Source organism: Bacillus cereus group sp. MYBK15-3, from assembly GCF_051916765.1.
Classification (GTDB): Bacteria; Bacillota; Bacilli; order Bacillales; family Bacillaceae_G; genus Bacillus_A; species Bacillus_A cereus.
The window spans coordinates 1,557,132-1,598,874 of sequence record NZ_JBQAHG010000001.1 but is presented as its reverse complement, the minus strand read 5'-3'; the positions used below and the strand labels follow the sequence as shown (position 1 = coordinate 1,598,874).

Below are 41,743 nucleotides of genomic sequence, written 5' to 3'. Positions count from 1 at the left end.
GCGCCTCTACGTCAGGAGCTCCATCCCCCTCACATTCTAAACGAGCCGCTTCCGCTTTATATGAAATCCAGCTCCAGCGGCAAGAATGTTCGGTGGCTTCGCGCCTTCCTGCGAGGCAAAAAGCGCCTCTGCGTCAGGAGCTCCATCCCCCTCACATTCTGAACGAGCCGCTTCCACCTTATATGTTACCTACGTTTTCTGCTTAGTCCCATTGCGTTTTCTACTTTGCGTAGTTGTTTGAATGCAACGCGGTTTGCTTTTTCTGCACCTTTGTCTAGAATTTCGTCTAGTTCTGGTGAGTTGATTAGTTCGTTATATTTGTCTTGGATTGGACGAATTGCTTCTACGACTACTTGCGCTAGGTCGCCTTTGAAGTCGCCGTATCCTTTTCCCTCGTACATTGCTTCAATTTCTTCAACTGTTTTTCTAGAGAATGAAGAGTAGATTGTTAATAAGTTAGAGATACCAGGTTTATTTTCTTTATCAAATTTCACAATACCTTCAGAGTCAGTAACAGCACTCTTAATTTTCTTTTCAATTGTTTTTGGTTCATCAAGCATACTGATCATTGATTTTGGATTCGGATCAGATTTACTCATTTTCTTCGTAGGTTCTGTTAATGACATAACGCGAGCGCCTACTTTTGGAATACGAATTTCAGGAATTGTGAACACTTCACGGAAGCGTTTGTTGAAACGCTCTGCTAGGTCGCGTGTTAATTCCATATGTTGCTTTTGGTCATCACCAACTGGTACGATTTCAGTGTTGTAAAGTAAAATATCAGCAGCCATTAATGGTGGATACGTAAGTAATCCAGCTGGAACTGAATCTCTACCCGAAGCTTTATCTTTATATTGCGTCATACGTTCTAATTCTCCAACGTAAGCAACAGATTGCATGATCCATCCTAATTGAGCGTGTGCTGGTACTTCTGATTGTACAAATAAAGTAGCTTTTTCAGGATCGATGCCGCATGCTACATAAAGTGCAGCAAGACTGCGGATGTTTTTACGAAGTCCGACGGGATCTTGAGGTACTGTAATCGCATGTTGGTTTACAATACAGAAATAACAGTCGTGTTCATTTTGAAGCTCTGTAAACTGCTTCATGGCGCCTAAATAGTTTCCAAGTGTAATCGTTCCACTTGGCTGAATACCAGAAAAGATAACTGACATAAGTAATTCCTCCTAAAATTGAATGCGTGATGGGGGGAAGAGAAGGCAAACAAAAAAGCCCATTCATCCCAAAAACTATAGGGACGAATGGACCGCGGTACCACCCTAATTATTTCACTACTGTGAAATCTCTCTAATCCATAATAACGTTAGGATATAACGCCAAAGCCTACTACTTTCGGTTCGGTTTGGTGCTCCAAAGCCCATTCCATACTGTACAATTACTTGTTCACACCAACCACAAGCTCTCTGAAATTGCCTCAATATGTACTCTTCTTTATCATCGCATACATATAAATTTATTTATTGTTACTTGAGCTCTTTTAATATGAAAGAACTAAAGTTTTATAACAAAATGTTTTGCTGATTATTATATCATATGGGATAGTGTTTGCAAACTACATCAAAATAGTAAAGCTAATGAGGGTCGAGAACAACCCAAGGAAGATACCTGTAATACAAATTGGATATGTCCATTTGAATGAATATGTTTTATAAATACGTTCTTTCTTATCTGTAGGTTCCTCGACTTCTTCAATTAAAGAGTCAATCTTTTTGTTCGTACCAAATACTCTTTGGAATGCGTAAATGGTTACATTGAAAAAACCATTTTGAAATATGTATAAAAAACCGCCGATAAGAATAAAAAACAGTGCAATATAAAACAAAATGTTGACAAAGTTCAACAAAAATTGAGATGAAATGAGGAATGCACCAATACTAGAAGCAATCATCGCTATAAAAATTAGTATACAAGTATGAAAAAAAACTTTATTCAAAATATTCCCCTCCGTCAAAATATTACTAGAATTATTATACTATAAAAGCTATAATAAGTACTAGGATTAATTTTTTTGAAAATTATACGCAATTAAAGGTCTGATTTTAAGATGATGGTAGCAATGTTAATGTATCCCTTTACGAAAAATTAAAAATATAAATATTTTATTAAAAATTTTAACAAAAAAACAAAAAACTATATTCACAATTGTTATATTATATGTATAATGAAAATTGTAGAAACTTGGAGATTATTCTTTCAATTCTACTTTTTAACAAGTGAGGGTACAGGAAGTGCAATTAGGGGAGGCAACACAACATGAAGAAAAAGATACCGTTATTACTTGCATCAACTTTAACTGCAAGTATGTTGCTTAGCGCGTGTAGCTACCAAAAAGATGACGCAAAAGCAAAAGGGAAAGAGAACGCTACGAGTAGTAGTAACGGAAAACAGATTCTTAATTTAACAGAGTTATCTGAAATTCCGTCAATGGATGCATCATTAGCATCTGATTCTTCATCTTCTACAGCATTAAATAATACGATGGAAGGTTTATATCGTATTGGCAAAGATCAAAAGAGAATGCCTGGAGTTGCAGAAGATGTCGAAAAGCTAGATGATGGGAAGAAATACATATTTAAATTAAGAAGAGATGCGAAATGGTCGAATGGGGAACCTGTAACAGCTAAAGACTTTGTGTATTCATGGAAAAGAGCAGTAAATCCAGATACAAAAGCAACGTATTCATACATTATGTTCGATATTAAAAATGCAGAGAAAATTCATAAAAAAGAATTACCTGCTGACCAATTAGGTGTAAAAGCGATTGATGATTATACACTAGAAGTAGAATTAGACAATCCCGTTCCTTACTTTATCGATTTAACAGTTTATCCAGTATTTTACCCACTAAATGAAAACTTTGTAAAAGCACAAGGTGACAAATTTGGTTTAGAGGCAAATACAACATTATATAACGGTCCATTCGTTATGAGTGATTGGAAACATGAACAAAGTTTCGAATTCAAGAAGAATCCTTCATATTGGGATAATAAAACGGTTAAAATCGAAGAAATCAACTTTAATATTGTAAAAAATACAGCAACTGATGTAAATTTATATGAGACAAACGCGATTGATCGAGCGGCTTTAACGTCTGAATTTGTTGATAAGTTTAGAAAAAGCCCAGAGTTCCAAACAAGAAAAGAGGCAGGGGTTGCTTACTTAAGATTTAATCAAAGTAATCAGTACTTAAGTAATAAAAACTTAAGAAAAGCAATTTCAATGTCCTTTGACCGTGATAACATTGCAAAAGTTATTTTAAATAACGGCGCAATTGGAGCTTACGGATTTGTTGGAAAAGATTTCGCTGAAGGTCCAAATAAAAAAGATTTCCGAGCTGAAAATGGAAAGCTAGTTGAAACAAATCCAAAAGAAGCAAAAAAGCTTTGGGAAACAGCGAAGAAAGAGCTTGGAACTGATAAAATCGAACTAGAATTCTTAAACTTTGATAATGAAGATGCTAAAAAAGTTGGGGAATTCTTAAAAGGTGAGATGGAAAAGAACTTACCAGGTTTATCAATTAAAATTAAACAGCAACCATTCGCACAAAAAAATAAATTAGAAGATTCTCAGCAATATGATATTGCGTTTGGTATTTGGGGACCAGATTTCCCAGATCCAATCTCATATTTAGATATGTTTGTTACGAATGGTTCTCAAAATAAAACAGGGTATTCTAATCAGAAATATGATGAGTTAATCCTAAAAGCTAAAACAGATACAAAAGATTTACAAGCTCGCTGGGACAACCTTCTAGAAGTAGAGAAGATGTTAATTAAAGAGGATGCAGTTATCACTCCAATCTTCCAAAAAGGTTCAGCGTATGTAGTAAAAGGTGCCGTAAAAGATATTATCCCAATTAACTATGGTGGTAAATTAACTTACAAATGGGCATCTGTTGAACAAAAATAATCTTTTTTTTCCATCGTTTACAAGGGTATATGCCTATGATGGGCATATGCTCTTATTTTAAAAAAATAAAAGTAAGAATATTTTAAACTATCTTATTGCTTTTGAGAAAAACGGGGAGGTGCTTGACTATGGGACGTTATGTATTAAAACGTTTCGTGTACATGGCTTTGACATTATTTTTAATTACTACAATGACTTTCTTTTTGATGAAATTACTTCCGGGTTCTCCGCTTAAAAACCAGGAGAAGCTATCACCGGCACAAAAAGAAATCATTCTTGAAAAATACGGATTGAATGATCCGGTACCAGTTCAATATGCACGTTACTTAGGTAACTTAGCAAAAGGTGATTTAGGGGTATCATTCCAATATGATAACCGCCCAGTAACAGACATGATTGTGGATCGTATTGGACCATCAGCCCAATTAGGTTTACAAGCGATTATATTAGGAACATTTATCGGTTTAATTTTAGGTATTGTTGCCGCACTTCGTAATAATACGTGGGTAGATTATAGTGCAACAGTTATTTCGGTACTCGGAATGTCGGTACCATCATTCGTATTCGCCGCATTACTGCAATATTTCGTAGGGGTAAAACTAGGCTGGTTCCCAGTAGCATTCTGGAAAGGACCAGAGTTTACTGTAATGCCTACAATTGCATTATCGATGGGAGTTATCGCGACAATCGCACGTTTCTCTCGTGCAGAATTAATTGAAGTTATGCAAGCCGATTACATTTTAACAGCGAAAGCGAAAGGAATTAGCCAAGGCGTTATCATTGTCAAACATGCACTTCGTAACGCGTTAATTCCAGTTGTAACAATTTTAGGACCAATGGTTGCGGCATTAATTACAGGAACACTTGTTATCGAGCAAATTTATGCTGTACCAGGACTTGGGGAACAATTCGTTAAATCGATTACTTTAAATGACTATACAGTTATTATGGGAACTACGATTTTCTATAGTGCGATCTTCATTTTAGTTATTTTCATTGTCGATATTTTATACGGAATTATTGATCCTCGTATTCGTTTAGCGGGAGGGAAAAAATGATGAAAGATGTACAAAAATTATCTCCAGATTTATTTCAACAAGCCAATCAAAATAATGTTGATAATGAAGTCATTGCCCGTCCAAGCTTAACGTTTTGGCAAGATGTAAGAAGACGTTTATTCCAACATAAAGGTGCGATGCTTGGCCTTGTATTGTTAGTTATCATTGCGCTATTAGCGATTTTTGGACCGATGGTAAGTAAACACTCGTATAAAGAGCAAGATTTAGGTCGTGCGAAATTACCACCAAAAATTCCAGTTATTGAAAATGTTCATTGGTTACCATTTGACGGTACAGATCAATATGGTGTTGACCAATATGAAAAACGTGATATTAAAGAGTACTTCTGGTTTGGTACAGATGACCTTGGCCGTGACTTATGGACAAGAACATGGGAAGGTACACGCGTATCATTATATATCGCTCTTTTAGCGGCAGCAATTGACTTAGTAATTGGGGTTGCATACGGAGGTATTTCAGCATTCTACGGCGGTAGAGTAGATAACATTATGCAACGTATTATGGAGATTATTAACGGTATTCCATACTTAATCATCGTTATTTTAATGGTAATCATTATGGGATCTGGTATTTGGTCAATTACACTTGCGATGGCGATTACAGGTTGGATAGGGATGTCGCGTATTGTTCGTGGACAAATCTTAAAGTTAAAAAACCAAGAATATGTATTAGCATCTCGTACATTAGGTGCAACAAATACACAATTAATTGTGAAACATTTAATTCCAAACGTAATGGGACCTATTATCGTAATGACGATGTTTACAATTCCATCAGCGGTGTTTGGTGAAGCGTTCTTAAGTTTCATCGGTTTAGGAATTCAGCCACCATTTGCGTCACTAGGTTCTCTTGTAAATGATGGTTATAAATCTATTCAAACGTATCCGCATATGATGTTCATCCCTGCGGTTGTCATCAGTATATTAATTTTAGCGTTTAACTTAATGGCAGACGGATTACGCGACGCGTTAGATCCAAAAATGCGTAAGTAAAAGAGGGGAGAGGCAAAGATGAAAACATTGTTAGAGGTAAAAGATTTACAAGTCTCCTTTGATACACATGCAGGTGAAGTACAAGCTGTACGCGGCGTTACTTTTGATTTGAAAAAAGGAGAAACATTGGCGATTGTAGGAGAATCTGGTTCAGGGAAATCAGTTACTTCTAAAGCGTTAATGGGATTAATTCCGAATCCTCCTGGACGCATTAAAAATGGTGAAATCGTATTTGAAGGTCGTGACTTAACAAAATTAACAGAAAAAGAAATGCAGCAAGTACGCGGTAAAGATATTGCGATGATTTTCCAAGATCCAATGACATCATTAAACCCAACGATGACAATTGGAAATCAAATTATGGAAGGTCTAATTAAACACCAAGGGATGAGTAAAGCAGATGCACGTAAAGTTGCTTTAGAGTTAATTGACCTTGTAGGTATTCCAAATCCAGAAGCTCGTTTAAAACAATATCCTCACCAATTCTCAGGTGGTATGAGACAGCGTGTAGTTATTGCGATGGCGTTAGCTTGTAACCCGAAATTATTAATTGCCGATGAGCCGACAACAGCGCTAGACGTTACGATTCAGGCGCAAATTTTAGAACTTATGAAAGACATTCAGCAAAAAACAGAAGCAGCAATCATTTTCATTACGCATGACTTAGGTGTAGTAGCAAACGTTGCGGACCGAGTGGCAGTTATGTACGCTGGTAAAGTTGTTGAAATTGGAACTGTAGATGAAATTTTCTACAATCCGAAACATCCATATACTTGGGGTTTAATCGCATCTATGCCAAGTTTAGATGGTTCAGAAGAAGAGTTATATGCAATCCCTGGAACACCTCCAGATTTATTGAAGCCGCCAAAGGGAGATGCTTTTGCACCACGTAACCCACAGGCACTGAAAATTGATTTTGAAATGGACCCACCTTTATTTAAAGTAAGTGATACGCACTATGCGGCAACTTGGTTACTTCACGAGCAAGCTCCAGAAGTAAAACCGCCGGCAGTCGTTGAAAAACGCATTCTTCAAATGAAAGCAGGTGAACAACATGACTAAACAACGTGAGAAATTAATTGAAGTAAAAAATGTAAAGCAGCACTTCGACGTGAGTGGTGGTGTTGTCAAAGCGGTTAATGATATTTCATTTGATATTTACCGCGGAGAAACATTTGGTCTTGTAGGAGAATCAGGTTGTGGTAAATCGACAACTGGAAGAACGATTATTCGTTTATATGATGCAACTGCTGGTGAAGTGTTATTCGATGGTGAAAATGTACATGGTAAAAAATCACGCGCAGAGCTGAAGAAATTCAACCGTAAAATGCAAATGATTTTCCAAGATCCATATGCATCATTAAACCCTCGTATGACAGTAGGGGATATTATTGCAGAAGGTATCGATATTCACGGACTAGCGAAAAGTAAAAAAGAGCGCATGGACCGTGTTCATGAACTATTAAACACAGTTGGTTTAAATAAAGAGCACGCAAACCGTTTCCCACACGAATTCTCAGGTGGACAACGTCAGCGTATCGGTATCGCTCGAGCGCTTGCTGTAGACCCAGAATTTATCATTGCCGATGAGCCGATCTCAGCACTTGACGTATCGATTCAGGCGCAAGTTGTAAACTTACTGAAAAAGTTACAAAAAGAAAAAGGTTTAACATACTTATTCATCGCCCATGATTTATCAATGGTAAAATACATTAGTGACCGTATTGGTGTAATGTACCGTGGCCAAATCGTTGAGTTAACAACAAGTGATGAATTATATGCGAATCCAATTCATCCATATACGAAATCACTATTATCAGCGATTCCACTTCCAGATCCAGATTATGAGCGCAATCGTAAACGTATCGTATATGATCCATCACAGCATAATTATGGTAGTGAAGCACCAACAATGCGTGAAATTCGCCCAGGACATTTCGTACTATGTTCGGAAGCGGAGTACAAGAAATATAAAGAGATTTATCAATAAGAAAAAGAGCCATTCTTCTGTTATGGAAGGATGGCTCTTTTTCTACTATATAAAAGAATTGTATACATTTGTCGGTCAGTCGATATATTTAAAGAATCGCCGATATAAATCTCATGTATCATTAGTGATATCCATATGCAAAATTACTGAACTTGAACAGAAACATTCTCCTCTTGTTCTTCAGGTTTAACAAGCGCATAACGCTCCCATGCTCTACTTTTCCAGCGGAAGAACATAATAATGGCACGTGTCCATTCGTCGATGGCGATTGCTAGCCAAATACCAACGAGCCCCATATCTAAATGAAAGGCGAAAAAGTAACCTAGTGGTAAACTCATTAACACCATAGAGAATGCACCGATTAAAACAGGATATTTTGCATCACCAGCTGCACGAAGCGAATTAATGATGACGATGTTCATCGTACGTCCCGTTTCAAGTAGTACACTTAGTAAAAGAACACTTGCGCCTAACCCGATAATGTGCGGATTATCTGTAAACAGTCCCATTAATTGTGTACGGAATGTAATAACGAGAGCGACCATACATAAAGTTACACCAATTGCCCATTTTACACTTTTCCATAAGCGTTCGTATGCTTCATCTTTTTCGCCACCACCAACGAGGCGGCCAATAATAATGGCTGTTCCCATACCAATTGCAATTGCAAATAAATAAGTGAACATGGAAATGTTAGTAGCGTATTGTCTAGCAGCTAATGATTCCGTTCCTAAGTACGTTGCGTAATAAAGGAAGACGATTTGACAAGCTTGATACATCACTTGTTCAAATGCAGATGGAATGCCAATTTTTAAAATTTTCCCAATGTATTCTTTGGATAAAGTGAAGTAATATTGTAATTTCACACGATATTCCATAACGCGGTATAGTAACCAGAAGAAAACAATAAGTGCGATCAATCGACTGATAGCGGAAGAAATTGCAGCCCCTTGTACACCGAGCTCAGGGAAACCAAATTTCCCGAAAATGAGTACGTAGTTTCCAGCGATATGAATCATATTCATTCCGAGTGAAATAAACATCGCTTGCTTTGTAAAACCGTGTACACGGATAATTGCGGCTAATGAGTTAATAATAGCTTGTAGGAAGATGGCTCCTCCGACGATAGATAAGTAGTTTTGCGCATACGTTAGTACATCGCCTTGTAAGTTCATTGCGAGCATCATATGTTTCGAAAATAAAAGAAAACCAGCGCTTATAACGAGCCCAACTATTAAATTTAATGTGACGGCTAATGCTGATATTTTAGATGCTTCCATAAAGCGTTTGGAACCGAGGTATTGAGATACAACGATAGCAGCGCCGTTCCCGATGACTTCTAATACCAAAATCGCAATATGAAGATATTGATTCGCTGCACCAACCCCAGATACAGCATCGTCTGATAATGCACTTAACATGAAAGTATCAGCGATCCCCATTAACATAAAAAGAAAAACTTCTAGAAAAATAGGCCATGTTAATAAGAATAAACTTAATTTCTCAGTAGGCCCGTTTTTTGCCTGAATTGCTGCCATGTGCGTCCCCTCTTTACCGATATCTATTTTTAGCAAAATGTATCGTAACATACTTTCTTAACCTTTGCACTCATTTTAGCCTACATATTTTTATTATGAAGAGAGTGCTATTTTATGATAAAAACAAAAGGATAATTATACATAAAATATTATGAGATATAAAATTCGTTTTTCTCTGATAATTTAGAAAAGTATAAAAAATATTATTTTTAACACTTTAGTATGAATAATCAGCAATATGAAACGTTTACAAAGGTATATTTTTTAACGAAAAATTTTAATGAAATAGAAATATAAATATACAAAAAATATATTTGTGTGTATAATATGAATTATTAGAACATATATATATTTCTTTTTGTTTGAAAATGAAAGGGTTAACATTTTTTTGGAGGGTGGAAGTATGAAAAAAAAGATACCAGTTTTTGTAGCATCAACAGTAGCGATGAGCATGATGTTAGGGGCATGTAGCTATCAAAAAGATGAATCGCAAGCAAACGCTAAAGGGGATAGCGGAAAAAGCGGCGCGAAGCAAGTTATTAACTTAATTGAAACACAAGAAATTCCAACGATGGATCCAGCGTTATCAGCTGATGCAGTTTCTTCAAGAGTAATGACTAATACGATGGAAGGCTTATACAGTTTAGGAAAAGATGATAAGCTAGTTCCTGGTGTAGCGAAGGAATTCAAAAAATCAGAAGATGGTAAAAAATATACATTTAAATTACGTGAAGACGCAAAATGGTCAAATGGTGAGCCTGTGACGGCAAAAGATTTCGTATATGCATGGCAAAGAGCGATTAACCCAGATACAGCTGCGAAATCAGCGTACATTATGTATGATATAAAAAATGCAGAGAAAATTAATAAAAAAGAGATGAGTCCGGATCAATTAGGGGTAAAGGCGATTGATGATTATACATTAGAAGTGGAATTAGATAATTCAATTCCATACCTTGTAGATTTAATGGTATATCCAATCTTCTATCCTGTGAATGAAAAGTTTGTGAAAGAGCAAGGTACGAAGTTTGGTTTGGAAGCGAATACAACGCTTTATAACGGGCCATTTACATTAAGTGATTGGCAACATGAACGTAGCTTTAAAATGACAAAGAGCGCGTCATATTGGGACAATAAAGAAGTGAAGATTGAAGAAGTAAACTTTAATATTGTAAAAGATACATCTACGCCAATTAACTTATATGAAACAAATGCAATTGATCGAGCGTCGTTATTAGCGGAGTTTATTGATAAATATAAAGGAAAACCAGATTTCCAAACAGTAGAAGATACATCTGTATTCTTCCTTCGTTTAAATCAAAAAGATCCAGCTTTAGCAAATAAAAATATTCGTAAAGCAATTTCACTTGCTTTTGACCGTAAGCCATTCGTGGATACATTATTAAATAACGGTTCTAAGCCAGCGACAGGATTAATTCCTGATAACTTCATTAAAGGACCAGATAAAAAAGATTTCCGTGCTGTAAACGGGGATATTGTAAAACCAAACGTGAAAGAAGCGAAGAAATATTGGGAAGCTGGTAAAAAAGAACTTGGTAAAAATGAAATCGAATTAGAATTATTAAATGAAGATGTAGAGTTATCAAAGAAAACTGGTGAATATTTAAAAGGTGAATTAGAAAAGAATTTACCAGGTTTAACAGTAAAAATTAAACAACAACCATTCGCACAAAAACTAAAATTAGAAGATGCGGGCGATTATGTCATGTCATTCTCTGGATGGAGTGCGGACTTCCCAGATCCAATTACATATCTTGATATGTTTGTAACAGATGGGTCACAAAATAAGATGAAGTACTCTAATCCAAAATACGATGAAATCATTATGAAGGCGAAAAAAGATGGAAGCGATGTAAATGCTCGTTGGAAGAACTTATTAGAAGCAGAAAAAATGTTACTTGATGATGCTGCGATCGTTCCAGTATATCAACGTGGTAGAGCATATTTACAAAGAGATTCAATTAAAAATATGTATAACCATAAATATGGCGGCGATTTAAGCTTTAAATGGGCGTCAGTAGAGAAATAAGAAAAAAAGCAGGTGATCACCTGCTTTTTTTAATACGTTCGTTTCTTATAAATGCCTTTTCCGCCAACTTGGTTCCAGCCAGATTGTACATCCAAACTTTTGTTAACAAACTTCATTTTTTCTTTTCCACCAAAGAGCTTTTCGCCGATGCTATTTGTAATGACACCAATCAATGCTGTTATTCCGATGATGAGGGCAGCAACCGTAATAAAATCAATAAAAAAAGCAATCATTTGAAAACTCCCCCTTTGCCTGTCTGTATGTTTATTGTATGAGATAAAAAATGAAAAAGAAAGAAATGTCAGAAAAATATTTAATTTACTTTAGAAATCATGTAGACAGGAGGGAGGATATTTGTTAAAATAAGAACAAATGTTCCTTTTTATTCTCATTTGTATAGTCTTACATTTCTTAATTGATTTATCAAGAAAAAGTAAGAAAACGTTCTCTTTTTCATAGGGAAGATTATAGATAAATAACTATATATTATATGAAAAATCTATGGGAAGTGAGTAGTAAAAGGGTTGAAAGTTATTGTTAAAGTACAGCTGAAATGAGCGTAATCATGTTACATAGCAGTGAAATACACGGGAGAGTTTTCTCAACTAGCAGGAAATTTACTGTATATTTCTTGCAAAATCTATTGTATAATGATTATAGAAGTTACTTATTAAAAGTAATTGTTGTTTATTATAAGTTGTTGCTTACATGAAATGTGATTTTTGTACTTTTCAATAAGACAAGTTATCACGAAAAATTGCTGAAGTTAGAAATTAAAACTGTATTTAGTACAGAATTTGTACTCTTTAAGGAGAGTGAGCTTTGTATGGTAACATTATATAGTTCTCCAAGCTGTACGTCTTGTAGAAAGGCGAAATTATGGCTAGAGGAAAATCATATTCCCTATACAGAACGTAATATTTTCTCAGATCCATTAACGATTGAGGAAATTAAAGAGATTTTACGTATGACAGAAAGCGGAACGGATGAGATTATTTCTACTCGTTCGAAAGTTTTCCAAGAATTGAATGTAAACTTAGAGTCTTTACCACTTCAAGATTTATATAAGATGATTCGTGACTATCCAGGGATTTTACGTCGTCCAATTATGATTGACGAGAAACGCCTTCAAGTTGGTTACAACGAAGACGAAATTCGTCGTTTCTTACCACGTACAGTAAGAACGTTCCAATTACGTGAAGCACAACGTCTTGTAAATTAATTATAATAATATGAAAACCTTCTACCTATTATATAGTAGAAGGTTTTTTTTAATGTTTCACATTGCGTAATCGAACTTGTTGTACAATAAAGCCGATGCATAAAATAGTGAAAATGAACAAATAAGGAATGCTTGCAGTGAAACTTGGATTGTTATGAAAAAAGGTTGCAAGTCTGTCTTCATGTGTAACCATTTTTCCTGCAGTATAGGCAAGAATTGCTGCACCGCAATAAATGAGGAATGGAAATCGCTCCATAAGTATTAAAATAAGTTTGCTGCCCCAAATAATAATCGGGATAGAAATGAGTAAGCCGATTATGACGAGTAAAAATCTCCCGTGAGCTGCACCTGCAATGGCAATAACATTATCAAACCCCATAACGAGATCCGCGAAAACAATTGTCCGCACAGCTTGAAATAAAGTTGTTTTTCCTTGAATAGAAGAAAGATCGTTGCTATTATCGGTTAATAAATTGACTGCAATTAATGTAAGTAAAACCCCGCCAATCAATTGTAGAAATGGAATGTCGAGTAAATAGACAGCTAGTATAGTAAGGACAATTCTTAGTACAATCGCTAAAAGAGTACCGATCAAAATAGCCTTATTTCGTTTCGATTCAGGTAAATTTCGGCTAGCTAGTGCGATGACGATTGCATTGTCACCACCTAATACAACATCGATACCGACAATCATTAGTACGGATGTTAAAAACTCTAAGTCCATTCGTCTGCCTCCATTTATGATGTTTTAATAAGCGAACTATATGTATGTGATGAAGAAAGTTGTTGTTAAATAATCTCTTCTAATAGGAGTTTCACTTTATTACAGTGTACGGGGGAATGTGGAAATGTATGTCCAAATTTTTTGTAAGTAAGAAATCGCTATAATAATATATTTACGTAGTTGATCGAGTAAAGATAGGCATATAACTATTTTTGTAAAATAAATCGATTTTATTTCCATTCTGGAGAATCTTATCATAAAATGAGAGTACAAGAATCTATTGATTTGTCATATGAGTGGGGAATCCCTTCATAACAATTCTAAGCAGGAAGGGAGAGTTGTATTTTGGATATTGAAAGAATTAATGATCATACGATGAAATTTTTTATTACGTACATTGATATAGAGGATAGAGGATTTAATCGTGAAGAGATTTGGTATGATCGCGAACGAAGTGAAGAGCTCTTTTGGGAGATGATGGACGAAGCTCGTGATCATGACGATTTCTTTATTGATGGACCGTTATGGATTCAAGTGCAAGCAGTCGATAAAGGGATTGAAGTACTTGTCACGAAAGCAGAGCTTTCAAAAGACGGGCAAAAGCTGGAACTACCGATAGGGGTAGACAAAATTATAGATATTCCTCTAGATGAAGGCATCGAATCATTATTCCAGCAAGAATTAATCGAAGAGGTAGAAGAACAAACAGGAACAAACTTTAATGAAGATGGTACGTTTGGCTTTTTAATTAAGTTTAATGATTTTGAAGATGTCATTTCATTAAGTCATCGTCTTATCTTTGAAGATATAAAAGATGAGCTGTATTCATTTGAGAACCGCTATTATGTATATGTGGAATTCGATGAAGTGCTACATGATGAAGAAGAAATCGATCGTATTTTAAGTATTATTTTAGAATATGGGGAAGAATCAACTTTAACAATTCATCGTGTAAGTGAGTATGGAAAACAAATTGTGAAAGAGCATGCTCTTGAAACGATTCGCAATAATTTTCCTGCTAAAACGTAGGCCGATTTCTGTAGTATGAAATCGGCTTTTTATATGAAGAATAGGAAAGCTTTCTTAGTTAGGAGGTAAGAGATGAAAAATACGTTAAAGCTGATTTTCTTTATACTGCTATTGTTCGCATTATTTGTTTCGTTACGTATGTTTATTGATGTAGCATTTTATTCAGATGTGATTGGGATAAAAGATGTTTCGATTTTAGGTATTATCAGTATTTTATTTACAGTATCTGCGTTTTTAATTGGTTGCGTTATTTTCTTAGAAAATCGACATCCATCTAAAACACTTACATGGTTAATTGTTTTAGGAATTTTTCCGGTATTTGGATTCTTCGCTTATTTATTATTCGGACAAAATTTTCGGAGAAAAAGAATGTTCCAAAAGAAGGCGTTACTTGATGAACAAGCGTTTTTACAATATAAGGGGCATGAAGATTACGAAGAACGGATTTTACGCAATCATAAGCATCAAGAGCTGTTATTTCGTTTAGCGGATCGATTAGGTGCTTTAAATATTTCATTTCAAACTGAAACGAGGACATTAACAAATGGAGATGAAACGTTTCGGGCTATTTTAAATGGGTTAAAACGAGCGAAACATCACATTCATATGGAATATTACATTGTGCGTGATGATAAGTTAGGAACAGAAATTAAAGATATTTTAATACAAAAATCGAAAGAGGGCGTAGTCGTTCGTTTTTTGTATGATGCGGTTGGAAGTTTTAAATTATCAAAATCGTATATTGAAGAATTAAACGATGCAGGAGTCGAAATGATTCCGTTCTTCCCTGTACGCTTTCCGATTTTAAACGATAAAATTAATTATCGAAATCATCGAAAAATCGTTATTATTGATGGAAATGAAGGCTTTGTAGGTGGATTAAATATTGGTGATGAATATTTAGGGAAGGATAAGTACTTCGGCTTTTGGCGAGACACACATTTATATTTGCGTGGTGAAGCTGTACAAAGTTTGCAGCTTATTTTCCTTCAAGATTGGTTTTATATGACTGGTGAGGCTGTGCTAGCCCCTGAATATTTACAAGCAAAAGCAGTTGAGGGTGATCATTGGGGAGGAGTGCAGCTAGTTGCAGGTGGCCCCGATAATAAGTGGGAAACGATTAAGCATTTATATTTTGCAATGATCGCTTCTGCTCGAAAATCTATTTGGATTGCAACGCCGTATTTTATTCCGGATGATGATATTTTATCCGCATTAAAGGTTGCTGCACTTGCTGGTATTGATGTTCGTTTATTAATGCCGAGTAAACCGGATAAGCGGACTGTCTTTTACGCATCGAGATCGTACTTCCCAGAGCTTTTAGATGCAGGTGTAAAGATATATGAATATGAAAAAGGTTTTCTTCATAGTAAAGTTGTCATCGTCGATTCTGATTTAGCTTCAATTGGGACAGCTAATATGGATATGAGAAGTTTTCATTTGAATTTTGAAGTAAATGCCTTTTTATATGATACAGATAGCATTCGAAAACTTGTTCAAGACTTTAAAGATGATTTAGAAGAATCAAGTGAAATTCATGTTGATCATTTTCATAAAAGACGTCTTCATAGACGAATTGTTGAATCAACATACCGCTTATTATCACCTTTATTATAAAAAGAGATGTCCGAAATTGGGACATCTCTTTTTTAAAAGGAATTTGTAACAAATTGTAGAATATAAGGAGCTGAAAGGGTGTGATTACGATATTTATCGCTAAAAGAGAAAACGGAGAGAAAATTCATTTACTCTATAATTGTAATGAAAAGCTTTTGCGCCGTATGCGTCAACAAGAACGATTCTTTTGTGTAGCTTGTGGAAAGGAAGTGCAAATGAAATTAGGGAAACAAAAAAGTTGGCATTTTGCTCATAAAAAAGTGGATTCATGTCTTGCCTTTTATGAAGCGGAATCAACGTATCATATGCACGGTAAAGAATTGTTATATAGATGGTTCAAGCGTCAAAACTTTCAGGTGGATATAGAGTACTACCTTCCAGAAATTAAGCAACGACCAGATGTTTTTGTAGAGAGGGCGGGCAGAAAAATTGCAATTGAATACCAATGTGCAAACCTCGCTATAGAACAGCTGTACAAAAGAACATATTCGTATTGGCAAGCTGGTATACAGGTCATTTGGATCGTTGGTGGAAATCAATTGAAAAAGCAATCTGCATATTGGATGAAATTTTCCTCACTTATGGCTTTCTCCTTACAATCTTATCCTCAGCCACTTCTTATTTTCTTCTGTCCGAAACAAAAATCATTTATGAAATGTGCATTTGTCACTCCCTTTTCTACAAATGTTTTTTTCTCACATACTATATATTTACCAACTGATACGACTACTTTTGAAATGCTTTTTTCTCCCGTTCCTTTCGGGAAAGAAAGATTGGGTGAAGAGTGGGAGAAGAGAAAGAACTACTTCCGCAAAAATGCCCTGCCGATTTGGAATTATAATTATAAGTCATTATTACGCCTCTTATATCAATTTAAATGTACTCCAGCAAGCTTTCCTTCTGAAATTGGTGTTCCACTCCCTTCTGCATTTGCTTTACAAACAAACCCATTTATATGGCAAGCTTTCCTCTATATGAAGTGTATAGGGGAGCTTGCAGTGGGAGAGTGTATTTCTCTTCAATACGTGTGTAGTTATGCAAAAAGGTATACGAAAAGGCGGATACTTCCGTACTTTTCAAAGCACATATGGAAAGTGGCAGTTACTGAATATATGACATTTTTATGCTATATAGGTGTTTTGCGTAAAGCGGGAACTTATACGTACCGGAAAATAAGGGATGTCGTGGTGTTAAAAACAGAGGAGGAAATTATGAAACATGATGAGATTTGCTTAATACATGCGCTATCTTTATTTGAGGCAAATTTTAACATGAGAGCAGGAAAAGGGGATATAATAAAGAATGATTGTGAAGGAATTACATAAGAAAAAAACGAATTGTACTTAAGTAGAGATATTTAAAGGAGGGCTTAAAGAATGTCTGAACAAAACAAAGCGAAAGCATTACCAGATCGCAACGAGATTGAAGAAGCAAGTACGTGGCGCTTAGAAGATATCTTCCAAACGGACGCAGAATGGGAAAAAGAATTCCAAGCTATTAAAGAGCTATTGCCGAAGTTAACTGAATTTAAAGGGAAACTTGGTGACTCTGCGGACAATTTACTTGAGGCATTGCAATATGAAGATGAAATTTCAATGCGATTAGGTAAGTTATATACATATGCTCATATGCGTTACGATCAAGATACAACAAACTCTGTATATCAAGCATTAAATGATCGCGCAACAAATTTATATTCACAAGTATCTAGTAGCACAGCGTATATTGTGCCTGAAATTTTATCGATTTCAGAAGATACACTGCAAACATTCTTGAAGGAAAATAGAGATTTAAGTGTATATGAACATGCATTAGAAGAAATTACACGTCAACGCCCGCACGTCTTATCAGAAGCTGAGGAAGCTTTATTAGCGGAAGCATCTGAAGTAATGAGTTCATCAAGCAATACATTCGGTATGTTGAATAACGCGGATTTAAAATTCCCATCTATTAAAGGGGAAGACGGAGAAGAAATAGAAATTACACATGGCCGTTACATTCAGTTTTTAGAAAGTGATGATCCTCGTGTTCGCAAAGATGCATTTAAAGCTGTATATGAAACGTACGGAAAATTTAAAAACACATTCGCAAGTACGTTAAGCGGAGCAGTAAAACGTAATAATTTCAATGCGCGTGTTCGTAAATATGATTCTGCTCGCCAAGCTGCACTGAGCAATAATAATATTCCGGAAGCAGTATACGATCAACTCGTTGAAACAGTAAATGACAACTTACATTTATTACACCGTTACATCGATATTCGTAAGCGTGCACTAGGACTTGATGAGCTTCATATGTATGATTTATATACACCACTTGTACCAGAAGTGAAAATGAATGTGAAATACGAAGAAGCGCAAGACCTTTTATTAAAATCTTTAAACGTACTTGGTGATGAATATGTTGACATTTTGAAAGAGGCATATGAAAATCGCTGGGTAGATGTGTATGAGAATAAAGGAAAACGAAGCGGGGCATATTCATCTGGTGCATATGGAACAAATCCGTATATTTTAATGAACTGGCATGATAATGTAAATAATTTATTTACACTTGCTCATGAGTTTGGTCATTCGGTGCATAGTTACTATACAAGAAAAACACAACCGCACGTATATGGTGATTATTCCATCTTCGTAGCAGAAGTGGCATCTACTTGTAATGAAGCGCTTTTAAATGATTATTTATTAAAAACGACAGAAGATAAGAAAGAGCGTCTATATTTATTAAATCATTATTTAGAAGGGTTCCGTGGTACTGTATTCCGTCAAACGATGTTTGCAGAGTTTGAACATATTATTCATAAGAAAGTACAAGAAGGACATGCTGTCACGCCAGACATGCTAACGGAAATTTACTACGATTTAAATAAGAAATATTTCGGTGACGCTTTAGTAATCGACGAAGAGATTGGTTTAGAATGGTCTCGTATTCCACACTTCTACTACAACTATTACGTATATCAATACGCAACAGGATTTAGTGCAGCGACAGCTCTGTCTAAACAGATTTTAGAAGAAGGACAACCAGCAGTAGAACGTTATATTAACGAGTTCTTAAAAGCAGGAAGCTCTGATTATCCAATTGAAGTGCTGAAAAAAGCAGGAGTAGATATGGCATCTCCTGAACCAGTAAAAGAGGCGCTACAAGTATTTGAAGAGAAATTAAATGAATTAGAAGCATTATTATTTGAAGAAAAGTAATGAAAAAAGACGAGGGATTGTATCCTCGTCTTTTTTGTTGAATAGATTTAATGTCGATATTTGTTGAAGAGAAAGGTGGATTTTTTTGTTTTTTCTAACTGAAAGGATAGCTTTACGGCTGATTTTTGAAATTAAAACCCTTTGAATCGTTTTTTATAATTGAAATAAGAGAGTGTGATAACGATGATTCCGAATAAAAGAGGTAAGGCAATAATTTTAGGAAAAGCTTGTAGTAGAGAGAGGATGTATAAGAAAAAAGAAACGATGACAGCTAGAAAGAGAAGAGCAATATAAGATTTTTTCATAAATAAACCCCCTAAATGACCTTTTTTATAGCTTATTCAAAAATGAAAACGTTTAGAATGTGACAAAAGTGTGAAATTCGACAAAAGGGGTTGTCATCTGACGTCGAATCTTGTAATATAATAAGCGTGAACGAATTCACATACAAACATATACCCCTTTGTTTGAACGTGAAAATTTCTCCCATCCCCTTTAATATTTTTATAAGCCGTAAAGAAGAAGACCTGGTGTTTACACCAGGTCTTTTTCTTTTGCTATCCATTTCCAATAACGTTCGCATTTTACTTCTATCATTTGTACTTTTCGTTTCAGTTGTAATTTTTTTAGTTCGCGTTCAATTTCTTGTTGCGGACAGTCATAAATAAATGCTACTTCTTTTGAAGATATAAATTGTGTTGCTTCTAGTAGCACTTCTAAAGGTGGTAATGGTTCTGGCTCAATTTCACATTTTACAAGTTCTTTCAATAATTGTACGTATACATCGTAGGAATAATTTCCAGCGATTTTAATACCTTCTTCATCTGAGTTCGCATGAAAAAAGACGAGGGAAGGTATTTCTGTAATATGCATTTCATTCGTGAATTTCAAGTCACATTGGAAAGCTTTTTTTGCACTAGCAGAATGTAGATCTTTTTTAAATTCTTCTACATCAATATTGCTATCTCTCGCACATGCAAGTAATAGTTCGCAATCAGGGCTTGATACATTTTCAAGGAAAATGTATTCTTGGAGTTTTCGCAAAAACTTCGAACCTGCTTTTCGGCCTTGCAACTCCGCTGCCTTAATTGCCATCGAAACTAAATATGGTGTTGACGATGCTTCTTGCATATGTACCTTTCCATCACATGAAAAACCTTGTAAACTGGTTGTCTTTTCCCACACAAATCGAATATTAGCAGGTTTATTCCATTTGTGTGAGGAAGCGTTCGTTCCATCCACTTTCCCTGTTACGATATGACGAATAGAGAAGTATTTCCCGTATTCAAGCCATAGTTTAATAATAAAAGGCTCAATTTCCCAGCAATCTTTACAAAGTGGATCAATAAATAAATATGCTTCTACAGACTTATGCTCGCATGCGGAAGGAGATGGCATATTTATATGCTTTGCTTCCTGCTTATCCATTACACTTCACCTGTTTCGTTTGGAGTATTAACCATATGCTGAGCGGTTAATGCTAAACGTTCAAAAACAAACTCTCTTATATGACCATGCACTCCAGTATCATCCATTGCTTGCTCCATACATGATAGCCAAGCCTCTGCTCGTTTTGGGGTAATCTCAAACGGGAGATGGCGTGCTCTTAACATAGGATGACCATGTTCTTCAGTGTACAAATTAGGACCACCTAAATATTGGGTTAAAAATTGCTTCTGCTTCCTAGCGGTTTCTGTTAAATCTTCCGGGAAGATGGGAGATAAGTCAGGGTGTTTACTGACATAGGAATAAAATGTATCTACTAATATTGCAATGCATTGTTCACCGCCAATTGCTTCAAATGGTGTCATCGGTTGCTTGCTCATCCTTTATAAACTCCTTTTTCCATGAAATGTATATCTATTGTAGCAATGGAATGTTCGAGAGGGCAAATAAACAGCCTTCTCAAAGATTCTTTGCTTATTCTACGGGTGTAACCTTTTTTAGTGAGATGTATCCACTAGTGAAACATATTCACTAGTGGAATTTTCACTTTAGCGTGCTTTGTTTTGTTTGGCAAGGAAAAAGCGTTTTACTTTGTTATTTGTATGGCGAACAGGTATGTTATGTTGCGTTAATAAATCAATAAATGTAGCTTTTCCTGTTTCTTCATCTTGCACTTCAAATTCAATTTCATAATCATCGTGATTGTAATAGAAACTATGATCAAAGACAAGCGTTCCGCCTTTAAATAATGTTTCTGCTCTTTCTGTTGTTAAACTACCCATATATGTTAAAGCAGAAACAGGAATTTGTAATTTGTGTAATTGATCTACTACTGCTCCTTGAATGATTGTGTTTGTTTCCATCATCATTTTTGCTTCATCTTCTGTTACGACTTGATGCGTTTCTAATAAACCGATTTCTGCAGGTTGTTTCAACGTTAACGTATAAGTTTCTCCTTTATGACGAATACGAAGTGCAGAGCCAGCTTCTTTTAACGAGAAGTCAGGTGTTTCAAAGTAGTGATTCACTTGTTTTGTAAATGCTTCAATAGAAAACGATTTACATAATGTATCGAATTCTTCTTTTGTAACGATATTTTTGAATTCAATTTCAATTTCTTGTGTCATTGTATAATCTCCTTTTGAAAAATAATTCTTTACACATTATCGCTTTTTCATAAATTTGGTTCAATGTTTTATTTGTTTGCGTCCATGTTATGATACAATAATACTGTTAAGTAAGACAGGAAGTTGAGATGGAGGAGTTAGAGCATGCAAAATAAAATCCAAGTTAAGAGCGTAGAAAAGAGAGAGAATGCTCTTATTTTTTGTGCGGAAAATAGTGAAATAGAGGTAAAGGAGTTAAGTGCACGTAATCATGTACTTGTAGACTCAGACAATTTATCATTTTTATATATCTTAGAAAACGAATCATCTTTCATTTATGTAAGTATTCCGCACACATGCTGGGAAGCAATGCATGAAGCGATGAATAACGATGTGGTTATGTTCGTTCGTGTGAATGAAATTGAAATGGAATTAGAAGGATTAAAAGAAGAAGTAGAATATTTAGTTGAAAATATTGAAGGTAATGCAAATTACGGAGAAGAACTAGTAACTGCTGTAGAAAAAGTATTTCTATAAGCAAATGGATTGATTTTGGTGGTGGTTGAAATGAATCGAAATTGGGAAGAATTTTTAGCACCTTACTACCAAGCGGTGGCAGAGCTGAAAGTGAAACTAAAAGGAATGCGTACTCAATTTACAATGTTAACAGAGCATTCTCCAATTGAGTTTGTAACAGGAAGGGTAAAGTCGGTTCCAAGTATTATTGATAAAGCGGAGAAGAGAAATGTACCGCTGAACCGGCTGAGAGAAGATATGCAAGATATCGCGGGCCTTCGAATGATGTGTCAATTTGTTGATGAGATTAAGCCTGTTGTAGAATATCTTCGCAAACGAAATGACTTTGAAATCGTGGAAGAACGTGATTATGTCACGCAGAAGAAAGATAGCGGTTATCGTTCTTATCACGTTGTCATTAGTTACCCAGTCCAAACGATTCAGGGTGAACAAAAAGTATTGGTAGAAATCCAAATACGCACGCTAGCAATGAATTTTTGGGCAACAATTGAGCATTCTTTAAATTATAAATATAGTGGACGTTTTCCTGAAGATATTAAAATACGCTTGCAACGCGCAGCAGAAGCAGCATTTTTATTAGATGAAGAAATGTCTTCTATCCGTCTTGAAATTCAAGAAGCGCAGAAAGCTTTTTCAAGAAAGCAAGAAACGAAAGATTCCGAATCATAAACTAAAGGGTGTTGTGCGATGAAATTTACAATTATGTCAAAGGGAGATCAATCATCAGATGCACTGGCAAGCACGATGAAAGAATACTTGCTAGATTTCGGATTTATAATGGATGAAAAGGAACCCGATATTGTAATTTCTGTTGGGGGAGATGGAACGCTTTTATATGCATTTCATCGTTATTATGATCGATTGGCTGAAACGGCATTTGTTGGTGTACATACAGGACATCTAGGTTTCTATGCAGATTGGTTACCGACAGAAGTAGAGAAATTAGTAATTGCAATTGCGAAAACACCATTCCAAGTGGTGGAATATCCGCTTTTAGAAGTTATTATTCGCTATGTGAATGGAAGTAAAGAGTCACAGTATTTAGCGATGAATGAGGCGACTGTAAAAAGTGCAGAAGGTACATTAGTAACAGAAGTAGAAATACGCGGAGAATATTTTGAAACATTCCGCGGAGACGGCCTTTGTATCTCTACTCCTTCAGGAAGTACCGCGTATAATAAAGCGCTTGGCGGAGCGATTATTCACCCATCTATTGAAGCGATACAAATTGCAGAAATGGCGTCCATTAACAATCGTGTATTTCGTACTGTAGGATCGCCGCTCGTATTGCCGAAGCATCATACATGTGTGTTAAAGCCAGCTGCAGGAATGAACTTACAAATTACAGTGGATCATTTAACGATGGTTCATCAAGATGTGAAATCAATCCAGTATCGCGTCGCAAACGAGAAAGTACGATTTGTTCGTTTCCGTCCATTCCCGTTCTGGAAACGAGTTCGTGACTCGTTTGTTGCAGATAAATAGAAAGGGTTATATATTTGAACAGATTTACATTGAAATGGGATATAGGGCCGGCTGAAGAGGGAACTTTAGTTAGGGAATTTTTGAAAACGAAAGGCATTTCTAAAGCCGCTTTAACGGATATAAAGTTTCACGGCGGGGCAATTGAAGTAAATGGTCAACATGCGAGTGTTCGTCATCAGTTGCGTGCTGGTGAAGAATTACGTGTCTTTTTTCCAGTTGAGGAAAGAAGTGAAGGGATGATGGCAGAAGATATCCCTTTAAGCATTGTATATGAAGATGACGCGGTTCTTATCATTAATAAAGAGGCGAACATGTCAACGATTCCGTCTAGAGAACATCCGACAAGGAGTGTTGCCAATGCGCTTTTATCTCATTATGATAAGCAGCACCTTGCAAGTACAGTGCACATCGTAACACGTTTAGATCGTGATACTTCGGGGCTTATGCTTATTGCAAAAAATCGTTTCGTGCATCATCTTTTATCGAAGCAGCATCAACAAAAAGCTGTGAAACGAACGTATGAAGCAATTGTTCACGGAAAGATTGTAGAACGAGAAGGAATGATTGATGCACCAATTGGTCGAAAATCTGATAGCATTATTGAGCGAACGGTTTGTGAGGATGGACAAAGGGCAGTTACTCATTTTAAGGTAATTGATAGTACATATCATAAGACACATGTAGCGCTTGAGCTTGAGACAGGAAGAACGCATCAAATTCGTGTGCATATGGCTCATATAGGACATCCGTTACTTGGTGATAGCTTATATGGAGGGAGAAGGGATGAAATGAAACGGCAAGCACTTCATAGTAAATCTTTGACGTTTTATCATCCTATTTTAGAGAAAGAGATGTCTTTCACTATAAAGCTTCCAAGCGATATGCAAGAAGTGTTGCGGCATACTTAAAAAGGGGACAAAATTCTTATATTATAAAGAATTTTGTTCCCTTTTTTCTTAGCGGAATAATATTAAAATTTGGTTTTCACCCGTACGCTTTATAACGAAAAATCCACTTTCGGCTTTTGTAGCAATGCCATTGTCATTTGGACGACAATATCCATGTGCTTCGCAAGTGCCGTCATCACGTACTAACATTTGTCCAATTAATCCGACAGGAAGCCACTCGGCGCGATCTTTTCTTGCTACATATTTGCAAGTTGGATCCCATTCTGTATTTAAAAGAGGTTGTATTTCTTCGGTTTCCGTCCATACATATTGGCGTTTTCCAAAGTTATCTGTTTTATAACGTTTTTGCCAACTTAAAGCCCCGCTATTTCCTATAAGGGCAGGGGTTGCACTAGATATTCCTAAAATGAACGAATCGTGTGAAGTAGCTATCCGAATTTTTTCTTCGCTACTAAATGTAACGAAATAACCGACATCAATAGGTTTATGACCTTCGGTTTCAAACATTTGTGCAAAATCCGTTCCGCTTGCATTGTAAGACGCACCCTCAATGTACATTTCTCCATTATGGGCAAGCCATTTAGCCCCGATATTATGGTCGGTGTCGCTTACACCATTTGCAATAAACCAAGAATAAGCTTCTTCTGCAGTGCCGAAGCGCCCCATAATATGGCTACCTGCAAAATGAGCTGTTGATGTATGATGACCTTCCGCATGAGAAGAGGGTCCGTTAGCGATAGTTGCGGTTCCTTCTGCGTGTGCTGCTTCGCCTAAAGCAATCGTCTGTTTACCCTCCGCATGAGAATAAGCCCCGCCTGCTGTCGTTTCACTTCCCTCACTATGCGAACTATGTCCAGTTGCTTTTGAGTTTGATCCTTCTGCATGAGAGAAAGAACCTTTTGCGTGTGTTAATAAGCCTTCCGCATGTGCTGCCATACCCTCCGCATGAGAGTGAAGCCCCTCCGCATATGCATATCGGCCGCCCCTTTTAACTTTTGTATTTTCAGATGTAGGTGTCTCAATTATGAGGGGTTTTTCAGTTTGTATATCATTCGATGAAGCCAATGCCTCTTTTATTTTTTTTACTTTGTTTATAATAGCAGCTGGAATTTCTGGTTCCACTTTTTTATTTATTGCTACAGAAATATTTTCTTCCGTCTTTTCTTCTGCTTGATTAGAATGTATTACCTGTTCATCTTGATTTGAAAGCTGTTTATTTTTTTGTTGCATCTTTATTTTTCTGCGATCGATTATGCGGCTCATCACAGCATTTTCTAAAGAGACATATGTTGGTTTTACTTTGCTTTTTTTTGATGACTCTTGTTCTTCCAGTTCTTCTATCGCTGCAGCCCGAATACTACACCAGTTGTTAATTCCGTACATGGGCAGATATAAAGGGGGAAATTTTCTTTTTTGTTTAGAAGATTTTTTCTTCATTCTGTCACCTCCTGCGACATTATATGTAGTGTAATTAAAAAAAGATGCACTTTATTGCATCTTTTTTTAATTACTTTACCTAGTTTTATATGAGATCTGCCTAAATAATGCTAAGTAAGGTAGTTATGAAATTGGACGGAATTTCTCAGCGACAAAAGGTAAAGAAGAAGGGACAGAGATAGTCTCCATTTCAGGATAACGTAATCCGGTTAATTTGCCACCAAATACAGCACCAGTATCAATATTGACTGTCTGATTGACGAATCGAGGTTCTGCTACTGGTGTATGTCCATATACAATCCAAGCTTGCCCCTTGTATTCTTGCGCCCAATCGCGACGGACAGGTGAGCCATCGGCATGCTTTTCTCCTGTAATATCGCCATATAATACAAAGGTTTGTACTTTTTTATCTCGTCTTCCTATGTAATCTTGCCGAATCCCAGCGTGACATACGATTACTCTTTTTTCATCTAGTATGTGGTAGAGCGGTGATTGTTCATAAAGAGTGATAAACTTTTCTTTTATAATGTTTTGCTTATTAGGAGGAAGTGCCTCATATTCAGCAACAGTTGTTTCAAGTCCGTGAGCGACTGTTACATTACGCCCAAGGAAAAATCGATATAGTTTATTACAGTGATTTCCAGGAGCGTAATAAGCTTCTTTTTTATGTATGACAAGTTCCCATACAATTTCAATCATACGTAATGAATGAGGACCACGGTCTGTAATATCGCCAACGAATGCAAGTTTACGTTGGTCAGGGTGAACCGGTAGACCGCTACTCCAGTTATATCCTAGCTTCTCTGTTAAATTTTGAAACTCTTGGAAGCATCCATGAATATCTCCTATAATGTCATATTTCATATTTAAACCTCCATCGTATTTTTCATTAGTATATCTAAAAAAGGATAGAGATAAAAATATAGCGTTTTTGTGTTGTTCATTTAAACATAAAGATTTTCGTTCTTGAGCGAACATTTAAAATGAATCCAATCGCAATCATGTATGTAAGCAGTGAACTTCCTCCGTAGCTCATAAGAGGTAATGTTATCCCTGTAATGGGAAGTAATCCGATTGTCATCCCGATATTTTGGAATACTTGGAAAGTAAACATTCCGATTGTACCAGCGCAAATGTAACTACCGAAAGGGTCATTACTTTCTAAAGCAATATGAATCATTCGAAAAATGAGTAAGAAAAAAAGAGAAATAATGACACTTGCGCCTAGAAATCCAAATTGTTCAGCGACATTAGTGAAAATAAAATCTGTATGTGGTTCTGGAAAATATACTTGTCCATTTTCCCACCCTTTTCCTTGCATTTCTCCGGATCCAGTCGCTAAGAATGCTTGTCTTAATTGATAGCCTTGTGCATCATATTTGTAAGGTGCTAACCATCCGTAGAAGCGATTTAATTGATATTCTTTTAAAATGTGTGCTTTAAAGAAATCTGTGTGAGTAAAAAAAATATATATTAATGTAGTTCCAGCAACGAAAGTAGCTGAAACTAATCCGAAAATAAAACGCCATCGTATGCCAGAAACTAGTATCATTGCTGCAAGCATCGCTGAAATGACCATTGTATTTCCTAAATCTGGTTCCTTTGCGATGAGTAGTAGTGGTGGCAAACTTGTTGCAAATATTTTTCCAAGTAGTAGAAAATCGTCATGTATTGTTTGGGAAAAATATTTCTCATTATGGTTTGCTATAATTCGTCCAATGACGATAATTAAAAATAATTTCATAATTTCAGAAGGCTGAAAATTTCCGATGCCTGGGAGCCTGTACCAAGCGGTAGCGCCTTTAATTGTAACGGCACCTGGTACTTGAAGTTCTAGTCCAATAAGTAGTACCATTGCAAAGCTGTACAAATACCAAGCAATTTTTTGATAACGATCGAAGTCGAGAATCATAATAACACCAATGGCTATAAATCCAATGAAATACCATTGGATTTGCTTTAGTACAAAATTGACGTTTTGTAAAAATGGCGGTAAAGAGGCTTGCGCACTTGCAATAGCACAACAACTAACAATCCCAATGGCAAATAAAATAAATAGTAATACGTAGTCTATTTGATATTGAGAATTTGGATCTTTCAATGTAGGTATTCCTTTCTACTGCTCTTTATAGTAATGGATTTTATCCCGCATTAATGGGCAGTAAGACCCCTACCTCGAAATTCAGCGAAAGCGAAGAAGTTAGGTGGGGGATCAACTGCCCGTAAAAGCCCGATTGGTGAGAGCTGATTAAAGTTTCACTTTATAGTATGAGAAAGAATGTATGAACTATACGAATGATTCACATATAGTCCATACACTTTTAATTTTGCAGAGTAGTTTAATTGTTTAACTCTTTAATAATTATATCCAAACAATGGGAAAGACGTACATGTGCGTCAGGAAAAATATCTAGTTGATGAAGATAGTATTTTAAGGAACTTTTACACCATTGGTAAGCACTAAGTAGAGCTGCTCTATAGTCTGTAGTATTTTGTAAAAAGCCATATTCTTTTGCTGTTATAACGAGGTGTGTGAAATCTTCACAACCTTGAAGGAGCTTATTGTGTATTTGTTGTCCAGCATGGTAGCGAAATTGACTTAAAGGCTCAGAAATGTATATTGCATTTCCTTTAGAAAGTAAAGAAATCCATGAGGCCATATCAACACTACAAGAATATTGTCGCTCTTTAAGGGTGCCAAAAGGTTCAGTGAGCAATTCCTTTCGGAACAAGGTAGTTGTAGGCTCACCGATAATGTTGTGTCCACCCTTTAACATCCAATTACCTAAAAATATCCCGTTTAATGGGGTGTCTTCACTATATAACCTTTGTGTTGGATGGGAATCACCTATTAGATTTCCATGATCATCAATGCGTACTCGATAAGAAGTAACAAGAGCAAGATTTTTATTGGGATCTTGCTCAAAATAGGTCATCATTTTTTGTATTTTATGCTTATAAAACACGTCATCGTCCATTAAAAAATTTATATACTCACCATTTGATTTTTCTATGAGCATAAGGTCATTGTGAAATTGTCCTAGAGTAGGGATATTTCGAATGTATGTTATATTTTTATAATTTGGTAAGTATTGTTCGCGTATTAAAGTTGCTGTTTCATCATTTGTACTATCATCTCCGATGATGATTTCAATATTAGAATAAGTTTGTGCCAATGCACTTTCTAGAGCAATTTTGAAATAATGAGGCCGATTATAAGTGGGAATAAGGATGGAAACGAGAGGTGGATTTTTTTCATTCATCATACATAACTTCCTTTCAGAAGCTTTTTTTTGTAAGAACAATATCTTGGTAACTTGTATATTCATGTCTGCCGCACCATAAACCGTAATGCGGCTTATTGATTATTTCTAGGCCGTACTTATTCAATAGATTGCAAATATCTGTCTCAGGATAAGCAACTGCGAAATTCGGAATATCTTTATTTACAACGTAGCAATTTTCGATTCGATGATAAAAACCTAATGTACTTTGTCCTGCATTTAAATAATAGGACGATTCAGGATTTATAAGAAAGAATGTAATGAAACATCTCCCGTCTTTTTTTAATACACGTACAATTTCAGATACGTAATGTTCTAATTCTTTTGGGAGAAGATGCGTAAATACAGAAGTTAAAAAGATAAAATCGAATGTCCCGTCTTCATAGGGGAAACGATATTGAGAGGCATCTTCTTTTCCTTCTGGATTATAGAATTGATTGTATATGTCAACATGTTCAAAGTGAAAATTATTACGCATAGTTGAAATGTTATTTTGACACCAAGTAATTCCATCTTTAAACAAATCAAATCCATAATACGCTCCATCATCATGTAAGTAATTCAATAATGGTACAGCCATTCGACCGACGCCGCAGCCTACATCTAATACTTTTTCATTTGGTTTTAAAGCGCCAATTTGAATAAAATGCTTTAGGAACTCTTTTCCAACTTTTTTGAAGTCGCCACCTACATATTGGACGAGTTCAGGAGGGGGGAGTAAAGTCATTTCTTTGTTAAGTTCACTCATGAGTATACCCCTTTCTTGTATGAGAAGATGCAGTAAATCTATTAATAAAATTTTCAATTTGTATTGAGAGAACACAGGAAAACAATTGTTATATGTAAGGAGATTCCGAAAAAGAATACTTAATTGGATTAGAAGTGAGAGAAGGATGAGTGAAAATGAAATCTCCTATAGATTAAATCTTTTTTATTCTTTTCTCCAATAAACGCCAAATACATCAATTTTAGTAATAGGGGCTTTTAAATTTCGTTGGTTTCTAAAGTCTGTCACAGCCTCAGCGCATGGCGGTAGCCCGTAGTCATCGATAATTATATAGCCACCTTTAGAAACTTTATCATATAAGTTCACGAGACCATCCATTGTGGATTCGTACATATCACCATCAAGCCGTGCAATTGCTATTTTTTCAATTGGTGCTGTTGGTAAAGTATCTTTAAACCAGCCTTTTAAAAATTTCACTTGATCATTTAGTAAATCATATTTTTTGAAATTCTCTTGTACTTGTTCTAAAGAGACGCGTAAGTAATCGAATGTGTGCAAATAATCACCGTAATCTTTTGGATATTGTTCTAGATTCGGTGCTGGCAAACCTTCAAATGAATCAGCGACCCACACATTACGATTCGTAATGTTGTTTGCTTGTAAAAAACCATTCATAAAAATGCACGATCCTCCGCGCCATACACCTGTTTCAATAAAATCTCCCTCTATATTTTCACGAACAACGGTTTCCATCGCCTCTTGTAATTGGTTCATACGTTCTCGACCGATCATGCTATGTGCTGCTCTTGGCCAATCCATTCCATCATGGCGTTCACTTTTTGAAACATTTGGTTTTACAATTTTTAAGTTATGGTTTTCAGCATATTGCTTAATGAATAAAGGGAGGGGGACTGTAACTGGCTCGAATTCTAGTTCTTTTGAAATATGTAGAGATGCGGGTAAGTATGCCTCATATTCTAACCATATTTCAAATAAAATGGTCTTCTTTAGCAATTCGAGATAAAGCTGAACAGCAGATTTACTTTCCATATTTGTGCCTCCTGCAAAATGTCATACAACAATATGATTATGTAGATAGCGAATGTTTCATGATTGAATTTGAAATTGAAAAAGCAGTAAAACTGATATCAGTTTTACTGCTAAGTAAAAAATTAAGCGATTTTTTCAATAATAATAGATGCATTTGTACCAACAGCTAATGATAGCCCAAGCCCTGTAACGATTACTTCAATTAATGATGGAGTTGTCGTAATTTGCGTAATTGCTTGAACAACGATAGGTGCTCCAACTGAGATTAAAGTGGCCCCAGTACCTGGAACAGATACCCCATTTACTTGGATTGTAAGTCCTCCTAATAGACTTACTGCTGCAGTGTATACGATAACGGTAATTTTATAGAATCCAGTTTGACTAATTACGAAAGTATCAGGATCTAATTGAGAAATTGCTGTACCAAACTGAGATCCAACAGTATTAAATGGTACTGGAGCATTAAGTCCAATATCCAAAGAAATCCCAGCGGAGTTAAATGCATACAATCCTGCTGGAAGCCCTAGTCCAGATGGTCCAGTCGGTCCAGTCGGTCCAGTAGCCCCAGTCGGCCCCGTAGGTCCAGTAGCCCCAGTGTCACCAGTCGGCCCTGTAGGTCCAGTAGCCCCAGTGTCACCAGTCGGCCCCGTAGGTCCAGTAGTCCCAGTGCCACCAGTCGGCCCCGTAGGTCCAGTAGCCCCAGTGTCACCAGTCGGCCCCGTAGGTCCAGTAGTCCCAGTGCCACCAGTCGGCCCCGTAGGTCCAGTAGTCCCAGTGCCACCAGTCGGCCCTGTAGGTCCTGTAGGTCCTGTAGGTCCAGTTGGCCCAGTCGGTCCAGTTGGCCCGGTAGGTACAGTCGGCCCCGTAGGTCCCGTAGGTCCAGTCGGCCCGGTCGGCCCAGTCGGAAGGGTAAACGGTGGTATCGGTGGTAATGTAGGTCCTACAAGATTAGGGTCAAATGCACTAGCTGATAAAGATTCATCGGGATTTAATCCATTTGAATAATTATTATTTGACATAAATTCACCTCCATAAAGCGTTCATTATATAGTAGATGCAAAACCGAAAGAAAATGACACGGACATTTGAATTATTGAAAAGAAATCTTAAACTACTTGAACAATTTAAAAAAATGGAAAGTTTAGTATATGTATAACATATGATTGATTTGGAAGAGGGTGATTATGTTGAACAAGCAAGGAATTACAATTAGTTTATGTATGATTGTTCGAGATGAGGAGGAGACAATAGCCCGTTGTTTAGAAACAGTTGAAAAAATTGTGGATGAAATTATAGTAGTTGATACAGGTTCCGTCGATCGAACGAAAGAAATCGTAGAGAAATACACTTCTAACATATATGATTTCCAGTGGATTGATGATTTTGCAGCAGCAAGAAATTTTTCTTTTTCAAAAGCGACGCAAGAGTATATATTGTGGCTAGATGCAGATGATGTCTTATTAGAAGATGCTCAAGAAGCATTGAAACTTTTAAAAAGAGAATTAGATCCTAAAATTGATGCTGTTTCGATGCCTTATCATCTTGCAATGGATTCTAACGGGAAACCTTTATATTGTACAAAAAGAAATCGACTTGTAAAGCGTGAAAAACAATTTCAATGGTTTGGAAAGGTTCATGAGTATTTAGCTATTTCTGGTGAGGTTTTTAGTAGTAATGTTGCTATTACACATAAAAAAGAAAAAAAAGTAACAAATCGTAATTTGAAAATTTTTCAAAATACTGTAGCGGCAGGTGAAGAATTAAGTCCGAGAGATTTATTTTATTACGCAAATGAATCTACGGATAACCAAAAATATGATGATGCAGTTCTTCTATATGAAACATTTCTTAATCAAGACGAAGGATGGTATGAAGAGAAAATTTATGCATGTGGTAAGTTAGGAGATTGCTATGCAAAGCTAGGAATGTGGGAGAAGGCAATCGAATCTTGTGTGAAGTCGTTTCGGTATGACGTCCCTAGAGGAGAGAATTGTACAAGAATAGGATATATATATATGGAACAAGAAAAATATAATGAAGCGATATTTTGGTTTAAACTTGCCACGGAAGTACCAATGGCAACGGAAAGTCCTTTCCATAGTCCAGCTAGCTACACATGGCTACCCTATTTACAAATGTGTATTTGTTATAGCAGGTTAGGGGAGCAGGATAAAGCGTATTATTACAATGAATTAGCAGCTTCTTATGTTCCGAATAATGCTGCAATTGAATATAACCGTAAATATTTTCGGGGAGTTTTTGATAAACCATATAAAGTGTAATAGGTTTCGTTTTTTAGAAATGATTTATCGCTATTCTAACTCTAATAGATTGGTTATATATTAGAGTATCAGTAACGTAACCAATATAAATAAAAGATTTTATACTGCTATTTGCGGGCTAATAATCATTGGGGGATGAACAAAATCTGCACTTTATAGAATTCATATGAGATTTATATTTCTAATTCAATTTGCATAAGGAGTGTGTGAAATGAATCGCGAAAAAAGTTCTTTATATGAAGAAAAATCCGAGCATTATTATAATGCAGCGAATCCGAATTTATTAAAGCATATAAAAAAGGAATGGAAAGAAGTTCTTGATATTGGTTGCTCGAGCGGTGCATTGGGAGCAGCTATTAAAGAAAACGGTACACGTGTATCAGGAATAGAGGCATTTCCAGAGGCGGCAGAAAAAGCGAAGGAAAGACTAGATCATGTTATTTTAGGGGATATAGAAAAAATAGATCTTCCTTATGAGGAGGGGCAATTTGATTGCGTCCTATTTGGGGATGTATTAGAGCATTTATTTGATCCGTGGGCTGTGATTGAAAAGGTTAAGCCATATATAAAGCAAAATGGTGTGATTTTAGCAAGTATACCAAACGTTGCTCATATTTCAGTATTAGCTCCCTTACTTGCTGGAAATTGGACGTATACAGAATATGGTTTATTAGATAAAACACATATTCGTTTCTTTACATTTAATGAAATGCTAAGAATGTTTTTAAAAGCAGGATATTCAATTAGTAAAGTAGATCGTGTATATGTTGATCATAAAATGTATGAGCCGCTTATTGAGGAGTTATATGGAATTTGTAAAAAATATCGTCTTGGAAGTGGCTTCATGGCTGAGACAGTTGTATTTCAGTATATTATTGAAGCTGAAAAATCACAATTATGAGTGCTGCAGACAAAACAATATTATTTGTTACATGCATAAATGATCGGAAATTGTATGCAAACTGCGTGCGACATATATTGCAATTGTTAGTACCGCCAGGGTATATTGTTCAATTTATGCCGATTCGAAATGCGAAAAGTATGACGAGTGGATACAATCAAGCCGTTTCGCATCCAGCGAAGTATAAAGTGTATTTACATCAAGATGTTTTTATTATAAATAGGGCTTTTTTATACGGATTACTTCAATTATTTGAGGAACATGAAAACCTTGGGATGATTGGGATGGTTGGAGCGCAATATGTTCCTCCGACTGGCGTATGGAACGAAGGGCGTGGAATTGTAGGAAAAGTCATTGGTTATATGAATGATTTGTTTTATATGGCAAGTTTAGAACAACCGTATCATGAATCAAAAACATTTATTCCTGTAGAATGTATTGATGGTTTATTAATGGCGACACAATATGATGTTCCGTGGCGAGAAGACTTATTTGACGGATTTGATTTTTATGATGTATCCCAATCATTTGAATTTAAAAAAGCAGGATATACAGTCGGTGTACCTGTACAGCGCGATGCTTGGTGTATCCATTATCATTTTGATGTGAATATGACGAACTATGAAAAGTATCGGAAAATATTTGTGGAACACTATATGTCAGATGTAAATAAGGAAGAATAAAAGGGGGGACAAAAATGAAAGATCATACAATATTAGTCGTTGTTTGTGTAAATAATGAGGAGCTTTTCAAACAATGTGAGAGCCAAATAAGAAACATTTTTGTTCCCCCAGGTTACACAGTACAAATTTTTCCGATACGAGATGCACAAAGTATGGCAAGTGCTTACAACCGAGCCCTTTCATATCCAGCGAAATACAAAGTGTATATACATCAAGATACATATCTTATTAATCGAGACATGTTTTCTACACTTATATCTCTGTTTAAAGAAAATGAAAAGCTTGGTTTAATAGGAGTCGCTGGGGCTCAGTTTTTACCGAATAACGGGATATGGTGGGAAGGGAAAAATTTAGTAGGGAAAGTGATTGAGTATAGAAGACGGAATTATCAATTATTAAATTTAGATCAGGTTTTTTATGGTAATCAACCATTTTTGTCAGTTCAGGCAATTGATGGTTTATTCATGGCAACGCAGTATGATATTCCGTGGCGAGAAGATTTGTTTCAAGGGTTTCACTTTTATGATGTGTCACAGTCTTTAGAGTTTCAAAGGGCTGGTTATTTAATCGGTATCCCAAATCAAGCAAATTTATGGTGTATTCATTACAACGGGGATGAGTTTGATGTGGATACATATGAGAAGTACCGGAAAGTGTTTGTAGAACATTACAAAGATATATTATCTCCATCATAAAGGAGAGATGAAAAGTGAAAGGAATTATTTTAGCAGGTGGTACTGGATCGAGATTATATCCAATAACGAAAGTAACGAATAAACATTTACTTCCTGTTGGTCGGTATCCGATGATTTATCATGCGGTATATAAGCTAAAACAATGCGATATTACAGATATTATGATTATTACGGGTAAAGAGCATATGGGGGATGTTGTTAGCTTTTTAGGGAGTGGTCATGAATTTGGAGTGTCCTTTACGTATCGTGTGCAAGATAAAGCGGGCGGGATCGCACAGGCGTTAGGGCTTTGTGAAGATTTCGTCGGGAATGATCGTATGGTAGTTATATTAGGGGATAATATTTTTTCAGATGATATTCTTCCGTATGTTGAAGAGTTTGCAAATCAAAAAGAAGGTGCGAAAGTGCTATTGCAATCTGTAGAAGATCCCGAAAGATTTGGCGTAGCACATATTCAAAACCGAAAAATAGTTGAAATTGAAGAAAAGCCGAAAGAGCCGAAAAGTTCTTATGCGGTTACGGGAATTTATTTGTATGATTCGAAAGTCTTTTCTTATATTAAAGAATTAAAACCTTCTGCACGGGGAGAACTTGAAATTACAGATATAAATAATTGGTATTTAAAACGAGGGGTACTTACTTATAATGAAATGAGCGGCTGGTGGACTGATGCGGGAACTCATGCTTCGCTTCAAAAGGCGAATACGTTAGCGCGTGATATTAATTTTGGGAAACAGTTTAACGGAGAATAGGTGAGAATATGAAAGTTGTAGAAACAAATTTTACCGATGCAAAATTGTTAGAACCGAGGTTGTTTGGAGACGAGCGTGGCTTTTTTTCAGAGAGTTATAATAAGCAGGTGCTAGAAACATTAGGGATAACGTATTCATTTGTACAGGATAACGTATCTTATTCGGCTAAGGCAGGAACGATTCGGGGACTACACTTTCAAAAAAAACCGAAAGCACAAACGAAACTCATTCAAGTTATGCAAGGGGCAATTTATGATGTTATCGTTGATTTACGAAAAAAATCACCAACATTTAAACAATGGAAAGGATATATTTTAAGTGCAGATAACCATCGGCAATTACTAGTGCCAAAAGGGTTTGCGCATGGATTTTGCACGCTTGTTCCGCATACTATCGTTATGTATAAAGTAGATGAATATTATAGCGCAGAGCATGACTCAGGATTACTTTGGGAAGATAAAGATTTAGCAATTCCTTGGCCAGTAACCAATCCTATATTGTCCGATAAGGATCAGATATTACCATTATTAGAGAAATATGAAGATAGTTTTTAAGTAGGAGCGTTGTTTATGAATATATTAGTGACAGGTGGGGCTGGATTTATTGGAAGTAATTTCGTTCATTACATGCTACAAAGTTATGAAACATATAAAATTATTAATTACGATGCCTTAACATATAGCGGGAATTTAAATAACGTAAAATCTCTTCTGGATCACCCGAATTACTCTTTTGTAAAGGGAGAAATTCAAAATGGAGAGCTATTAGAACACGTTATAAAAGAGCGAAACGTACAAGTGATTGTAAATTTTGCAGCCGAATCACATGTGGACCGTAGTATTGAAAATCCGATTCCTTTTTATGATACAAATGTAATTGGGACGGTCACTTTATTAGAACTAGTTAAAAAATATTCGCATATAAAACTTGTGCAAGTATCAACGGATGAAGTGTATGGCTCTTTAGGAAAAACAGGGAAGTTCACAGAGAAAACGCCGTTAGCTCCAAATAGTCCATATTCTTCAAGTAAGGCGAGCGCGGACATGATAGCTCTATCTTACTATAAAACATATCAATTACCGGTTATAGTAACGCGTTGTTCTAACAATTATGGACCGTACCAGTATCCTGAAAAATTAATTCCATTAATGGTTACGAATGCACTAGAAGGAAAAAAACTACCGTTATATGGTGATGGTTTAAATGTAAGAGATTGGTTACATGTAACGGATCATTGCAGTGCGATTGATGTTGTTCTGCATAAGGGACGTGTAGGAGAAGTATATAATATAGGTGGAAATAATGAAAAAACAAATGTAGAAGTTGTGGAACAAATTATTACTCTTTTAGGAAAAACAAAAAAAGACATTGAATATGTTACAGATCGTTTAGGGCACGATCGTCGTTATGCGATTGATGCAGAGAAAATGAAGAATGAATTTGATTGGGAACCGAAATACACGTTTGAACAAGGATTACAAGAGACGGTGAAATGGTATGAAAAGAATAAGGAATGGTGGAAACCACTAAAAGATTAGTAAGGGGCATGTTAAATGAAAGAGAGGGTTATCATAACAGGAGCAAACGGTCAATTAGGAAAGCAACTATTTGAAGAGTTAGACTCTGAAGAATATGATATATATCCATTTGATAAAAAGTTATTAGATGTGACAAATATATCCCGAATACAACAAGTGGTACAAGAAATAAAACCACATATAATTATTCATTGTGCTGCCTATACGAAAGTAGATCATGCGGAGAAAGAACAGGATTTTGCGTATAGAATAAATGCAATCGGAGCTCGAAATGTAGCGGTTGCTTCACAATTAGTAGGGGCGAAGCTAGTTTATATTAGTACTGATTATGTATTTCAAGGTGCCAGACCAGATGGATACGACGAATTTCATAGTCCAGCGCCGATAAATATATATGGGGCCTCTAAGTATGCGGGGGAGCAGTTCGTCAAAGAGTTACATAATAAATATTTTATCGTTCGCACATCGTGGCTATATGGTAAATATGGAAATAATTTCGTGAAAACGATGATGCGATTAGGAAAAGAAAGAGATGAAATATCCGTTGTAGCGGATCAAGTTGGCTCTCCTACGTATGTGGCGGATTTAAATATGGTTATTAATAAGCTCATTCATACTTCTTTATACGGTACATACCACGTATCAAACAGTGGTTCATGCTCTTGGTTTGAATTTGCACAAAAGATATTTTCATACGCCAATATGAAAGTGAATGTATTACCTGTTTCAACGGAAGAATTCGGGGCTGCAGCTGCGAGGCCCAAATATTCTATCTTTCAACATAACATGCTACGATTAAATGGTTTTTCACAAATGCCGTCTTGGGAAGAAGGATTAGAGCGGTTTTTTATAGAAACCAAAAGTCATTAACAAATTTCTGTTAATGACTTTTTTGTTTGCCTTTAAGCGGTTTTATGGTACTATAATTATAGTATCAGGTACTAATAACAAGTATAAGTATTTCTGGGAGGATATATCATGGAACTATTACAAGGGAAAACATTTGTTGTTATGGGCGTTGCGAACCAAAGAAGTATTGCATGGGGAATAGCTCGCTCTTTGCATAATGCAGGTGCAAAATTAATATTCACATATGCAGGAGAACGTTTAGAAAGAAACGTTCGTGAATTAGCGGACACATTAGAAGGACAAGAATCACTTGTATTACCTTGTGATGTAACGAATGATGAGGAACTTACAGCTTGCTTTGAAACAATTAAACAAGAAGTAGGTACTATTCACGGTGTAGCACATTGTATTGCTTTTGCAAATCGCGATGACTTAAAAGGTGAATTTGTAGATACTTCTCGCGATGGATTTTTACTTGCACAAAATATTAGCGCATTCTCTTTAACAGCTGTAGCAAGAGAAGCGAAGAAAGTAATGACAGAAGGCGGAAATATTTTAACATTAACATACCTTGGCGGCGAGCGCGTTGTGAAAAATTATAACGTTATGGGTGTTGCGAAAGCTTCATTAGAAGCGAGCGTGAAATATTTAGCGAACGATTTAGGTCAACACGGTATTCGTGTTAACGCTATTTCTGCAGGACCAATTCGTACGTTATCTGCAAAAGGTGTAGGCGATTTCAACTCAATCTTAAGAGAAATTGAGGAGCGCGCACCACTTCGTCGTACAACAACGCAAGAAGAAGTTGGCGATACAGCAGTATTCCTATTCAGTGATTTAGCACGCGGTGTAACAGGAGAAAACATTCATGTTGATTCAGGGTATCATATCCTAGGATAAATATAATATTAATTTTTAAAGGACAATCTCTAAATGCTGAGATTGTCCTTTTTATTTGTTCTTAGAAAGAACGATTTTTAACGAAAGTTCTTACCACGTGATGAATATAACTATAATAGTACACGATTTATTTAGCTACGTATGGAAGTGGGAGGGACGAGTGTGAAGAATAAAAATAAAAGTTCAACAGTTGGAAAACCGTTGTTATATATCACGCAAGTAAGTTTAGAACTTGCTGCACCGAAAATAAAAAGGATTATCCTGACAAACTTTGAAAATGAAGATCAAAAAGAGAAAAGTAATAGACAGGAAAATATTGTAAGAAGTGCTGTGGAAGAGGTAATAGAACAAGAACAACAAGAAGAGCAGCAAGTGGAAGAAAAAATAGAAGAAGAAAAAGAAGAACACATAGAACAAGAAGAGCAAGAACCAGAACCAGTAAGAACTGTCCCGTATAATAAATCATTTAAGGATATGAATAATGATGAAAAAATTCATTTTTTACTAAACCGCCCTCATTACATTCCGAAAGTAAGATGCAGAATAAAAACAGCTACAGTCTCATATGTTGGATCGATCATATCGTATCGTCATGGCATTGTATCTATTATGCCGCAAAATAGTATGAGAGATATTAGGTTGTCTATAGATGATATCCAATCGATTAGTATGGCCGGTTTTTAAATATGTAAAGGTGGTAGAAAGCTTCTACCACCCCAATAGTTTTTTAGTTTACTTTACGATAGAAACGTCGCGTAAGCATTGAATCGCACAGAAACAGCTTAAATCAACAGTAATGCAAGTAGTTGTAGATATTAATCTTGCATTTGGTACAGCTAAAAACGTACAAATTGGATCGTCACCAGGTGGTACCGGAGTACCGTCACCTAATACTACAGTTAATACACGTAGCACAGCACAGCTATCATCATCTACACTTTCCACACGGAAAATTGGAGATCGGCAGCTAGTAAGGCTTGAAGATGGTGCAAATGCTTCAAAAGGTTCTCCAGTTTTTGTGTATAAAATAAAAGGGCGTGTATTTGCTACTGATGCAGTATTGTGTGCACCTAAAAATGGGATTTCACAACCAGATCCACATGTTGTTGTAGAACAATCTTGTAATTCATTGATGAATTTTACAACGTCAACTACACAATGAGAAGAGCCATGGTGTTTATTTTCGTTACAACTCATTAATGTCACTCCTTATCTTCTTGTTTGTATTTACATTAATAAGATATTGGAGTCGAGGAGATTTGGTCACAATCTCAAGACCTTTTTTTTTAAATAGGCGAAAGAGGATAAGGGTAGGTGGAATTATGCTGTTTACAAGCTGGCTTTTATTTTTTATTTTTGCGTTAGCTGCTTTTAGGCTCACTCGTTTAATTGTTTATGATAAAATTACAGCCTTTTTGCGAAGACCATTTATTGATGAATTAGAGATTACGGAGCCGGATGGAAGTGTATCAACGTTTACAAAAGTGAAAGGTAATGGATTAAGAAAGTGGATTGGCGAATTATTAAGCTGTTATTGGTGTACAGGTGTATGGGTTAGTGCTTTTTTATTAGTCTTATATAATTGGATCCCTATCGTTGCGGAACCGTTACTTGCATTATTAGCTATTGCAGGAGCGGCAGCAATCATTGAAACAATTACAGGATATTTTATGGGAGAATAATATATTTTCATAATACGAGAAAAAGCGGAGTTTAAAAGAATGAGGGAACGGAAATAAAGAGTTGTTCATATAGTAAATAGACAGAATTGACAGTAGAGGAGATGTTT

General features: G+C 36.0%; 44 protein-coding genes and 1 other annotated feature (1 of these 45 running past the window's edge). Of the genes, 27 read left to right on the top strand and 17 right to left on the bottom strand.

Features of this window, described 5'->3' with window-relative positions:
• Window positions 1-185 precede the first annotated feature (185 nt).
• Both trpS and ACTFR8_RS08245 read right to left on the bottom strand, forming a co-directional pair.
• Entirely contained in the window at window positions 186-1,175 is a 990-nt protein-coding gene (trpS, locus tag ACTFR8_RS08250) for a tryptophan--tRNA ligase (protein WP_000110987.1), read from the bottom strand.
• Between the two features lie 76 nt (window positions 1,176-1,251).
• Window positions 1,252-1,468 (bottom strand) — a binding site (T-box leader).
• Between the two features lie 105 nt (window positions 1,469-1,573).
• Entirely contained in the window at window positions 1,574-1,954 is a 381-nt protein-coding gene (locus ACTFR8_RS08245) for a DUF3899 domain-containing protein (protein WP_001044997.1), read from the bottom strand.
• Between the two features lie 320 nt (window positions 1,955-2,274).
• On the opposite strand from ACTFR8_RS08245, the gene ACTFR8_RS08240 reads away from it, so the two are divergent.
• The 5 genes from ACTFR8_RS08240 (at window position 2,275) to ACTFR8_RS08220 (ending at window position 7,991) form a co-directional block, all read left to right on the top strand.
• Window positions 2,275-3,930: a peptide ABC transporter substrate-binding protein gene (locus tag ACTFR8_RS08240; RefSeq protein WP_252209884.1), complete on the top strand. Its 1,656-nt coding sequence runs from the start codon at window positions 2,275-2,277 to the stop codon at window positions 3,928-3,930.
• 128 nt (window positions 3,931-4,058) lie between these two features.
• The gene (gene opp3b / locus ACTFR8_RS08235) at window positions 4,059-4,988 is read left to right on the top strand and encodes an oligopeptide ABC transporter permease (protein WP_000534172.1); all 930 of its coding nucleotides are present in this window, start codon (window positions 4,059-4,061) and stop codon (window positions 4,986-4,988) included.
• Window positions 4,985-6,001 carry an oligopeptide ABC transporter permease gene (gene opp3C, locus ACTFR8_RS08230; protein ID WP_000974106.1) on the top strand — a complete coding sequence of 339 codons (1,017 nt, stop codon included), beginning with the start codon at window positions 4,985-4,987 and terminating at the stop codon, window positions 5,999-6,001. Before opp3b ends, opp3C begins: the two co-directional genes overlap by 4 nt.
• An 18-nt stretch (window positions 6,002-6,019) precedes the next feature.
• Window positions 6,020-7,063 (top strand): ABC transporter ATP-binding protein, encoded by a 1,044-nt coding sequence (locus ACTFR8_RS08225; protein WP_000854346.1) that lies wholly within the window; start codon window positions 6,020-6,022, stop codon window positions 7,061-7,063.
• A complete protein-coding gene (locus ACTFR8_RS08220) occupies window positions 7,056-7,991 on the top strand; it encodes an ABC transporter ATP-binding protein (protein WP_000166348.1) in 936 nt (311 codons plus the stop codon). The genes ACTFR8_RS08225 and ACTFR8_RS08220 overlap by 8 nt, the downstream gene beginning before the upstream one ends.
• Window positions 7,992-8,134: 143 nt before the next feature.
• Here the strand turns inward: ACTFR8_RS08220 and ACTFR8_RS08215 are convergent, their stop codons facing one another.
• Complete coding sequence (locus tag ACTFR8_RS08215; protein WP_119780516.1) at window positions 8,135-9,580, bottom strand: MATE family efflux transporter; 1,446 nt, start codon at window positions 9,578-9,580, stop codon at window positions 8,135-8,137.
• Window positions 9,581-9,932: 352 nt separating this feature from the next.
• On the opposite strand from ACTFR8_RS08215, the gene ACTFR8_RS08210 reads away from it, so the two are divergent.
• Complete coding sequence (locus ACTFR8_RS08210; protein WP_000727250.1) at window positions 9,933-11,579, top strand: peptide ABC transporter substrate-binding protein; 1,647 nt, start codon at window positions 9,933-9,935, stop codon at window positions 11,577-11,579.
• Between the two features lie 29 nt (window positions 11,580-11,608).
• Here ACTFR8_RS08210 and ACTFR8_RS08205 read toward each other — a convergent pair whose 3' ends face one another.
• Window positions 11,609-11,812, bottom strand: coding sequence for a hypothetical protein (locus tag ACTFR8_RS08205; protein ID WP_000559971.1), 204 nt, complete (start codon window positions 11,810-11,812; stop codon window positions 11,609-11,611).
• A gap of 593 nt (window positions 11,813-12,405) precedes the next feature.
• On the opposite strand from ACTFR8_RS08205, the gene spx reads away from it, so the two are divergent.
• The gene (spx, locus tag ACTFR8_RS08200) at window positions 12,406-12,801 is read left to right on the top strand and encodes a transcriptional regulator Spx (protein ID WP_000258267.1); all 396 of its coding nucleotides are present in this window, start codon (window positions 12,406-12,408) and stop codon (window positions 12,799-12,801) included.
• Window positions 12,802-12,850: 49 nt separating this feature from the next.
• On the opposite strand, the gene ACTFR8_RS08195 is transcribed toward spx, so the two are convergent.
• On the bottom strand, window positions 12,851-13,525 hold the full coding sequence (locus ACTFR8_RS08195) for a TerC family protein (protein WP_000362615.1): 675 nt from the start codon (window positions 13,523-13,525) through the stop codon (window positions 12,851-12,853).
• Between the two features lie 345 nt (window positions 13,526-13,870).
• Between ACTFR8_RS08195 and mecA the strand changes: the two genes are divergently transcribed.
• From mecA to pepF, 4 genes are all read left to right on the top strand, one after another.
• Complete coding sequence (gene mecA, locus ACTFR8_RS08190) at window positions 13,871-14,554, top strand: adaptor protein MecA (RefSeq protein ID WP_000350708.1); 684 nt, start codon at window positions 13,871-13,873, stop codon at window positions 14,552-14,554.
• A 72-nt stretch (window positions 14,555-14,626) separates the two neighbouring features.
• Complete coding sequence (locus tag ACTFR8_RS08185) at window positions 14,627-16,171, top strand: cardiolipin synthase (RefSeq protein ID WP_000799192.1); 1,545 nt, start codon at window positions 14,627-14,629, stop codon at window positions 16,169-16,171.
• Window positions 16,172-16,251: 80 nt separating this feature from the next.
• Window positions 16,252-17,496 (top strand): competence protein CoiA, encoded by a 1,245-nt coding sequence (locus ACTFR8_RS08180; RefSeq protein ID WP_000628329.1) that lies wholly within the window; start codon window positions 16,252-16,254, stop codon window positions 17,494-17,496.
• Window positions 17,497-17,547: 51 nt separating this feature from the next.
• Window positions 17,548-19,374, top strand: a complete 1,827-nt coding sequence (pepF, locus tag ACTFR8_RS08175; protein ID WP_000003348.1) for an oligoendopeptidase F — start codon at window positions 17,548-17,550, stop codon at window positions 19,372-19,374.
• Window positions 19,375-19,505: 131 nt separating this feature from the next.
• Here pepF and ACTFR8_RS08170 read toward each other — a convergent pair whose 3' ends face one another.
• The 4 genes from ACTFR8_RS08170 to ACTFR8_RS08155 form a co-directional block, all read right to left on the bottom strand.
• Complete coding sequence (locus ACTFR8_RS08170) at window positions 19,506-19,679, bottom strand: hypothetical protein (RefSeq protein WP_000750355.1); 174 nt, start codon at window positions 19,677-19,679, stop codon at window positions 19,506-19,508.
• A 229-nt stretch (window positions 19,680-19,908) separates the two neighbouring features.
• Window positions 19,909-20,802: a ClpXP adapter SpxH family protein gene (locus ACTFR8_RS08165; protein WP_252209885.1), complete on the bottom strand. Its 894-nt coding sequence runs from the start codon at window positions 20,800-20,802 to the stop codon at window positions 19,909-19,911.
• Entirely contained in the window at window positions 20,802-21,200 is a 399-nt protein-coding gene (locus ACTFR8_RS08160; protein ID WP_000043386.1) for a globin domain-containing protein, read from the bottom strand. Before ACTFR8_RS08160 ends, ACTFR8_RS08165 begins: the two co-directional genes overlap by 1 nt.
• Before the next feature lie 168 nt (window positions 21,201-21,368).
• A complete protein-coding gene (locus tag ACTFR8_RS08155; RefSeq protein ID WP_000191123.1) occupies window positions 21,369-21,947 on the bottom strand; it encodes a CYTH domain-containing protein in 579 nt (192 codons plus the stop codon).
• 144 nt (window positions 21,948-22,091) lie between these two features.
• On the opposite strand from ACTFR8_RS08155, the gene ACTFR8_RS08150 reads away from it, so the two are divergent.
• Genes ACTFR8_RS08150 through ACTFR8_RS08135 form a run of 4 tightly spaced genes read left to right on the top strand, consistent with a single transcriptional unit; the run spans window position 22,092 to window position 24,856 of the window.
• On the top strand, window positions 22,092-22,463 hold the full coding sequence (locus ACTFR8_RS08150; RefSeq protein WP_001180004.1) for a hypothetical protein: 372 nt from the start codon (window positions 22,092-22,094) through the stop codon (window positions 22,461-22,463).
• 30 nt (window positions 22,464-22,493) lie between these two features.
• Window positions 22,494-23,132 (top strand): GTP pyrophosphokinase, encoded by a 639-nt coding sequence (locus ACTFR8_RS08145; RefSeq protein ID WP_001081490.1) that lies wholly within the window; start codon window positions 22,494-22,496, stop codon window positions 23,130-23,132.
• An 18-nt stretch (window positions 23,133-23,150) separates the two neighbouring features.
• Window positions 23,151-23,948, top strand: coding sequence for an NAD kinase (locus ACTFR8_RS08140; protein WP_000673182.1), 798 nt, complete (start codon window positions 23,151-23,153; stop codon window positions 23,946-23,948).
• Between the two features lie 14 nt (window positions 23,949-23,962).
• Complete coding sequence (locus ACTFR8_RS08135; RefSeq protein ID WP_098293522.1) at window positions 23,963-24,856, top strand: RluA family pseudouridine synthase; 894 nt, start codon at window positions 23,963-23,965, stop codon at window positions 24,854-24,856.
• A 48-nt stretch (window positions 24,857-24,904) separates the two neighbouring features.
• Here ACTFR8_RS08135 and ACTFR8_RS08130 read toward each other — a convergent pair whose 3' ends face one another.
• The 7 genes from ACTFR8_RS08130 to ACTFR8_RS08100 form a co-directional block, all read right to left on the bottom strand.
• Window positions 24,905-26,293, bottom strand: a complete 1,389-nt coding sequence (locus ACTFR8_RS08130; protein WP_119780507.1) for a peptidase G2 autoproteolytic cleavage domain-containing protein — start codon at window positions 26,291-26,293, stop codon at window positions 24,905-24,907.
• Window positions 26,294-26,416: 123 nt separating this feature from the next.
• Window positions 26,417-27,157, bottom strand: a complete 741-nt coding sequence (gene prpE / locus ACTFR8_RS08125; RefSeq protein WP_000872694.1) for a bis(5'-nucleosyl)-tetraphosphatase PrpE — start codon at window positions 27,155-27,157, stop codon at window positions 26,417-26,419.
• 76 nt (window positions 27,158-27,233) lie between these two features.
• On the bottom strand, window positions 27,234-28,394 hold the full coding sequence (locus tag ACTFR8_RS08120) for an FtsW/RodA/SpoVE family cell cycle protein (protein ID WP_000654704.1): 1,161 nt from the start codon (window positions 28,392-28,394) through the stop codon (window positions 27,234-27,236).
• A 238-nt stretch (window positions 28,395-28,632) separates the two neighbouring features.
• Entirely contained in the window at window positions 28,633-29,559 is a 927-nt protein-coding gene (locus ACTFR8_RS08115) for a glycosyltransferase family 2 protein (protein ID WP_002004643.1), read from the bottom strand.
• Between the two features lie 13 nt (window positions 29,560-29,572).
• Window positions 29,573-30,325, bottom strand: coding sequence for a class I SAM-dependent methyltransferase (locus tag ACTFR8_RS08110; protein ID WP_001292836.1), 753 nt, complete (start codon window positions 30,323-30,325; stop codon window positions 29,573-29,575).
• A gap of 183 nt (window positions 30,326-30,508) precedes the next feature.
• Window positions 30,509-31,354 (bottom strand): TylF/MycF family methyltransferase, encoded by an 846-nt coding sequence (locus ACTFR8_RS08105; protein WP_000444386.1) that lies wholly within the window; start codon window positions 31,352-31,354, stop codon window positions 30,509-30,511.
• 122 nt (window positions 31,355-31,476) lie between these two features.
• Entirely contained in the window at window positions 31,477-32,373 is an 897-nt protein-coding gene (locus ACTFR8_RS08100; protein ID WP_061139696.1) for a BclA C-terminal domain-containing protein, read from the bottom strand.
• A gap of 165 nt (window positions 32,374-32,538) precedes the next feature.
• On the opposite strand from ACTFR8_RS08100, the gene ACTFR8_RS08095 reads away from it, so the two are divergent.
• The 10 genes from ACTFR8_RS08095 to ACTFR8_RS08050 all read left to right on the top strand — a co-directional run bounded on the left by ACTFR8_RS08095 (window position 32,539) and on the right by ACTFR8_RS08050 (window position 40,638).
• Entirely contained in the window at window positions 32,539-33,636 is a 1,098-nt protein-coding gene (locus tag ACTFR8_RS08095; protein WP_000932913.1) for a glycosyltransferase, read from the top strand.
• A 211-nt stretch (window positions 33,637-33,847) separates the two neighbouring features.
• On the top strand, window positions 33,848-34,537 hold the full coding sequence (locus tag ACTFR8_RS08090) for a class I SAM-dependent methyltransferase (protein ID WP_001078432.1): 690 nt from the start codon (window positions 33,848-33,850) through the stop codon (window positions 34,535-34,537).
• Window positions 34,534-35,220 carry a glycosyltransferase family protein gene (locus tag ACTFR8_RS08085; protein WP_001271191.1) on the top strand — a complete coding sequence of 229 codons (687 nt, stop codon included), beginning with the start codon at window positions 34,534-34,536 and terminating at the stop codon, window positions 35,218-35,220. Before ACTFR8_RS08090 ends, ACTFR8_RS08085 begins: the two co-directional genes overlap by 4 nt.
• A gap of 14 nt (window positions 35,221-35,234) precedes the next feature.
• Window positions 35,235-35,915, top strand: a complete 681-nt coding sequence (locus ACTFR8_RS08080) for a glycosyltransferase family protein (protein ID WP_252209887.1) — start codon at window positions 35,235-35,237, stop codon at window positions 35,913-35,915.
• 14 nt (window positions 35,916-35,929) lie between these two features.
• Entirely contained in the window at window positions 35,930-36,667 is a 738-nt protein-coding gene (locus tag ACTFR8_RS08075) for a sugar phosphate nucleotidyltransferase (RefSeq protein ID WP_000676160.1), read from the top strand.
• Between the two features lie 8 nt (window positions 36,668-36,675).
• Window positions 36,676-37,221, top strand: coding sequence for a dTDP-4-dehydrorhamnose 3,5-epimerase (gene rfbC / locus ACTFR8_RS08070; protein WP_252209889.1), 546 nt, complete (start codon window positions 36,676-36,678; stop codon window positions 37,219-37,221).
• Window positions 37,222-37,236: 15 nt separating this feature from the next.
• Window positions 37,237-38,205, top strand: a complete 969-nt coding sequence (rfbB, locus tag ACTFR8_RS08065) for a dTDP-glucose 4,6-dehydratase (RefSeq protein ID WP_001024163.1) — start codon at window positions 37,237-37,239, stop codon at window positions 38,203-38,205.
• 15 nt (window positions 38,206-38,220) lie between these two features.
• Window positions 38,221-39,075, top strand: coding sequence for a dTDP-4-dehydrorhamnose reductase (gene rfbD / locus ACTFR8_RS08060; RefSeq protein WP_048568771.1), 855 nt, complete (start codon window positions 38,221-38,223; stop codon window positions 39,073-39,075).
• A 108-nt stretch (window positions 39,076-39,183) separates the two neighbouring features.
• On the top strand, window positions 39,184-39,954 hold the full coding sequence (gene fabI / locus ACTFR8_RS08055) for an enoyl-ACP reductase FabI (protein WP_000421886.1): 771 nt from the start codon (window positions 39,184-39,186) through the stop codon (window positions 39,952-39,954).
• A 141-nt stretch (window positions 39,955-40,095) separates the two neighbouring features.
• Entirely contained in the window at window positions 40,096-40,638 is a 543-nt protein-coding gene (locus ACTFR8_RS08050; protein ID WP_002196304.1) for a spore coat CotO family protein, read from the top strand.
• Between the two features lie 48 nt (window positions 40,639-40,686).
• Here the strand turns inward: ACTFR8_RS08050 and exsY are convergent, their stop codons facing one another.
• A complete protein-coding gene (gene exsY / locus ACTFR8_RS08045) occupies window positions 40,687-41,151 on the bottom strand; it encodes an exosporium assembly protein ExsY (RefSeq protein WP_001277743.1) in 465 nt (154 codons plus the stop codon).
• Window positions 41,152-41,276: 125 nt separating this feature from the next.
• On the opposite strand from exsY, the gene ACTFR8_RS08040 reads away from it, so the two are divergent.
• Window positions 41,277-41,636: a DUF1360 domain-containing protein gene (locus ACTFR8_RS08040; protein ID WP_000899664.1), complete on the top strand. Its 360-nt coding sequence runs from the start codon at window positions 41,277-41,279 to the stop codon at window positions 41,634-41,636.
• Between the two features lie 101 nt (window positions 41,637-41,737).
• Window positions 41,738-41,743 carry the beginning of a hypothetical protein gene (locus ACTFR8_RS08035; protein WP_021727509.1) on the top strand. Its footprint extends 180 nt past the window's final position, so 6 of the gene's 186 nt are visible here — the first part of the coding sequence; it begins with the start codon at window positions 41,738-41,740; its stop codon lies off the right edge, out of view.

Coding starts and splice junctions, on each gene's coding strand:
- trpS (WP_000110987.1), bottom strand. CDS start 1,175: ATGTCAGTTATCTTTTCTGGTATTCAGCCAAGTGGAACGATTACACTT.
- ACTFR8_RS08240 (WP_252209884.1), top strand. CDS start 2,275: ATGAAGAAAAAGATACCGTTATTACTTGCATCAACTTTAACTGCAAGT.
- opp3b (WP_000534172.1), top strand. CDS start 4,059: ATGGGACGTTATGTATTAAAACGTTTCGTGTACATGGCTTTGACATTA.
- opp3C (WP_000974106.1), top strand. CDS start 4,985: ATGATGAAAGATGTACAAAAATTATCTCCAGATTTATTTCAACAAGCC.
- ACTFR8_RS08225 (WP_000854346.1), top strand. CDS start 6,020: ATGAAAACATTGTTAGAGGTAAAAGATTTACAAGTCTCCTTTGATACA.
- ACTFR8_RS08220 (WP_000166348.1), top strand. CDS start 7,056: ATGACTAAACAACGTGAGAAATTAATTGAAGTAAAAAATGTAAAGCAG.
- ACTFR8_RS08215 (WP_119780516.1), bottom strand. CDS start 9,580: ATGTTACGATACATTTTGCTAAAAATAGATATCGGTAAAGAGGGGACG.
- ACTFR8_RS08210 (WP_000727250.1), top strand. CDS start 9,933: ATGAAAAAAAAGATACCAGTTTTTGTAGCATCAACAGTAGCGATGAGC.
- ACTFR8_RS08205 (WP_000559971.1), bottom strand. CDS start 11,812: ATGATTGCTTTTTTTATTGATTTTATTACGGTTGCTGCCCTCATCATC.
- spx (WP_000258267.1), top strand. CDS start 12,406: ATGGTAACATTATATAGTTCTCCAAGCTGTACGTCTTGTAGAAAGGCG.
- ACTFR8_RS08195 (WP_000362615.1), bottom strand. CDS start 13,525: ATGGACTTAGAGTTTTTAACATCCGTACTAATGATTGTCGGTATCGAT.
- ACTFR8_RS08185 (WP_000799192.1), top strand. CDS start 14,627: ATGAAAAATACGTTAAAGCTGATTTTCTTTATACTGCTATTGTTCGCA.
- pepF (WP_000003348.1), top strand. CDS start 17,548: ATGTCTGAACAAAACAAAGCGAAAGCATTACCAGATCGCAACGAGATT.
- ACTFR8_RS08170 (WP_000750355.1), bottom strand. CDS start 19,679: ATGAAAAAATCTTATATTGCTCTTCTCTTTCTAGCTGTCATCGTTTCT.
- ACTFR8_RS08165 (WP_252209885.1), bottom strand. CDS start 20,802: ATGGATAAGCAGGAAGCAAAGCATATAAATATGCCATCTCCTTCCGCA.
- ACTFR8_RS08160 (WP_000043386.1), bottom strand. CDS start 21,200: ATGAGCAAGCAACCGATGACACCATTTGAAGCAATTGGCGGTGAACAA.
- ACTFR8_RS08155 (WP_000191123.1), bottom strand. CDS start 21,947: ATGACACAAGAAATTGAAATTGAATTCAAAAATATCGTTACAAAAGAA.
- ACTFR8_RS08150 (WP_001180004.1), top strand. CDS start 22,092: ATGCAAAATAAAATCCAAGTTAAGAGCGTAGAAAAGAGAGAGAATGCT.
- ACTFR8_RS08145 (WP_001081490.1), top strand. CDS start 22,494: ATGAATCGAAATTGGGAAGAATTTTTAGCACCTTACTACCAAGCGGTG.
- ACTFR8_RS08140 (WP_000673182.1), top strand. CDS start 23,151: ATGAAATTTACAATTATGTCAAAGGGAGATCAATCATCAGATGCACTG.
- ACTFR8_RS08130 (WP_119780507.1), bottom strand. CDS start 26,293: ATGAAGAAAAAATCTTCTAAACAAAAAAGAAAATTTCCCCCTTTATAT.
- prpE (WP_000872694.1), bottom strand. CDS start 27,157: ATGAAATATGACATTATAGGAGATATTCATGGATGCTTCCAAGAGTTT.
- ACTFR8_RS08115 (WP_002004643.1), bottom strand. CDS start 29,559: ATGATGAATGAAAAAAATCCACCTCTCGTTTCCATCCTTATTCCCACT.
- ACTFR8_RS08110 (WP_001292836.1), bottom strand. CDS start 30,325: ATGAGTGAACTTAACAAAGAAATGACTTTACTCCCCCCTCCTGAACTC.
- ACTFR8_RS08105 (WP_000444386.1), bottom strand. CDS start 31,354: ATGGAAAGTAAATCTGCTGTTCAGCTTTATCTCGAATTGCTAAAGAAG.
- ACTFR8_RS08100 (WP_061139696.1), bottom strand. CDS start 32,373: ATGTCAAATAATAATTATTCAAATGGATTAAATCCCGATGAATCTTTA.
- ACTFR8_RS08095 (WP_000932913.1), top strand. CDS start 32,539: ATGTTGAACAAGCAAGGAATTACAATTAGTTTATGTATGATTGTTCGA.
- ACTFR8_RS08090 (WP_001078432.1), top strand. CDS start 33,848: ATGAATCGCGAAAAAAGTTCTTTATATGAAGAAAAATCCGAGCATTAT.
- ACTFR8_RS08085 (WP_001271191.1), top strand. CDS start 34,534: ATGAGTGCTGCAGACAAAACAATATTATTTGTTACATGCATAAATGAT.
- ACTFR8_RS08080 (WP_252209887.1), top strand. CDS start 35,235: ATGAAAGATCATACAATATTAGTCGTTGTTTGTGTAAATAATGAGGAG.
- rfbC (WP_252209889.1), top strand. CDS start 36,676: ATGAAAGTTGTAGAAACAAATTTTACCGATGCAAAATTGTTAGAACCG.
- rfbB (WP_001024163.1), top strand. CDS start 37,237: ATGAATATATTAGTGACAGGTGGGGCTGGATTTATTGGAAGTAATTTC.
- rfbD (WP_048568771.1), top strand. CDS start 38,221: ATGAAAGAGAGGGTTATCATAACAGGAGCAAACGGTCAATTAGGAAAG.
- fabI (WP_000421886.1), top strand. CDS start 39,184: ATGGAACTATTACAAGGGAAAACATTTGTTGTTATGGGCGTTGCGAAC.
- ACTFR8_RS08050 (WP_002196304.1), top strand. CDS start 40,096: ATGGAAGTGGGAGGGACGAGTGTGAAGAATAAAAATAAAAGTTCAACA.
- exsY (WP_001277743.1), bottom strand. CDS start 41,151: ATGAGTTGTAACGAAAATAAACACCATGGCTCTTCTCATTGTGTAGTT.
- ACTFR8_RS08040 (WP_000899664.1), top strand. CDS start 41,277: ATGCTGTTTACAAGCTGGCTTTTATTTTTTATTTTTGCGTTAGCTGCT.